The organism is Leisingera sp. JC1 (assembly GCF_001679925.1).
In the GTDB taxonomy this organism is placed as follows: domain Bacteria; phylum Pseudomonadota; class Alphaproteobacteria; order Rhodobacterales; family Rhodobacteraceae; genus Leisingera.
The window spans coordinates 1-52,074 of sequence record NZ_LYUZ01000091.1 but is presented as its reverse complement, the minus strand read 5'-3'; the positions used below and the strand labels follow the sequence as shown (position 1 = coordinate 52,074).

56 protein-coding genes and 9 pseudogenes are annotated in these 52,074 nt (G+C 60.8%); 27 read left to right on the top strand and 38 right to left on the bottom strand.

Annotation, left to right across the window (positions count from 1 at the left end; translation table 11 throughout):
• Positions 1–52: 52 nt before the first annotated feature.
• From A9D60_RS12735 to A9D60_RS26115, 5 genes and pseudogenes are all read right to left on the bottom strand, one after another.
• A complete protein-coding gene (locus tag A9D60_RS12735) occupies positions 53–763 on the bottom strand; it encodes an IS6 family transposase (RefSeq protein ID WP_065267956.1) in 711 nt (236 codons plus the stop codon).
• A 49-nt stretch (positions 764–812) separates the two neighbouring features.
• A pseudogene (locus A9D60_RS12730) lies at positions 813–1,013 on the bottom strand (IS6 family transposase); the annotation flags it as partial.
• On the bottom strand, positions 1,007–1,189 hold the full coding sequence (locus A9D60_RS12725; RefSeq protein ID WP_217492060.1) for a hypothetical protein: 183 nt from the start codon (positions 1,187–1,189) through the stop codon (positions 1,007–1,009). The gene A9D60_RS12725 and the pseudogene A9D60_RS12730, both read right to left, overlap by 7 nt.
• Before the next feature lie 225 nt (positions 1,190–1,414).
• Complete coding sequence (locus A9D60_RS12720; RefSeq protein ID WP_065267953.1) at positions 1,415–1,597, bottom strand: hypothetical protein; 183 nt, start codon at positions 1,595–1,597, stop codon at positions 1,415–1,417.
• A gap of 408 nt (positions 1,598–2,005) precedes the next feature.
• Positions 2,006–2,386: a hypothetical protein gene (locus A9D60_RS26115; RefSeq protein WP_141117917.1), complete on the bottom strand. Its 381-nt coding sequence runs from the start codon at positions 2,384–2,386 to the stop codon at positions 2,006–2,008.
• A gap of 417 nt (positions 2,387–2,803) precedes the next feature.
• On the opposite strand from A9D60_RS26115, the gene A9D60_RS12710 reads away from it, so the two are divergent.
• The 15 genes and pseudogenes from A9D60_RS12710 to A9D60_RS12640 all read left to right on the top strand — a co-directional run bounded on the left by A9D60_RS12710 (position 2,804) and on the right by A9D60_RS12640 (position 12,602).
• Positions 2,804–2,995: a DUF6494 family protein gene (locus tag A9D60_RS12710; RefSeq protein WP_065267951.1), complete on the top strand. Its 192-nt coding sequence runs from the start codon at positions 2,804–2,806 to the stop codon at positions 2,993–2,995.
• 99 nt (positions 2,996–3,094) lie between these two features.
• Positions 3,095–3,391, top strand: coding sequence for a transposase (locus tag A9D60_RS12705; RefSeq protein ID WP_065267950.1), 297 nt, complete (start codon positions 3,095–3,097; stop codon positions 3,389–3,391).
• Complete coding sequence (locus A9D60_RS12700; protein WP_065267949.1) at positions 3,388–4,038, top strand: IS3 family transposase; 651 nt, start codon at positions 3,388–3,390, stop codon at positions 4,036–4,038. The genes A9D60_RS12705 and A9D60_RS12700 overlap by 4 nt, the downstream gene beginning before the upstream one ends.
• Positions 4,014–4,844 (top strand): annotated as a pseudogene (locus A9D60_RS12695) (IS91 family transposase); the annotation flags it as partial. The gene A9D60_RS12700 and the pseudogene A9D60_RS12695, both read left to right, overlap by 25 nt.
• Positions 4,845–5,318: 474 nt before the next feature.
• Positions 5,319–5,747, top strand: a complete 429-nt coding sequence (locus A9D60_RS12690) for a DUF2141 domain-containing protein (protein ID WP_217492059.1) — start codon at positions 5,319–5,321, stop codon at positions 5,745–5,747.
• Between the two features lie 46 nt (positions 5,748–5,793).
• Positions 5,794–6,342, top strand: a complete 549-nt coding sequence (locus A9D60_RS12685) for a TetR/AcrR family transcriptional regulator (RefSeq protein WP_175392959.1) — start codon at positions 5,794–5,796, stop codon at positions 6,340–6,342.
• Positions 6,339–6,590, top strand: a complete 252-nt coding sequence (locus tag A9D60_RS12680; protein ID WP_065267946.1) for a hypothetical protein — start codon at positions 6,339–6,341, stop codon at positions 6,588–6,590. Before A9D60_RS12685 ends, A9D60_RS12680 begins: the two co-directional genes overlap by 4 nt.
• Before the next feature lie 12 nt (positions 6,591–6,602).
• Positions 6,603–7,394, top strand: coding sequence for an aromatic ring-hydroxylating oxygenase subunit alpha (locus tag A9D60_RS12675; protein WP_065267945.1), 792 nt, complete (start codon positions 6,603–6,605; stop codon positions 7,392–7,394).
• Positions 7,395–7,445: 51 nt separating this feature from the next.
• The gene (locus A9D60_RS12670; protein WP_061048509.1) at positions 7,446–7,739 is read left to right on the top strand and encodes an IS3 family transposase; all 294 of its coding nucleotides are present in this window, start codon (positions 7,446–7,448) and stop codon (positions 7,737–7,739) included.
• An 8-nt stretch (positions 7,740–7,747) separates the two neighbouring features.
• A pseudogene (locus tag A9D60_RS27460) lies at positions 7,748–8,002 on the top strand (IS3 family transposase); the annotation flags it as partial.
• A 166-nt stretch (positions 8,003–8,168) separates the two neighbouring features.
• Entirely contained in the window at positions 8,169–9,686 is a 1,518-nt protein-coding gene (gene istA, locus A9D60_RS12660; RefSeq protein WP_065267944.1) for an IS21 family transposase, read from the top strand.
• Positions 9,683–10,576 (top strand): IS21-like element helper ATPase IstB, encoded by an 894-nt coding sequence (istB, locus tag A9D60_RS12655; RefSeq protein ID WP_065267943.1) that lies wholly within the window; start codon positions 9,683–9,685, stop codon positions 10,574–10,576. The genes istA and istB overlap by 4 nt, the downstream gene beginning before the upstream one ends.
• 48 nt (positions 10,577–10,624) lie before the next feature.
• Positions 10,625–11,110 (top strand): annotated as a pseudogene (locus A9D60_RS12650) (IS3 family transposase); the annotation flags it as partial.
• 47 nt (positions 11,111–11,157) lie between these two features.
• Positions 11,158–11,544 carry an SRPBCC family protein gene (locus tag A9D60_RS12645; RefSeq protein ID WP_065267942.1) on the top strand — a complete coding sequence of 129 codons (387 nt, stop codon included), beginning with the start codon at positions 11,158–11,160 and terminating at the stop codon, positions 11,542–11,544.
• The gene (locus A9D60_RS12640) at positions 11,541–12,602 is read left to right on the top strand and encodes a 2Fe-2S iron-sulfur cluster-binding protein (protein ID WP_065267941.1); all 1,062 of its coding nucleotides are present in this window, start codon (positions 11,541–11,543) and stop codon (positions 12,600–12,602) included. Before A9D60_RS12645 ends, A9D60_RS12640 begins: the two co-directional genes overlap by 4 nt.
• A 54-nt stretch (positions 12,603–12,656) precedes the next feature.
• On the opposite strand, the pseudogene A9D60_RS12635 reads toward A9D60_RS12640, so the two are convergent.
• From A9D60_RS12635 to A9D60_RS26860, 5 genes and pseudogenes are all read right to left on the bottom strand, one after another.
• Positions 12,657–13,124, bottom strand: a pseudogene (locus A9D60_RS12635) (IS6 family transposase); the annotation flags it as partial.
• A gap of 62 nt (positions 13,125–13,186) precedes the next feature.
• Positions 13,187–13,396, bottom strand: a complete 210-nt coding sequence (locus A9D60_RS12630; protein ID WP_065267940.1) for a helix-turn-helix domain-containing protein — start codon at positions 13,394–13,396, stop codon at positions 13,187–13,189.
• A gap of 293 nt (positions 13,397–13,689) precedes the next feature.
• Positions 13,690–15,162, bottom strand: a complete 1,473-nt coding sequence (locus A9D60_RS12625) for an NAD(P)(+) transhydrogenase (Re/Si-specific) subunit beta (RefSeq protein ID WP_065267939.1) — start codon at positions 15,160–15,162, stop codon at positions 13,690–13,692.
• Positions 15,163–15,178: 16 nt separating this feature from the next.
• Positions 15,179–16,753: a Re/Si-specific NAD(P)(+) transhydrogenase subunit alpha gene (locus tag A9D60_RS12620; RefSeq protein WP_065267938.1), complete on the bottom strand. Its 1,575-nt coding sequence runs from the start codon at positions 16,751–16,753 to the stop codon at positions 15,179–15,181.
• Positions 16,754–17,128: 375 nt separating this feature from the next.
• Positions 17,129–17,329, bottom strand: coding sequence for a hypothetical protein (locus A9D60_RS26860; RefSeq protein ID WP_217492058.1), 201 nt, complete (start codon positions 17,327–17,329; stop codon positions 17,129–17,131).
• Positions 17,330–17,407: 78 nt separating this feature from the next.
• On the opposite strand from A9D60_RS26860, the pseudogene A9D60_RS27350 reads away from it, so the two are divergent.
• From A9D60_RS27350 to A9D60_RS26850, 3 genes and pseudogenes are all read left to right on the top strand, one after another.
• Positions 17,408–17,557: pseudogene (locus tag A9D60_RS27350) on the top strand (hypothetical protein); the annotation flags it as partial.
• A gap of 15 nt (positions 17,558–17,572) precedes the next feature.
• Positions 17,573–17,770, top strand: a complete 198-nt coding sequence (locus A9D60_RS26980) for a hypothetical protein (RefSeq protein WP_254656691.1) — start codon at positions 17,573–17,575, stop codon at positions 17,768–17,770.
• Positions 17,751–18,128 (top strand): hypothetical protein, encoded by a 378-nt coding sequence (locus tag A9D60_RS26850; protein ID WP_217492057.1) that lies wholly within the window; start codon positions 17,751–17,753, stop codon positions 18,126–18,128. Before A9D60_RS26980 ends, A9D60_RS26850 begins: the two co-directional genes overlap by 20 nt.
• Before the next feature lie 72 nt (positions 18,129–18,200).
• Here the strand turns inward: A9D60_RS26850 and A9D60_RS12605 are convergent, their stop codons facing one another.
• The 13 genes from A9D60_RS12605 to A9D60_RS12545 form a co-directional block, all read right to left on the bottom strand.
• On the bottom strand, positions 18,201–18,791 hold the full coding sequence (locus A9D60_RS12605) for a YceI family protein (RefSeq protein WP_065267935.1): 591 nt from the start codon (positions 18,789–18,791) through the stop codon (positions 18,201–18,203).
• 41 nt (positions 18,792–18,832) lie between these two features.
• Positions 18,833–19,696 (bottom strand): hypothetical protein, encoded by an 864-nt coding sequence (locus A9D60_RS12600; protein ID WP_065267934.1) that lies wholly within the window; start codon positions 19,694–19,696, stop codon positions 18,833–18,835.
• Positions 19,697–19,805: 109 nt separating this feature from the next.
• Entirely contained in the window at positions 19,806–20,531 is a 726-nt protein-coding gene (locus tag A9D60_RS12595; RefSeq protein ID WP_065267933.1) for an ABC transporter ATP-binding protein, read from the bottom strand.
• Positions 20,532–21,257 carry an ABC transporter ATP-binding protein gene (locus A9D60_RS12590; RefSeq protein WP_065267932.1) on the bottom strand — a complete coding sequence of 242 codons (726 nt, stop codon included), beginning with the start codon at positions 21,255–21,257 and terminating at the stop codon, positions 20,532–20,534.
• Positions 21,254–22,198: a branched-chain amino acid ABC transporter permease gene (locus A9D60_RS12585; protein ID WP_065267931.1), complete on the bottom strand. Its 945-nt coding sequence runs from the start codon at positions 22,196–22,198 to the stop codon at positions 21,254–21,256. The genes A9D60_RS12590 and A9D60_RS12585 overlap by 4 nt, the downstream gene beginning before the upstream one ends.
• Positions 22,195–23,061: a branched-chain amino acid ABC transporter permease gene (locus A9D60_RS12580; protein ID WP_065267930.1), complete on the bottom strand. Its 867-nt coding sequence runs from the start codon at positions 23,059–23,061 to the stop codon at positions 22,195–22,197. The genes A9D60_RS12585 and A9D60_RS12580 overlap by 4 nt, the downstream gene beginning before the upstream one ends.
• A gap of 65 nt (positions 23,062–23,126) precedes the next feature.
• Entirely contained in the window at positions 23,127–24,326 is a 1,200-nt protein-coding gene (locus tag A9D60_RS12575; RefSeq protein WP_065267929.1) for an amino acid ABC transporter substrate-binding protein, read from the bottom strand.
• 116 nt (positions 24,327–24,442) lie between these two features.
• Positions 24,443–24,763 carry a 2Fe-2S iron-sulfur cluster-binding protein gene (locus A9D60_RS12570; protein ID WP_065267928.1) on the bottom strand — a complete coding sequence of 107 codons (321 nt, stop codon included), beginning with the start codon at positions 24,761–24,763 and terminating at the stop codon, positions 24,443–24,445.
• Between the two features lie 58 nt (positions 24,764–24,821).
• Positions 24,822–25,361 (bottom strand): cupin domain-containing protein, encoded by a 540-nt coding sequence (locus tag A9D60_RS12565; RefSeq protein WP_065267927.1) that lies wholly within the window; start codon positions 25,359–25,361, stop codon positions 24,822–24,824.
• Positions 25,354–26,025: a 4-carboxy-4-hydroxy-2-oxoadipate aldolase/oxaloacetate decarboxylase gene (locus A9D60_RS12560; protein ID WP_065267961.1), complete on the bottom strand. Its 672-nt coding sequence runs from the start codon at positions 26,023–26,025 to the stop codon at positions 25,354–25,356. The genes A9D60_RS12565 and A9D60_RS12560 overlap by 8 nt, the downstream gene beginning before the upstream one ends.
• An 8-nt stretch (positions 26,026–26,033) precedes the next feature.
• On the bottom strand, positions 26,034–26,948 hold the full coding sequence (locus A9D60_RS12555) for an ABC transporter substrate-binding protein (protein WP_065267926.1): 915 nt from the start codon (positions 26,946–26,948) through the stop codon (positions 26,034–26,036).
• Positions 26,949–26,991: 43 nt separating this feature from the next.
• The gene (locus A9D60_RS12550) at positions 26,992–28,026 is read right to left on the bottom strand and encodes an amidohydrolase family protein (protein WP_254656690.1); all 1,035 of its coding nucleotides are present in this window, start codon (positions 28,024–28,026) and stop codon (positions 26,992–26,994) included.
• The gene (locus A9D60_RS12545; RefSeq protein WP_065267925.1) at positions 28,014–29,216 is read right to left on the bottom strand and encodes a cytochrome P450; all 1,203 of its coding nucleotides are present in this window, start codon (positions 29,214–29,216) and stop codon (positions 28,014–28,016) included. The genes A9D60_RS12550 and A9D60_RS12545 overlap by 13 nt, the downstream gene beginning before the upstream one ends.
• A gap of 168 nt (positions 29,217–29,384) precedes the next feature.
• Here A9D60_RS12545 and A9D60_RS12540 point away from each other — a divergent pair, with 168 nt between their 5' ends.
• Positions 29,385–29,825, top strand: coding sequence for a DoxX family protein (locus tag A9D60_RS12540; protein ID WP_217492056.1), 441 nt, complete (start codon positions 29,385–29,387; stop codon positions 29,823–29,825).
• Between the two features lie 31 nt (positions 29,826–29,856).
• Positions 29,857–30,480, top strand: a complete 624-nt coding sequence (locus A9D60_RS27230; protein WP_065267924.1) for a TetR/AcrR family transcriptional regulator — start codon at positions 29,857–29,859, stop codon at positions 30,478–30,480.
• Positions 30,481–30,653: 173 nt separating this feature from the next.
• Here A9D60_RS27230 and A9D60_RS12530 read toward each other — a convergent pair whose 3' ends face one another.
• Entirely contained in the window at positions 30,654–30,938 is a 285-nt protein-coding gene (locus A9D60_RS12530; protein ID WP_065267923.1) for a DUF3861 domain-containing protein, read from the bottom strand.
• Between the two features lie 30 nt (positions 30,939–30,968).
• Positions 30,969–31,775 carry a glutathione S-transferase C-terminal domain-containing protein gene (locus A9D60_RS12525; RefSeq protein WP_065267922.1) on the bottom strand — a complete coding sequence of 269 codons (807 nt, stop codon included), beginning with the start codon at positions 31,773–31,775 and terminating at the stop codon, positions 30,969–30,971.
• 419 nt (positions 31,776–32,194) lie between these two features.
• Between A9D60_RS12525 and A9D60_RS12520 the strand changes: the two genes are divergently transcribed.
• Positions 32,195–33,571 (top strand): aminomethyltransferase family protein, encoded by a 1,377-nt coding sequence (locus A9D60_RS12520; protein WP_083194192.1) that lies wholly within the window; start codon positions 32,195–32,197, stop codon positions 33,569–33,571.
• A gap of 198 nt (positions 33,572–33,769) precedes the next feature.
• Here A9D60_RS12520 and A9D60_RS12515 read toward each other — a convergent pair whose 3' ends face one another.
• The 5 genes from A9D60_RS12515 to A9D60_RS12495 form a co-directional block, all read right to left on the bottom strand.
• On the bottom strand, positions 33,770–35,002 hold the full coding sequence (locus A9D60_RS12515; RefSeq protein ID WP_065267921.1) for an NAD(P)/FAD-dependent oxidoreductase: 1,233 nt from the start codon (positions 35,000–35,002) through the stop codon (positions 33,770–33,772).
• 31 nt (positions 35,003–35,033) lie between these two features.
• Complete coding sequence (locus tag A9D60_RS12510) at positions 35,034–36,143, bottom strand: S-(hydroxymethyl)glutathione dehydrogenase/class III alcohol dehydrogenase (RefSeq protein ID WP_065267920.1); 1,110 nt, start codon at positions 36,141–36,143, stop codon at positions 35,034–35,036.
• 34 nt (positions 36,144–36,177) lie between these two features.
• The gene (locus A9D60_RS12505) at positions 36,178–37,281 is read right to left on the bottom strand and encodes an alcohol dehydrogenase catalytic domain-containing protein (RefSeq protein ID WP_254656692.1); all 1,104 of its coding nucleotides are present in this window, start codon (positions 37,279–37,281) and stop codon (positions 36,178–36,180) included.
• A 250-nt stretch (positions 37,282–37,531) separates the two neighbouring features.
• Positions 37,532–39,154: an FAD-dependent monooxygenase gene (locus A9D60_RS12500; RefSeq protein WP_065267918.1), complete on the bottom strand. Its 1,623-nt coding sequence runs from the start codon at positions 39,152–39,154 to the stop codon at positions 37,532–37,534.
• 24 nt (positions 39,155–39,178) lie between these two features.
• Positions 39,179–40,300, bottom strand: coding sequence for an alcohol dehydrogenase catalytic domain-containing protein (locus A9D60_RS12495; RefSeq protein WP_065267917.1), 1,122 nt, complete (start codon positions 40,298–40,300; stop codon positions 39,179–39,181).
• 173 nt (positions 40,301–40,473) lie between these two features.
• Between A9D60_RS12495 and A9D60_RS26970 the strand changes: the two are divergent.
• Positions 40,474–40,668: pseudogene (locus A9D60_RS26970) on the top strand (IS481 family transposase); the annotation flags it as partial.
• Between the two features lie 14 nt (positions 40,669–40,682).
• Here A9D60_RS26970 and eutC read toward each other — a convergent pair.
• The 6 genes from eutC to dctP are packed head-to-tail and all read right to left on the bottom strand — an operon-like array spanning position 40,683 to position 46,279.
• A complete protein-coding gene (gene eutC / locus A9D60_RS12490) occupies positions 40,683–41,555 on the bottom strand; it encodes an ethanolamine ammonia-lyase subunit EutC (RefSeq protein ID WP_083194191.1) in 873 nt (290 codons plus the stop codon).
• Complete coding sequence (locus A9D60_RS12485; protein ID WP_065267916.1) at positions 41,482–42,879, bottom strand: ethanolamine ammonia-lyase subunit EutB; 1,398 nt, start codon at positions 42,877–42,879, stop codon at positions 41,482–41,484. Before A9D60_RS12485 ends, eutC begins: the two co-directional genes overlap by 74 nt.
• Before the next feature lie 25 nt (positions 42,880–42,904).
• Positions 42,905–43,288, bottom strand: a complete 384-nt coding sequence (locus A9D60_RS12480; protein ID WP_065267915.1) for a RidA family protein — start codon at positions 43,286–43,288, stop codon at positions 42,905–42,907.
• A gap of 27 nt (positions 43,289–43,315) precedes the next feature.
• Positions 43,316–44,620 (bottom strand): TRAP transporter large permease, encoded by a 1,305-nt coding sequence (locus A9D60_RS12475; protein ID WP_065267914.1) that lies wholly within the window; start codon positions 44,618–44,620, stop codon positions 43,316–43,318.
• Complete coding sequence (locus A9D60_RS12470) at positions 44,617–45,213, bottom strand: TRAP transporter small permease (protein ID WP_065267913.1); 597 nt, start codon at positions 45,211–45,213, stop codon at positions 44,617–44,619. The genes A9D60_RS12475 and A9D60_RS12470 overlap by 4 nt, the downstream gene beginning before the upstream one ends.
• A 58-nt stretch (positions 45,214–45,271) precedes the next feature.
• Positions 45,272–46,279 (bottom strand): TRAP transporter substrate-binding protein DctP, encoded by a 1,008-nt coding sequence (gene dctP / locus A9D60_RS12465; RefSeq protein ID WP_065267912.1) that lies wholly within the window; start codon positions 46,277–46,279, stop codon positions 45,272–45,274.
• Between the two features lie 228 nt (positions 46,280–46,507).
• Between dctP and A9D60_RS12460 the strand changes: the two genes are divergently transcribed.
• Both A9D60_RS12460 and A9D60_RS12455 read left to right on the top strand, forming a co-directional pair.
• Complete coding sequence (locus A9D60_RS12460) at positions 46,508–47,893, top strand: aminotransferase-like domain-containing protein (RefSeq protein WP_065267911.1); 1,386 nt, start codon at positions 46,508–46,510, stop codon at positions 47,891–47,893.
• Positions 47,886–49,133, top strand: a complete 1,248-nt coding sequence (locus A9D60_RS12455) for an NAD(P)/FAD-dependent oxidoreductase (protein ID WP_065267910.1) — start codon at positions 47,886–47,888, stop codon at positions 49,131–49,133. Before A9D60_RS12460 ends, A9D60_RS12455 begins: the two co-directional genes overlap by 8 nt.
• Positions 49,134–49,338: 205 nt before the next feature.
• On the opposite strand, the pseudogene A9D60_RS12450 reads toward A9D60_RS12455, so the two are convergent.
• A pseudogene (locus A9D60_RS12450) lies at positions 49,339–49,716 on the bottom strand (aldehyde dehydrogenase family protein); the annotation flags it as partial.
• Positions 49,717–49,743: 27 nt separating this feature from the next.
• On the opposite strand from A9D60_RS12450, the pseudogene A9D60_RS12445 reads away from it, so the two are divergent.
• The 3 genes and pseudogenes from A9D60_RS12445 to A9D60_RS12435 form a co-directional block, all read left to right on the top strand.
• Positions 49,744–50,112 (top strand): annotated as a pseudogene (locus tag A9D60_RS12445) (tyrosine-type recombinase/integrase); the annotation flags it as partial.
• 288 nt (positions 50,113–50,400) lie between these two features.
• Positions 50,401–51,393, top strand: coding sequence for a ParB/RepB/Spo0J family partition protein (locus A9D60_RS12440; protein ID WP_254656688.1), 993 nt, complete (start codon positions 50,401–50,403; stop codon positions 51,391–51,393).
• A complete protein-coding gene (locus A9D60_RS12435) occupies positions 51,386–51,625 on the top strand; it encodes a DDE-type integrase/transposase/recombinase (protein WP_083194190.1) in 240 nt (79 codons plus the stop codon). The genes A9D60_RS12440 and A9D60_RS12435 overlap by 8 nt, the downstream gene beginning before the upstream one ends.
• A gap of 228 nt (positions 51,626–51,853) precedes the next feature.
• Here the strand turns inward: A9D60_RS12435 and A9D60_RS12430 are convergent.
• On the bottom strand, positions 51,854–52,074 hold a 221-nt coding region (locus tag A9D60_RS12430; RefSeq protein ID WP_141117914.1), incomplete at its 5' end, for an integrase core domain-containing protein.

Sequence of the window (52,074 nt, the reverse complement as noted above, 5' to 3'; positions counted from 1 at the left end):
GGCTTTGTCAGGTTGTTGACGCGCGACCATACCTATGGGTGGCTTCCTGTAATCAGGCGGTCAGTTCTGCGGCATAGCCTGCCCAGAGGCCGAGCGCATCGGACCTCGCATGGCGATAGGATCTGGCGGATAGGCGGTGGCGTTTGGGTCGGAACAAGTTGGCGATCTGATCGTGGACGGATAGAAATCGCTGTGCCTGGCGCGGCGATTTGAAACGGCCCATGATCTTCTCGCGCCGCCGTGTGTGCCGATGGGACGCCTCGCTCCGGTTGTTCAACCCTTTGTGCTGACGGTGTTCTATGCCGGGTGCGATCTGCGCCTTGGCCGCGCCGTAGGATCGCAGTTTGTCCGTCACCAGAACACGGGGCTGGCCCCACCGTTTCATGAGTTTGCGTAGGAAACGGTGAGCCGCGGCCTTATTGCGCCGCGATTGGATCAGGATTTCGAGCACATCGCCCTCGGCGTCGACGGCCCGCCAGAGCCAGTGGCTCCGGCCCTTGATCCGGATCACAACTTCATCGAGATGCCATTTGTCCGCCGGCGCTGAACGGTCCCGGCGGATCTTTGCAGCAAACTGATGCCCGAACCGGTTCACCCAGTCACGGATCGTTTCGTACGAAACTGCGACACCGCGTTCCGCCAACAGTTCCTCGACGTCGCGCAGGCTCAGGGCGAACCGATGGTAGGCCCAAACGGCGTAACCAATCACACTCCGCGGAAACCGGAAGCCTTTGATCCGGGACAAATCTTCGATGTTCAGCATGACAGAGAACTACCCCGCCGGTGCGGCGTCAGCAACCTGACAAAGCCCNCTTTGCAGCAAACTGATGCCCGAACCGGTTCACCCAGTCACGGATCGTTTCGTACGAAACTGCGACACCGCGTTCCGCCAACAGTTCCTCGACGTCGCGCAGGCTCAGGGCGAACCGATGGTAGGCCCAAACGGCGTAACCAATCACACTCCGCGGAAACCGGAAGCCTTTGATCCGGGACAAATCTTCGATGTTCAGCATGACAGAGAACTMCCCCGCCGGTGCGGCGTCAGCAACCTGACAAAGCCCGCGATCCAGTAGATACCGGTGAGGCGCACCTTATCCATTTCGTAATTCTGAGCGACCAGGACCAGAAACGTGATGGTGAACGCTGCAGCAGCTACCGAGGTGCTGTACTTGAACACCTGAGTTGCCATGCGGGTCCAGTGTTGTGTCGTCTGGCCGCCTCTGACAAGCTGGGTATGTCCTTTGTTGCGCATGACGAATCCCTCGTTCCTTTTGCAACGCGAGCAGTCCGACAACAGCTCGGGACACCCGCGGCACTTCGCAAATTGTTGTTTCCAAACGGCAATAGCCGGGGTGCCGCGGCCCGGATGTCCCCTGGGCCGCGCTGTTTTCATTCAGTGAGAAATTCGCTGTGGTCAGCCGGGCGGATAGTAGGGGCTGGCTGGACTGAACCTCACGCCGTCTTCCTCGAAGAAACCAAGACTGCCGGTCACCCACGCCCGATGAAACTCAGAACGCGCAGTCAGCCTGCGCAGGCAGCGAGGCATGATCCATCCGCCATATCCAGCCAGGTAGAACCATTGGCAGATGGTGTTCATGCCGCCTTCCTTTTTGTTCTGTTGAGTGTTTCGTCGTTTTCCAAAAGCCAGATAGCGCTAAATAGGTCTGCCTGTGGAGTGCGCCCCTGCGGGTGGACCACGAGACCAGCTGATTTCCCCCAGCTTGGGCCTTCGGATAAGGAGGTTCCCAGCTTTGCGCAGGGTCAAATCCCTCGTTCCATTCATGGTCTCAGTTGCACGGCAAATACCCGCAGGGCCGGCGCCGCGGGATCTCGCCCATTGCAGGCGAAATTCAGAATGTTCGTGATACCTGGGAAACCCGGCGCATGCCTGGACATGCACACGCCCATGCGCCGCGCAGACTTTTCCGGCGGGGAGGTTGCGGCACTGACTTGGTGCTTATTTTCAGCGTCAGGTGCAGGAAGCAGCGGCCGCGCCGCGCCGTGGCTAGCTTTCCGCCGCTGTTCTGTTTCCGCCGGTTGTGCTGAGTTCAGCCTTGCCGTCAGGGCCGACCATCCAGGTAGAGATGGTTTGATCCTCCGGGTTGAAGACCAGCATTGAACCGTCACCGTATTCCAGGTGATGCTTTTTGAGAATACCGGGCCAGAGGTTGATCTGGCGTTCCTCAACAAAGCCGCTCGGTCTGGCATTGGACGGGACCAGAACGTGCTCCTGGCCGTCCACAATGTAGATACAATTGTACGCCGGAGCACCGCTGTTCACCCCTGGTTTTACTAGGTCATACCGAACTTGAAAAACCTGCCCCGCTTTCTTCCAGCTGCAAACGCCAGCGATCGTGACCAAGGATTTGTAACGTTCTATCGGCATGTGTCGTCCCCTGTTGGCGACGACTTCCTAGCAAGATGATTGTTTGACGAGAAGCCATGGCATCCCGCATTCGATGTGTGACATGAATATCAAATTCGTGTCAATGGCAGATATTGATGCGATGTTGTTCTTCAAAAGAAACGGAGTCCGCGTTGGTCGTTGTCCTTGTTCAACTTAGGTCCGGTTCCATTCAGTTGGGGTGGATTCCGGTAGGGGCAGGATCGTATCAAAAGGAATGCTGGCCTTCGCTGCATTCAAGTCGAGCAACTAGAGGCAGAGCGGCCATCGCGCACGGAATACTGCGGCCCAAATGCCGCGTGGCGTTGGACTCAAGTTGGATAAGTTACCTAGCCGCTATGCGGGTAAGTTCTATGTGGAAGAACGTCGGGTAAAATGAAAATTTGAAAGGGATCGAATATGTCAGACAGCTTCAATATGTCTATGCGCAAGTTCCTCAAGCAGGTCGGTGTCACTTCTCAACAAGCAATCGAAGAAGCGATGCGCGGGGCGGACACTTCCGGAAAAACTTTCGAAGTGAGGGCGGTTGTGGAGATGAAAGAACTGGGCCTTAAGCATGTGGTGACAGGGCACATCACCGGCGAGGAATAACAGCACGCAGTGCTATGGCAGATGCGCTCTGGGATGTGAACTTCGTTCCTGTTCCCGGACACCGGGGTAAATTACCCCTGTCCAGGAAAGGAGCATGGAATGGGACAATCGAGACGAACGTTCACAGATGAATTCAAAGCCGCAGCTGTTGGCCGGCTATATAAGCCTGGTGCCACACAAACCGGCGTGGCCAGGGAACTGGGTGTGACGAGCCCGCAGCTGAAGACGTGGCGCTTGGAGATCGAAGCGGCAGGATCGATGGCGGCACTGCGCAGGCAACAGGCGGATGCGGCGGAACTGGATCGTCTGCGGAAGGAAAACAAACGCTTGAAGCTGGAAAATGAGATCCTCGAGAAAGCTTCCGCTTTTTTTGCCTCAAGGGCAGCGAAGACATGAACGCGAAACGTGCTTTCGTCGCTGCCCACAAGACTGTTTACCCGATCGCTCAGCTCTGTCGCCTTGTTGGTGTTGCGCGCAGCTGGTTTTACGGCTTTGTCCAGTCACAACCTGCCCGAGATCAGCGGCAAAAGCTGCGTACCGACCGGGACGCCGAGTTGCTTCCAAAGATTAAAGAGGCGTTTTCTCAAAGCAAAAAACGGTATGGTTCAAAGCGGGTCCACCAGGATCTGAAAGCCGATGGCGAGGACGTTTCGGAGCGGCGCGTGGCCAGAATAATGCGGGAAAACAATGTCACGCCGCGCCTGTGCAAGCACCGAAAGCCGCGCACCACAGACAGCAATCACAGCCTCAAACCGTCGCCAAATCTGCTGGAACAACGGTTCGATTGTACAACCCCGAACCGGGTTTGGCTCGCTGACATTACTTACGTCGATACGGATGAAGGATGGCTCTATGTCGCCGCCCTCAAGGACATGGCCACGCGCGAGATTGTCGGTTGGGCAATGGACAATCATCTGCGATCCGAACTGTGCTGTGATGCCCTGAACATGGCTCTGGGGCGCCGTGGACCGGTTCCAGGGCTCATTCATCATTCAGATCGCGGCGTGCAAGGCGGATTCAAGCGTCCGCTCAAACGGTCATGACAATCGCCGCCGATCCCAAGCGCCTCGGCGCCCGTGTCGGCTTGACCAGCGTGCTGCACACCTGGGGCTCGGCTCTGACCCATCATCCCCACATCCACATGATCGTCCCGGGTGGCGGCCTGTCGCCGGACGGCACAAGGTGGGTTGCGTGCAAGCCCGGATTCTTTCTGCATGTGCGCGTGCTGTCGCGGCTGTTCCGTCGGTTGTTTCTGGACGGGCTGATGGCTCTGCACGGTGCCGGGCACTTGAGACTCTTCGGAGATCTTGTGGGATTGGCGGACGCACCCGCCTTCGCCGAATGGTCGGCCCCGCTGCGCAAGATCGACTGGGTTGTTTATGCCAAACCGCCCTTCGGTGGTCCGGAGGCGGTGCTTGCCTATTTGAGCCGGTACACACACCGCGTGGCAATCTCAAACCATCGCCTGGTCAGCGCTGACGCCGACACCGTAGCGTTCCGCTGGAAGGATTACCGGATCAAGCGCGGGGACCGGATGAAGGTGATGCGACTTGCAACCGACGAGTTCATCCGCCGCTTTCTGATCCATGTCCTCCCCGACCGGTTCCACCGCATCCGACACTATGGCTTCCTCGCGGGCAGTGGTCGCAAAGAGAAAGTCGCCCGGGTCCGCGCGGTTCTCGGAACGGCGGGCTCTGGCGAACCGGACCAGCCAGAAGACGACCTCAAAGAACCCCTGACCCTGCGCGAACCATGCCCCGATTGCGGCGGACCCATGCGCATCATCGAAACCTTCCGGCGCGGCGAGGTTCCGCGATCCCGGGCACCACCAAGATTGCAGGCCACATGATGAAAAGCCCGTCTCACAACCACTCTGAGATCAGAAACTTCCCATGCTGGTCAACGGTGCGCTTTGGCCTACGCTCGTGCTCGCACCTCAAGACGATGAAAACCGCCCCGGCAAGACCCGCGAAGTTTCCAGACACTGCCCCAAAGGCCGTGCCGCCAATCGCCCAAGCTCAGCAAACCCCGCGAAAATTCCACCAATATCCATGGCGGATGCCTGCGCTTTCCCCATAGCGCAGCACACACATCCCGCGGCTTCCACCTTGTCAGATTTGTCAACGCGGACCACCCCGCCAAGCCCAACCTAACCAACTGGCCCGCATCGAAAAATCTTAGACAAACTGCCTTTGATGATTTTTCGACGAAAGGCTGCTCATCATGAAGCAATTTAACTGTCACTATTGACAGTTAAATGCGTTGCCTCTATTTGCTGTCACACTTGACAGTTAAGGAGCGCGCGATGCTTCCCCGAAAGTTAATGATCACCGCTGCAATCGGTTTGTCTTGCGCTCTGAGCGCATCTGCCTTGGCAACTGAAACCGGTGCTCTAACCGCAAGCATTGACGGCATACGCAACTCCAACGGTGTATTGGTCGTTGCGGCCTTTGATGACGAGACCGCGTTTGAAGCGATGGACGTCATGAACGCTGCGGCCTTGGCCATCGTTCCCGCAAACGAAGGTCGCGTGTCAGTGGCATTCCATGATCTGCCAACCGGTTCATACGCAATTGCGGCTTTGCATGACGAAGATAGTGACGGCAATTTCGACCTCGAAGGAGAGGTCCCGACCGAAGGTTACAGCTTCGCTTCCATGGGCAGGAGCGGTCTTCCACCAAGGTTCGGCGATGCTCTGACAGTCGCGGGACCGAATACGTCGAGGACGCTCACGCTTCGCTATTGGAACTGAGATGGTTGGTCGTCCGTCAAACCGCGATGATCGCTATGAGCAGGTCATGCAAGCTCTCATTCACTGCGTGGCTCGCTATGGTGTAGAAGGCGCGTCGCTTGCACAGATTGCTGAGGAAGCGGGATTGAAGCGCCCGTTGGTGCGCCACCATCTTGGCAACCGTGAAGACATGATCGCCGCGTTGCAGGACTATGTTTTTCGCGGTTTTACTGAGCAGACTGAATCCATGATTGCCGCGGCGCCCCCGACCCATGGGTCCAAATGGCTTGTTGATATCCTGTTTTCGGAGGCCGGTACGTCGTCACCTGAATACGTTTTGGTTTTTGCGGCGCTGACGGCACGGGCCGCCGAGGACGCTGACCTCCAAGCTGAATGTCGAAACGTTGTTCTCGATTTCGAAGACGCGGTTTCCACCATTCTACGATCTGATTTCCCTGACGCTGACAATGACCAGTTGCAGGCAACAGCGCATGGCATCGTAGCCGTCTATTTCAACGCAACATCACTAGCTTCATTGAACATGTCTGTGGGGTGGCAAGCGCGCGCAAAAACCACGGCTCAGATGCTTCTCAACACTTTGAAAGACACGAAATGACCCGCTCTCGACTGCTGAACTACGCAACCTTCGTGATCCTGATGGTCTCAACGGCCCTTGGCTATCAAGCGCTCTGGGGGCTCCTGTTTCTCTATTGGACGATCCCAAACTTCTACTCGGGCCACGCGTTTCTGCTGTCAGATGTGACCCGCGATGAAGACCCGATCCTGTTTTGGCTGATCCAGATTGCTTGGGTGGTCTTAGGCCTGTTGTTGGTCGTTCTCGACTTCTTGCCGCAAACTACCTGAGGAGGTCCCGACATGAAACCCATGCTGCATCTTTTGCCCGTCGAAGCCTATACCTCGCAAGCCTGGTATGGCCGCGAGATGCGCGACATCTTCTCAAAGACCTGGCGCTATGCCGGTTTCATGGAAGATGTGAGCGAGCCGGGCCAGTACATCACCGTTCAAGCCGGTCTGAACAACATCTTCGTGGTGATGGGCCGGGACCGCCGTCTGCGCGCATTCCACAACATATGCCGTCACCGCGGCACACAACTGATCCGTGCAGTTGGTAAGACGCAAAAGGCTCTAACCTGCCCATACCATGACTGGACATACAATCTGGAAGGCAACCTGGTCTCTGTTCCGGAGGAACAGGAGGAGTTCGGACAGGTGGACAAATCTTGCCTCGGCCTAAAGCCCGCCAAAGTGGATATCTGGAAGTCGATGATCTTCGTGCATCCCGATTCAGATGCGCCGTCAATTGCTGAATGGTTCGGACCCACTGAACCGCATATCGGACCACATGTTCCTGAGGAGCTTGTCGAATACGAAGAGTTGAACACGAGCTATGAGATCAAGGCCAACTGGAAGGTTGTCGTTGAGAATTACATTGATGTCTATCACCTGAGTCATCTGCATTCGAACACGCTGCAGATGTATGACCACAAGGCGGCCAAGTACCATTGGGAAGGCCCGCACTACATGTTCTGGGAACCACCAGTCGAAGCGTTTCTAAAAGATCAGGAAAGCAAGCTGATCGCTCCGCGTGTGATCCCAAAAGACATGAATGGCGCCTGGGTGAGCTACTCCCCGAAAATCGGACACTGACGTAAGCTGCGATTTGCTGTCTGTTGATCTTCGACGCAGAGGAGATCAGAGATGTCGAAACGGAAGAACCATTCGCCTGAGTTCAAGGCCAAGGTCGCGCTTGAGGCTTTGAAGGGCGAGCGGACTGTTGCTGAGCTGGCAAGCCAATTTGGCGTTCATCCGACGATGATCCACAGCTGGAAGCGGGCGCTCCTGGAGGGCGCGTCCGGCGTATTCGAGCGTGGCGGCAAGAAAACCCCGGAGATTGATGAAGAGCAGGTCAAAGAACTGCACGCCAAGATCGGGGAGCTGGCCGTGGCCAATGATTTTTTGTCACGAAAGCTCAAGCCGTGGATCGGCAAGTGAGGCGGAAAATGATCGAACCGGCCAATGCCAATCTACCCATTGGTAAGCAATGCAAGCTGCTGTCGATCCCGCGGTCTTCGTTTTATTATCAGCCCAAGGGCGAGACGGCGCTGAATCTGGCGCTAATGCGTCTGATCGACGAGCAGTTTCTGGAAACGCCGTTCTTCGGTGTTCGGCAGATGACCTGGCATCTTCGCAACGAAGGCCATCTGGTGAACGAGAAACGGATCAGACGGTTGATGCGGCTCATGGGCTTGATGCCGATCTACCAGAAGCCCAACACCAGCAAGGCGGCGAAGGGCCACAAGACGTATGAGGGAGGGCGTAGCCCGACCGGAGGCACACGCCCGCCGCTTCGCCCGTTTTTGGGGTCTGTGATCGCGGCCGGCCCGCTACGCTGGTGGTTTTCAGGAATGGAGAACCACCTTTGTGCCGGGGCGCCATGTAACCGATCATCAGATGAGACTTTTCATGAAGCTGAGACAAGACCACCCCATCGAAGTCGCCGCGGCCAAGGCCGGGATGAGCCGGGCGACCGGATACCGTATTTCGAAAGATCCCAAGCTGCCCTCGCAGAAGGCCCAGACGCGAGGGCGGCGGCGGCCTGACCCGCTTGAGCACATTTTCGACGCTGAAGTCGTCCCTCTTTTGCAATCAGCCCCTGGCCTTCGCCCGGTCGCGATTTTTGAGGAGATGCTGCGCCGCCACCCCGAACTGTCCCCAGGCATCCGCCGGACGCTGGAGCGGCGGATCCGGGCCTGGCGGGCAGTGCATGGCGAAGATCAGGAGGTCATCTTCCGGCAGGTGCATGAACCGGGCCGGCTCGGTTTGTCGGACTTCACCGATCTGGGGGCGATGGCCGTGACGATCGCAGGCCAGCCGCTGGAGCATCTGCTCTATCACTTCCGTTTGCCGTGGTCCGGCTTCGAGCATGCCCATGTTATCCTGGGCGGCGAGAGCTTTGTCGCTTTGGCCGAAGGGCTCCAGAATGCACTCTGGTCGGTGGGCGGGGCGCCGGCCTCTCATCGCAGCGACAGTTTGTCGGCTGCCTTCCGCAACCTCGATGCCGACGCGCGGACGGATCTCACGACGCGCTATGACGCCCTATGCGCCCATTACCGGATGACGCCGACGCGGAACAACAAGGGGGTGGCGCATGAGAACGGCTCGATCGAAAGCGCCCACGGCCATCTCAAGAGCGCGATCCGGGATGCGCTGCTGATGCGGGGCAGTGCCGATTTCGGGGATCTCGATAGCTACCGTGCCTTCATTGATGAGATCGTGGGGCGCCGCAATGCTGCCCGTGGCAAGCGTATCGCTGCCGAACGGCCATATCTGCAGGGGCTGCCCGAACGCCGCAGCACGGACTTTGAGGAGGTGATCGTCACCGTCTCCAGCACCGGCGGCTTCACGTTGCGCAAGGTCTTCTACACCGTGCCTTCCCGCCTGATCGGACACAGGCTGCGGGTGCGCTTGTTTGACGACAGGCTGGATGTCTTCACCGGCGGCACCCGCCTGCTGACTCTGCCCCGGGGGCGGGCCAAGGCGAACGGCAAGCATGACCAGGTCGTGAACTACCACCATGTCATCCATTCGCTGCGCAGAAAGCCCATGGCCCTTCTGCATCTCGTTTACCGCGACAAGCTCTTCCCGCGCCAGGAGTACCGGCATGCCTTCGAGGCGCTCATCGACCGGCTGCCCGAACGGCAGGCCTGCAAGATCACCGTCGAGCTGCTTGCCCTGGCGCATGAGCGCAGCTGCGAGCGGGCGCTGGCGGCGGAACTGGCAAAGGTGCTCGAGGCCGGCGGTCTCCCCGATCTTGCTGTCCTGCGAAGGCACTTCGCCCCGGACCCGGCCTGCCTGCCGGCCGTCACCGTGCAATCCGTGTCCCTGGACAGCTATGAAGCCCTCGTCATAACGGCGGATGCAGCAGGAGTACCGGCATGACGAGCTCCCATACCGTCGATGAGGCCCGCCTCAGCATCATGCTGAACGACCTGCGGCTGCCCACCATCAAGATCCTCTGGCCGCAATTCGCCGAACAGGCTGACCGGGAGGGCTGGCCTGCCGCCCGCTTCCTGGCCGCTATTGCGGAGCACGAACTGGCCGAACGCGCCCACCGCAGGATCGCCCGCCATCTTGCCGAAGCGCACCTGCCGCCCGGCAAGACGATGGACAGCTTCGACTTCGACGCAGTTCCAATGATCTCGAAAGCACAGGTCATGGCCATGGCGGCGGGAGACAGCTGGCTGGCCAAGGGCGCCAATGTCCTGATGTTCGGCCCGCCCGGTGGCGGCAAGAGTCATCTTGCGGCCGCCATCGGCCTGACACTGATCGAGAACGGCTGGCGGGTGCTGTTCACGAGAACCACCGACCTTGTCCAGAAACTGCAGGTGGCCCGCAGGGAATTGCAGCTCGAGGCTGCCATTGCGAAACTGGACAAGTTCGACCTGATGATCCTCGATGATCTCGCCTATGTCACCAAGGACCAGGCCGAAACCAGCGTCCTCTTCGAGCTGATCTCGGCGCGGTACGAGAGGCGGTCCATCATGATCACCGTCAATCAGCCCTTCGGCGAATGGAACAAGGTCTTCCCCGATCCGGCGATGACCCTCGCGGCCGTCGACCGGCTCGTCCACCATGCCACCATCTTCGAGATGAACGTGGAAAGCTACAGACGACGATCGGCCATGGAGGCGAAACGGAAGAGAGGCAGGCCTGCTGCCTACGCGACAATCAACAACACGCCCCTGATTGACGCGGAGCGACAACCAACAGCCGAAGAAAATCTTGCCAGCGGCAATCACGATGATAACGTCACAGATGCCGCGACATAGAATCTCATCCTGATTGTCGCCAGCGTCTCACCCAGATTGTCGCGCCATACCTACCTGCCAATGCGACGGGGCTTCTTGTATCTGGTGGCGATCATGGACTGGCATACCCGCAAGGTTCTGGCCTGGCGCATCTCGAACACGCTGGAAGCCGACTTCTGTGTCGAGGCTCTGAATGAGGCGATCCACCGCTTCGGCCCGCCAGAGATCATGAACACCGACCAGGGGAGCCAATTCACGTCCTTTGCCTGGACAGATCGTCTGCGCCGCTCAGGCGTGCGCATCTCGATGGATGGCAAGGGTCGGTTCCTCGATAATATCTTTGTCGAACGGCTCTGGCGCAGCCTGAAATACGAGTGCGTCTACTTGCACGCATGGGAAACAGGATCAGAAGCAAACGTGGGCGTCGGCAAGTGGGTCGAATTTTACAACCGCAAACGCCCCCATTCCGCCCTTGGCGGCAAACCTCCCGCCGTGGTTTATTGGCTGAGAAAAGACGAAACCCAAACAGGTCAGCAGGAGCAGAGAGTAGCTTAAGTTACGCCGAAAGATGTCCAACGATTGGGGAGTAGCTCAGGGTGCCGATGCTGTTTCCCGGTATTGGGCTGGCGGGGTCGGAAGACGGCTGGAACATCTTCATCATCGAACCGCTTGGTCCCGAATTGACGCGCGTGACCAATCGCGGGCGTGTGTCCAACAGTTCTGGATGGGAGTTTGCTAAGCAATCCATGAAGTCGTCGAACTTCTGGACCAAGTTCGGCTTGAGCGGCAAATACGAGGCTCATGACGCCGTGGGTGAGGAGGATCCGATGGTCGCTGGCGACTTTACCGGAGAGGACATCTACGCCTGCGAACAACAGCAGAAATCGCTGAAGTCGCCTTATTTCGAAACCGGCCCGGCCGCGGTTGGGGAAAGCCCTGTTATTGACCATCAAAAAGTGGTCCTGAAATGGTTGGGAGAGAAAGCATGACGCGCCACTTCCATCCCCTTACAGTTCTAGACACCCGCGAAGAAATCGGCGGCTTGGCCAAGACGGTAATGTTCGACGTGCCAGAAATCTTGCGGAAAACCTTCGCGTGGCGACCAGGCCAGCACCTTTCGTTTCGCTTTGTTGTTGAAGGTGAAGAACAGCGCCGCAGCTACTCTATCTCGTCTTCTCCCTTCACAGGCGATCCGCTGCGGATCACCGTAAAGCGCGTCAAAGGAGGCATCGTCAGTAACCACATCAATGACAATGTGCAAAAGGGGGACGTGATCGATGTCATGCCCCCGTTCGGCGGGTTTTGCCTTGACCCTGCGCAGGGCGCGCGCCGGACGCATTATTTCTTTGGTGCAGGTTCAGGCATCACTCCCCTCTACGCCATGCTCAGCTCGGTCATGGCTGCGGAACCCAACTCGGTCGCGCATCTGGCGTATGGCAACAACAATGAAAAGAGCATCCTGCTTGACGATGAACTGAATGGTATCTGGACAGCCCACCCGGAAAGGATGTCCATACATCATGTCTTCTCAAAGCCGAGTTGGTGGTCCAACGCCGGGTACTGGCGTAAGGGCATTGTAGACAAGGACGCTATCGAAGCTCTGATCACGGAAAACCCGCCTTACGCACAGGACGCTCAGTATTATGTCTGCGGCCCAGGCGGCATGAATAAAGCCGTGAAAACGGCGCTGATGTCGCTGGACGTGCCAACCAAACGTATCCACATGGAAAGCTATGGAGGTACTGCCGACCTCGACACTAGCGTCGAGGGCATTGCATCGTCGATGGAGCTGACGCTCGGCGGTGCTCAACAAACCGTGAGCATTTCCCCGGGTCAGACCATATTGGAAGCGGCCAAGGCCGCAGGTTTGAAACCGCCGTTCTCTTGCCAATCAGGGGTGTGCGGAGCATGTCGCGCCAGGCTGGTCTCTGGCGACGTTCACATGCGCGCCCGCATGGCGCTTGAAGACAAAGACATCGCAAACGGTGCGATCCTGACATGTCAATCTTTGCCAACGACCGACAAACTGTCGGTCAGCTATGACTAGAGCGGGTATTGCCAAGTTGTTGGCATCAGCTTGCGAAGCTTGGTAAAGGCAGGATCATGCCACCATTTCCGCGGTGTAATCTGCCCAGAGCCTAAAAGCATCGGAGCGGGCGTGGCGGTATGAAGTTGCGTTCAGTTGATAACGGCGAGGACGGAAGAGCAAGTTGATCTGGTCATGGGCGGCCAAAAACCTTTGGGCCTGCCGGTGGGATTTGAATTTGCCGAAGATCTTCTCTCGTTTACGTGTCGGCCGGTGCGACACTTCGATCGCGTTGTTCAAGCCCTTGTGCGCGCGATGGTCAGCGTTCGAGGCCAGTGTTTTGACCGGTTTGATATAGCTACGCAATTTGTCAGTTATGACCACCCTCGGCTCGCCAAACTGTGAAACCAATCTTTGGAAAAAGCGCTTTGCTGCTTTGGCATTGCGGCGTGTTTGCACGAGAATATCGAGGACGTCTCCATCCGCGTCGATCGCACGCCACAGCCAATGTTTCCTGCCATGGATCGTGATCACGACTTCATCTCCAATTGTCTACCTTTTGAGACGTTCCAATCGAGGACGCGTCAGGAGCTGGCAAATATTGGCTAGCGTTTCGTGAAAAGCTCTTCGGAGTCGACATTCAGCGCCCGGGCGATGCGTTCGAGAAGGTCGAGGGAGGCCGCGAACTTGGCGTTCTCGACCTTGCCCATATAGCCGCGGCTCACGTTGGCCCGATGAGCAAGCTCCTCCTGGCTGAGGCCGCGGGCGCGTCTCAAGTCCTGGATGTTCAGTGCTACACGGTCCCGCAAGTTCATGCCCGCAAAACGGACACGGTGCGCGAAATATCGCCACGCGATATATGTTAGATTCAAAAGCGCAGAGAAGAATTCTTGGAACGGCGCGAGATCGCCGGAATGGAATGCCTGCCGATACGCAGGTCACGGGATGGTCCGTCTCGCAAACATTATGGTCCGTTCAATCGTTCTTTCGGAAAAGGGCGGCACCGAAGAGATAACGGTACCGCCAAGGTAGCGCTCACAGGGAGGTTGGAGAGGGCGTAATTCAATCAAGTCGGTATTCGCAGCAACAGATTGATTCTATTTCCGCATTAGACTGTGGCCAGAAGTGCGCCGATGCTGTCCTTGGCGTCGCCATAGTACATGCGCGTGTTATCCTTGTAGAACAGCGGGTTTTCGATGCCCGAATAGCCGGTACCCTGACCACGCTTGGACACGAAGACCTGTTTGGCCTTCCAGCATTCCAGAACCGGCATCCCGGCGATCGGGCTGTTCGGATCTTCCTGCGCGGCGGGGTTCACGATGTCGTTCGACCCGATCACGATGACAACGTCCGTATCCGGGAAGTCCTCGTTGATCTCGTCCATTTCCAGAACGATGTCGTAGGGCACCTTGGCTTCGGCCAGAAGCACGTTCATGTGGCCGGGCAGACGGCCCGCGACCGGGTGGATCGCAAAGCGGACTTTCTTGCCCTTGGCGCGCAGCTTGCGGGTCAGTTCCGCCACGTTCTGCTGTGCCTGCGCAACCGCCATCCCGTAGCCGGGGATGATGATGACGCTGTCGGCTTCGTCCAGTGCGGCCGCCACACCGTCGACGTCAATGGGCTTATGTTCGCCCTCGACTTCCATCGCCGAGCCCGTCGTGCCGCCAAAGCCGCCGAGGATCACCGAGACGAAAGACCGGTTCATGGCCTTGCACATGATGTAGGACAGGATCGCGCCCGAGGAACCGACCAGCGCGCCGACAACGATCAGAAGGTCGTTGCCAAGCGAAAAACCGATCGCCGCCGCGGCCCAGCCCGAGTAGGAGTTGAGCATCGACACCACCACGGGCATGTCGGCGCCGCCGATGCCCATGATCAGGTGGTAGCCGATGAACAGCGCCATCGCGGTCATGACCAGAACCGGCAGCAGGCCGCCCGTATTGAAGTACCAGATCAGCGCCAGGACCGAGATGATCGCCGCGCCGGCGTTGAGCACGTGGCCGCCGAGCAGTTTCTTGGCCGCCGAGGTCATCTTGCCGGCCAGCTTGCCATAGGCAATGACCGATCCGGTGAAGGTCACGGCACCGATGAAGATGCCGAGGAACAGTTCGACCTTGAGGATAGAAAGCTCCACACTGGTCTTGTGTACGATCAGTTCGGCAAAGGTGCCAAGGTGCTGTTCATGCACCCAGGCCAGCAGGCCCGCTTCGTTCAGCGAGGTGGGCGCATTGGCCATGATGGCCGCGACGTTCGCCATTTCGAAATGCGCGTTGAAGCCGACAAAGACCGCTGCCAGACCCACCAGCGAATGCATGGCGGCGACAAGCTGCGGCATTTCGGTCATTTCGACCTTGTTGGCCACGTACCAGCCGATGATGCCGCCCACCGCGATCAGGGTGACCGACAGCAGCCACAGGCCGGAACCTGGGCCGATCAGCGTGGCGAAGACCGCCAGCGCCATGCCCACGATACCGTACCAGACGGCGCGTTTTGCGCTTTCCTGACCCGACAGACCGCCGAGCGACAGGATGAAGAGAACAGCCGCGACCACATAGGCCGCCGTGGTGAAACCGAATTCCATAGGTCCCTACCCCGCTTTACGATTTCTGGAACATGGCGAGCATGCGCCGTGTCACGAGGAAGCCGCCGAAGATGTTGATGCCGGCCATGAAGGCCGACAGGGCGGCAAGAAGGATCACCAGGAACGAGCCGGAGCCGATCTGCATCAGCGCGCCCAGAATGATGATCGAGGAGATCGCGTTGGTCACAGCCATCAGCGGCGTGTGCAGCGAATGCGACACGTTCCAGATCACCTGGAAGCCGATGAAGACGGACAGGACGAACACGATGAAGTGCTGCATGAAGCTGGCGGGTGCCACAAGACCCACGGCCAGAAGCAGTCCGCCACCGACACCCAGCAGGGTGACCTGACGCTTGGTTTCGGCCTTGAAGGTGGCAATTTCCTTGGCCCGTTTTTCTTCGGGCGACAGTTCCTTGACCTTTTCCTTGGGCTTCTGCGCCGCGATTGCAGCCACTTTGGGCGGCGGCGGCGGCCAGGTGATTTCACCCTTGTGGGTGACGGTCGCGCCACGGATCACGTCGTCTTCCATGTTGTGGTTGACCACGCCGTCCTTTTCGGGCGTCAGGTCGGCCATCATGTGACGGATGTTGGTGGCGTAAAGGATCGACGATTGCGTGGCCATGCGCGACGGGAAATCGGTGTAGCCGATGATCGTCACACCGTTGTCGGTGACGATCTTTTCGTCCGCTACGGTCAGCTTGCAGTTGCCGCCCTTTTCAGCGGCAAGGTCGACGATGACAGAGCCGGGCTTCATGACCTTGACCATGTCCTCGGTCCACAGTTCCGGCGCCTCGCGGTTCGGGATCAGCGCGGTGGTGATCACGATGTCCACCTGGGAGGCCAGTTCATGGAACTTGGCCAGCTGGGCCTCGCGGAACTCCGGGCTGGACACGGATGCGTAACCGCCGGTGGCCGCGCCGTCCTGCTGCGCTTCTTCGAAGTCCAGATAGACGAATTCGGCACCCATGGATTCGACCTGCTCCGCCACTTCGGGGCGCACGTCGAAGGCATAGGTGATCGCACCAAGCGATGTCGATGTCCCGATGGCGGCCAGACCGGCCACACCGGCACCAACAATTAGCACCTTGGCGGGCGGCACCTTGCCGGCGGCGGTCACCTGACCGGTGAAGAAGCGGCCAAAGTTGTTGCCGGCTTCGATCACGGCGCGGTAGCCCGCGATATTGGCCATGGACGAAAGGGCGTCCATCTTCTGGGCGCGCGAAATACGCGGGACCATTTCCATCGCGATGACGGTGGCCCCCTTGGATTTCGCCAGTTCCAGACCGTCCTTGTTGCCGGCCGGATTGAAGAACGAAATTAGGGTCTTCTCGGCGGTCAGACGCTTCAGCTCGGTTTCATTGGGCTGGCGCACCTTGGCGATGATGTCGACTTCTTTCCACAGTTCGGCGGCGGTCTGGACCACGCTCACCCCTGCGGCTTCGTACATCGCGTCCGCGAACCCTGCCGCGGCACCAGCCCCGGCTTCGATATAGCATTCGTGGCCCAACTTCTGCAACTGCTTTGCCGAATCCGGCGTCAATGCAACTCGGTTCTCGCCCGGGAATGTTTCTTTTGGTGTTCCTAGTTTCACTGATTAAATTCCTCCCGGAAGATGGTCTGTTGATGCGTGACAGAAGCTGGATGAAAGACCCAACCGTGGCAGGCTGCAGCATTGGGAAATTGCCATCTATGTTCCTGGTTTGCGATGGCAACCACATCTGCGACATATGAGATACCATTAGGTATGCAAAAACCGTCAGTAATGTCAACTGTGTGAGCCGCGGTGCTGTGCAAGCAGCGGTAACGGCAACCGTTTTGCAAAACTGATTGCATCTGAAGGCTTCATCGAGCAAGTTTTAAAAATACTAAGTGATATTTGCATACCTACGGGATCTGGGAGCATGGGGAATGCCGATGGACTCGGACAGGAGGAGGGCGTTATGGAAATGATGAAAGCAGCACGGCTTCACAAGGTAGGTACGCCGATGCAAATTGACGAGGTTGAAAAGCCTCGGGTGATCGGATCCGATGTGGTTGTGGAGGTTCGTGCTTGCGGCATGGTGCCTAACTTGGCCAATGTGTTGGCGAATTGGGAGAGCTGGTATCCGCAGATGCTATTGTCGCTCCCCCGGCGATCCATGACCTCGATGCCGTGGGCATCTTTCATGAGGTCGGCGAAAAGGTCATGTCGGTCAAGGTCGGTGATCGTGCCTAAGAGAACCCGGGGCGCTCCTGTGATGGCTGCGCGTTCTGCCCCTCGGGGCAGCCTCAGAAATGTGATCATTGGACCCTGAACGGTTACTTCGGTTACAACGAAAAGAGCCTGCGCGTCTTTACGCGTTACAAGCAAGGCGGCTTCTGCGAATATACAACCGCACCGGCCTACGCGCTGGTCAAGATCCCGGACAATGTGGAATTCCGGCAGGCAAGTCTCTTCAGCTATCTCGGCACCTCTTATGCAGCGCTACGCAGATGCGGGCCGCTCGTCGGTAAGACGCTGATTATCATTGGTGCAACCGAGACACTCGGCGTTGGAGCGGCGTTGTTTGCACTGGCGCAGGGGATCGGCAAGACCTATGCTATTGCCCGTGGAAAAAACGCAGCTTGAACGCCCGCAAGCGCTGGATCCCATACGAGTTGAGATTTTCTCCAACAAGGACGGTTCCTCTCGCGATTGCATCATGGAGCGAACCGGCGGCTTGGGCGCGAATTTCATGCTCGACACATTGGTCGCCGTTGCCGATCTCATCTTCGATGAGGGATGCGATGGGCCGCTTTTCCGCTGTTCGCTTGCGCGTATTGCAGATTACCCATCACTGTCGTCCTACCTCGACCGCTGCCTCGCTGATCCGTCACTTGCCGCAAGCCTGAATCTGGAGCGTGCCAAGGCCAACTATTACAGCAGCATCATTCATCGCCCCGACGGTCCGTTCGAGATCAATCCCTCCGGTATTATTCCTCTGTAACCACGGCGACAGCGCCTGGAGTCAGGCCCGTGCGCCAGTGCAAAGACTGCCGCACGGTTTTTAAAAGACGGGTTATTCCCGGCCGCGGCCTTCTACCTGAATGGTCAGTTCGACCTCATCGCCGATTTGCGGGATGCCGCTGGTTAGCCCGAAATCGCTACGCTTGATGGTAGTCGTTGCGCCAAAACCGGCAACCCGGCTTCCATCCCAGGGGTTGTTACCGGTGCCGTTTAGCTTGACGTCGAGCGTGACCGCTTTCGTCACGCCGATGATGGTCAGGTCGCCGGTGATCTTCCCTCCCGCGTCACTGGTTGCCTCGTAATCCGTCCCGGTAAAGGTGATTTCCGGAAATTCGACGGCGTTGAACCAATCTGCGCCCTGAATATCGCTATCCCTTTGGGCGTTGTTGGTGAATAGACTGCCGACTTTCACCGTGACGTCCAGACTGGCGCCCTCCGTCGGGGCATCGGCGTCGAATACAAACGCGCCGGAAAAATCACGCGCCATACCGATCACGTCGGAAAACCCGAGGTGGTTGATGCGGAAAGAAATACCCGAATGCACGAGGTCGATGTCGTAGCTGAGCGGTTCCGCCGCAACCTGGGAAATGGGCGAGATCCCGGCCAGGGCAGTTAGGATTGCGGCGGACAGGTAATGTTTCATCTGGTTTCCTCCCTGAGATGAATGGTGGGTTCCTGGATTACTCAAACGGGAAAGTTCCCGTCGTAGCGCAGAATCGCCAGTGAAACTGCCGCCAGTGCCGGAATCAGGCAAAGCGCGGCAAACCGGAGCGTTCTGATCGCCGGCCTGGTGACAGGTCTCTGACTTAGAAGACGTTCCCCAACAAGCGGAACAACGAACACCAAGCCGAGTATAAAAAGCGCGAGTAAGTCGACCTTGCGCGTAATCATAGCGACCGTCTGTCCCACCGCCACTAATGCGCCGGCGCCGCCAAGCAATGAAGCTGCTCCGAACGAAAATCGTGGATGGAACAGATGCCAGGCCAAGATGCCACCGATCGCCGCTGCCAGAGATAAGCAGAGTTGGAGGCTGGACGACGACGCACCCAAAAGCGCGATCGGTGCGAAGCCGGTGCTCGCAATGGCTAGCATAATGGCCGGCCTCAGATCCGTCTCACCATCGGACCGGAGCATCTCTCGGATCAGAAGGTCGAACACCAAGGCCCCGAGCCCCGCGGCGAGAACCACTTCGTGGGGCGCGGTGCTCAACCGGGATTGCCCGATAAAAACCGCTGCTACGATCGGAAACCCGAGGAAAAACCAGCGCAGTTTTGCGGTTAGACCGCATGCCTCTAGGAGCAGCCCGGCCGCCGCGCCGGTGACCGCGATGTAAAACAGCTTGTTGACGGCGCCGACCGGCGGGAGACTCGGTACACGATTGTATGTGAGCCAGTACGCCAGGACGAAGAACGCTGGGATTTGTAGATCGGTCGGGACTCTCGGCGACCCGCGCCACCTCAGTAACCCGGACAGTGCCAAGGCCAGACAGCCGCAGAACACCGCCGACAGAAAGACCGCCTCCTGCGGGCTTCGCGCGAAGGCCAACATCACCTGTTTACCACCAACTCGAACCGGGACAGGCGTGGTAGCTCGGCCGCGGCCAAATGACGGAATCCATGTTTCATGTTTCTTCCTCCTCTGGTCGTGTGGGGTTTGATCAGGCGGGTACCACCTCTTCACCCAGATAGGCGCGCAACACGGCAGGGCTGCTGCGCAGCTCCTCGGCGGGGCCCTGGCCGACGATATGGCCGTTTTCCAGCAGATAACCGTAATCGGCGATCTCCAGGCTCAGCTTGGCATTCTGCTCGACCAGCAAAATGCCGACATCCGCCTCACTCGCGATCCGGCGCAAGGATTTGAACATATCCTTGGACAGTAGCGGCGACAGACCCAAGGAGGGCTCATCCAGCAGCAGGAAATCCGGGTGGGACATCATCGCCCGCCCCATCGCCACCATCTGCTGTTCGCCGCCTGACATGGTGCGGGCAATCTGCGGCATTCGTTCGCGCAGCCGCGGGAAAAGGTCCAGCACCCGCTCCAGACGCTCCTTCTCATCGGTGCGGGCGCGATGGGCAAAGCCGCCCAGATGCAGGTTCTCCGCCACTGATAGCTTGCCGAAAATGCCGCGCCCCTCGGGCACCAGCGCCAGCCCCGCCTCGACCCGGCGATGGGCGGGTATAGCTGCGATTTCCACTCCGCCCAGCTTGATCGAGGCCCCGGGTCCGGTCGGTACCAGCCCGCCAAGCGCTTTCAGAAAGGTCGATTTACCGGCCCCATTGGTGCCCAGTAGAACGGTGATCTTGCCACGTTCGACCTGGGCGGCGATATCGAACAGCGCCTGGTGACGGCCATAGCGCACGGAGACATTTTGGATTTCGAGCATCTATTCTTCTCCCAGATAGGCCGCCATCACATGCGGATCCGACAGCACATCAGCGGTGGCGCCCTCGCCGATCTTGGTGCCGGAACTCATCACCACGCAGCGGTCGCAGAGCGACCGGATCGCATCCATGACATGTTCGACCATGATGATGGTCATGCCCTCGTCATGGATCGAGCGGATCAGCCCGATGGCCATCTGAAGCTCGGTCGGGTTGAGCCCGGCCAGCCATTCATCCAGCAATAACAGCCGCGGATCGGCAGCCAGCGCGCGGGCCAGCTCGACCCGCTTTTGGTCGATATAGGTCATCGCCGAGAGCGCCAGCTCGCTGCGTTCCTCCAGCCCCACACGCGCCAGCAACTCGCGGGCGCGGGTCTCAGCCTCTGGCCCCCAGCGGTTGGCGCGGGAATAGACGCCCCCGGCGATGACATTCTCGATCGCCGACATCTCGGGCAGGATCCGCACCAGCTGAAAGGTGCGCGCAACCCCGGCCCGCGAAATCGCCGCCGCCGTCAGTTCACTGATCGACTGTCCGTCCAACCGGATCGTCCCGGCGGTCGCGGGCATAGCGCCCGAGATCAGATTCATCGTCGTGGTCTTGCCCGACCCGTTCGGCCCGATCAGCCCCAAAAGCTCGCCTTCGGCGACCGCGAAGGACACATCATTCACCGCGACCAGCCCGCCGAACTCCTTGCGCAGGTAGTCAATCTGCAAAATCGGCGTCGTCATGATTTCGCTCCTTGCAATCTGGTGCCGCGCCGTGTGCGCATCGCTTTGTCGATCAGGCCGGAAACCCCGTCCTTGAGCAGATAGACGATCAGCAGGAAGGCAAGACCGATCATGATGTTGATGTGCTCGGGGAAGTTGGCCGAGATGAAATCGGTGACAATGGTGAAAGGCACCACCCCGACCAGCGGCCCCCACAGACGCCGGGTGCCGCCCAGCAGCGCCATGATCACCACCATGAAGCTCATCGTGGCATTAAAGGCCGAAGCCGGTTCGACATAGGCATAGCGCGGCGCCATGATCGCCCCGGCCATGGCGATGAAGCCCCCTGAGATCACGAAAAGGATGATCTTGGAGCGCGCCACCTCGATGCCGAAATGCTTCGCCACCAACTCATCATTCCCGATCACACGCATGGCAAATCCCAGCCGCGACCGCCCGATCAGCCAGCCGGTGACGAAAATCGCCACGATCAGCGCAAGCAGATAATAGAACAGATCGCCCTCGGTGTGATCGGTCAGTACGAACAGGCCGATGGAGCCGAAGATCTTGGTTTGCAGATAGGTCACGATCTGACGCGCCAGTTCGGCTAGGCCCAGCGTGAAGATCACGAAATAGACCCCCGACAGGCGCAGCGTCATCGCCCCCACCGCAGCGGCAAATAGCGCCCCTGCAAGGCCCCCGCAAAGGATCGCCAGCGGGAAGGGCAGATACTCGATGCCGATGGCAGTGGCATAGATGCCGATGCCGAAAAAGGCGGCGGTCGCCAGCGAGACAAGATGCGTTGGGCCGGAAAACAGCGTCCAGGCGGTGCAGAGCGCAATATAGAGCGCGATATTCACTGCCAGCGTCAGATAGAAGCCTTCGGTCATGAAGGGCAATGCCGCGCAGCAGGTAATGGCGATCCCCGCTAGCAGCATCAGGTTGATTTCAAAACGGCTCATCCGGCGGCACCTCCGAAAAGTCCTTGTGGGCGGAACAGCAGGATCAGCACAAACAGCCCATAGGTCGCCGCAAGTGTCAGGCCTGGGTCGATCAGGCTGGCCACCAGGGTTTCCATCACGCCAAGGATCAGCGCGGCAATCACCGCCCCGCGCACGTCGCCAACCCCTCCCATGATCACGATGATCAGCGCTTTCATCGTGAAGACCGCGCCCATCGAGGCATTGAACGTATAGAAGGTCGAGAGCAGTACCCCACCGCAGGCGGTGATCGCCCCGCCCAGGCCAAAGGCAAAGGCCGCGATCAGCCCGACATCAATGGCAACCAGACGCGCCGCCTCGGGATCAACGGCGACAGCACGTACCGCCGTGCCCATCCGGGTCTTGTAGAGAAACAGATAGAGCGCCAGGGCAATCGCCGCCGCCGCGCCGAAGGCGGTGATCCGGTTCAGCGCATAGCTGCCGCCCAGAAACTTAAAGGGCACGGCGAGGAACTGATAGTTGAAATAGGCGCCGCCAAAGCCCAGATGCATCAGCCCTTCGAACAGGAACAGCAGCCCGAACGTGGCGAGGATCGAGTCGACCTCCAGCATGCCCTGGCTGGTGGCGCGCCGCACCAAAGGCCGCAGCAGCCCCAGATAGATCGCGCCATTCGCGACAAAACCCAGCGGCGCGATGATCAGCAGCCCCCAGAGCGGGTTGATGCCGGTGGTGGTAAACAGCAGCCAGGCCGAGAAACAGGCGGCAACCAGCGTTTCGCCGTTGGAGAGGTTCATGATCCGCGCGACGCCATATTGCAGGGTCAGGCCAAGCGCGATCAAAGCATACGTCCCGCCCAGCAGGATGCCTGTCACAAGAATAGTCATGGAGTTCGCCCTATCATCCGGCGAGGCGGCCCGGGGCGGCCCCACCGGTTTTGCGAGTGGCCGGGTCAGTTGGACCAGGCGGGTTTGACAAAGGGCTCGGCGGCAGGCTTCAGACCCTTGGCGTTGACACCATAGAATGTACCATCATGCCATTGACCGACGTTCCATACTTGCTCAACGATATTGTCGCTAAAAGAGACTTCGCCAATGACGGTGACAAAGCTTCCGGTCTGGATTTCGCTGATCACCGTGGCCTTGTCGAGGCTTCCCACCCGTTCGATCGCCGCGCCGAGGATTTCCATGCTGGCATAGACAACTGGGTTGGCCCAATAGTCGGGAGCCACGCCGGTGACCTCGATCTGCTGCTCCCGGAACGTCTTGTACGCCTCAGATGTCGGATCAATGCCGCCCATGGCCATCACCCCCTCGACGCTGTTACCGAAGCGTTCGCCAAAGCCAGTGAGAGCGCCACCGACACCGACGTAGAAGACATCCGGGTTGAAGCCCTGCACCTGCGCCTGTTCGGTCAGGGCAAAGGAATCCGGCGGGTAGGAGTAGGCCACGAACGCATCCGCACCGGAGGCGTTGGCGCTGGAGATGACCGGCGCCAGATCCTGCGTCCCCAGCGGGTAGGAGCTTTCGTAGACGATTTCGAACCCGGCTTCTTCGAAAGCGGGTTTGCCGCCCGCCATCATTTCCAGACCGAAGGCATCGCCGACGTGAACCAGCGCGACCTTGCTGCCGACTTCGCCTTTCTCGCGCATCTCGGTCAATGTCCCGACGATGCCGGTGGACAGATCCGATGAACGCCCCAGCAGCCAGAAGGTATTCGGCCATTTCGACACGAAGGGCTCAAGATTGTTGAGATTGCCGGTGGCCACGATTTGCGGCAGCCCAGCCCGCGCAATAAGCGGTGCGGTGGCCAGGTTCAGTCCGGTTGTGTAGGGCGCGGCGAGGAAGTCAACTTTGTCCTGGGTTGTCAGGCGCTGTATGTTCTTCACCGCCTCGTCGGGCTGCGATTTGTCGTCATAGGCGATCAGTTCGATCATCATCTTTTCGCCGCCGACATCCAGCCCGCCTGCTTCATTCACATTGTGAACCCAAAGCTCCAGCGTTGGCCAGTAAACCGCCGATGCAGCGCCCGCCTGCGGACCGCTTTTGGGGGCGCTGGCCCCGATCTTGATCGTATCGGCAGACACAGACGTGCCGACCGTCAGCGCCACCGCGGCAACGGCGGAGCACATGAGTGATGTGGTATATTTCATTGTTTTTCTCCCTGATCGGATCTGCATCGCCGCATGCGGCCCTCCAGACAAACCCAATAGTATCCTAATACCTTATGGTATCTAAGTCAATCGCTATTCTCTTCTCGCCCATGCTCTTATTCCTCTGGCGCGATGTGAACGGTCACGCCGGACAGTTCGTCGCGCCACGGCACCTGGCAGCTCAGGCGGGAACTGGGTTTGCGATAGTCCGAAGCGTCGAGCATGGCGTCCTCATCGGGGCCGAGCTCGGGCAGGGTCTGACCATTCGGCAGGTCGTCGATATAGACATGGCAGGTGGCGCAGGACATGCAGCCGCCGCACATCGCCATCAATTCGTCATGGCCCTCGTCGCGGATGATTTCCATCAACGGCACATCGGCGCGACCGGCGATCTGGATCGCCTCGCCCGCGCGCGTAATGAGTGTGAATTTTCCCATTGGCTCTCCTCCAATTCAGGTCTTTGAGATGTGGTTTGGATGATCGGGGCGGCGCAGCTTAGCGCGCCGCCCCGATCAGTACGAAACACAGGGTTGCGTTCCGGTCGCTTTTGTTGCGCCAGGCATGGCGGGTGCCGCATTGCACCACCACATCGCCCTGGCTCAGTCGGGTTTCGGCACCATCGTCCAGCTCCAGCCAGATCTCGCCATCCAGCACGATGTCGTAATCCACGCTGTCGGTGGTGTGCATGCCCGGCGCGTCGGCTTCGAACGCGTCGATCAGCCCGGGAATATGTTCGGCCTGTTCGGCAATCGCATCCTCGATATTGGCCTCGACAAAGACGCTGTCGGGCGGAAAGGTCACGATCATCAACCGGGTCTCGCCCGGTAGGGGCGGCACCGGCATCCGCGGCGGCGCCTGTTCTCCCACATCCTGCGGCAGATCGGGCATGGCGGCGGTGGCATAAAGAATCGAGGTCATATGCCCCGGCAGGGACGCGTAGTGATGCGCATTGGCCGCCGGCCCGTCGGAGACGAAAACCGATTTGCCATCGCGAATGCCAGTGACAACCCGGCGTGGTGTGACTGTATCACTCATGGACCAACCCCTTCTCGGCAAGACGCTCCCGCATGTTGTTGATGTCGAGGCTCAGCTGGCCATTCTCGTAGAACTGGCGCTTGCCAGCCTCCATCGCCTCGCGTGCACGGGCTTTTTCCAGCACGTTTTCGGCCTCTTCGCGGCGTACCACGCAGACCCCATCGTCATCGGCGACGATCACATCACCGGGATGGATCAGCGCCTCGGCGCAGACCACCGGCACCTGCACATCGGCCAGCGTTTCCTTGACCGTGCCCTGGGCAAAGACGCCCTTGGCCCAGACCGGAAAGCCCATGTCCCGCAGGTCGCGCACATCCCGCACCCCGGCGTCAATCACCAGCCCTAGAACCCCGCGCGCCTTGGCCGAGCTGGCCAGGAGATCGCCGAAATAGCCGTCATCGCAAGGGCTGGTCGGGGTGACGACCAGAATATCGCCGGGCCGCGCTTGTTCCATCGCGACATGGATCATCCAGTTATCGCCCGGCGCCACCTCGCAGGTTACCGCATTGCCGCCGATCCGCGCGCCGTCCTGGATTGGACGGATGCGCGGCGCCAGCAGGCCGCGCCGACCCTGTGCCTCATGCACAGTGGCCACGCCCAGCTCCCCCAGTGCCGCGCAAAGCGCCGCCTCTGACCGGGGGGCATTGGTTACAACCTTTGCCATATCCAACCTCACGCCGCCCGAGTGGAAAGATAGCGCGTCTCAAAGGCGCCGCGCGCCTTGTCCCGAACTGACTCATCCAGCAACCCGGCCCGGATCATCAGGTCGATCGACGCATCCAGCGCCTTGTCGGAAATCGCCAGTCCTGCCGGCCACATCCCCATATCGCGCATATAGACCAGCCCCTTGCGGGCCAGCTCGGCGTCGTCCTTGGTGGTGATGCGCTGGAAGATCGGCAGGACCTCCTCAGTGCGTGCCGGATCATTGGTGATGTCATGGGCCTCGCGCAGGGCCGCCAGCAGCCGCGCCACCGTGTCCTGATTCTCGGCCAGCCAGGCGGCATTGCCGATCAGCCCGGTAAAGATTACCTCGGGGATGGCCTCGCAGACCTCGCCGATCAGATTGTACCCCTCGCGCTCGGCCATGAAGTTCCAAGGCGCCGGTTGCGGGGCGCAGTCGATGGTGCCCGCCTGCAAAGCCTCCCAGCGGGTGGTGTGGATCCCTGCCAGCTCGAATTCATAATCGCCCGGATAGGACAGACCGGCCTCTGCCAGCAGGATCTGGGTGTAGATCGCGGTGCCCTCGGTCAGCGAGGAGGTGCCGATCTTCGCGCCCTTCAGCTCGGCCAGCTCGGCGATCGCGGGCTTGGCCACGAGCGACATCGGCAGCCGCACCGCGTTGGCCGCGATAATGCGCAGATCGCCCCCGGCGACATAATCCGACAGCGCGCCCTCGGGCGGGGTGATCGCCAGATCGGCCTCACCCTCCAGCACCGCCTTGGTCGCCAGGGCCACGCCGCCCATTTTCTTGTACTCGATGTCGAGCCCGTATTTCTCAAAAAGGCCGAATTCCCCGGCGACGAAAACGGGCAGCCAGTTGAAACCCTGAGCGCCACCCGCGAAGCGGAACTTGGTAAGCTCTGCCATTGCATCTTCTCCTATAGATATCAGTGCTGTAACGGCCCTGCCGTCACCGGTCCTGCGATTTCAGTCTTGCATCCAGTTTCGGATAGACCCGCCGCGCATTGCCTTCGAACACGGCATGTCGGGTGGCCTCGTCCAGAGGCAGCTTGTCGATATAGCGTTTGGTGTCGTCGAACGGGTGGCCGGTTTCGGGATCGGTCGCCTTGACCGCGCCCAGCAATTCCGAGCCGAACAGGATGTTCTTTCTGTCGACCACCTTGAACAGCGTCTCGATCCCGGCCTGGTGATAGACGCAGGTGTCGAAATAGAGATTGCCCATCAGGTGCTCGGCCAGCGTGGGCTTGCCCAACATCATCGACAGCCCCCGGTAGCGGCCCCAGTGATAGGGCGCCGCGCCACCGCCATGGGGGATGATCAAACGCAGATCCGGGTGGCGTTCGAACAGATCCCCCTGAATGAGCTGCATGAACACCGCCGTATCGCCATTGATGTAATGGGCGCCCGTGGTATGCAGGCAACGCTCGCAGGAACCCGAGACATGGATCATCGCCGGCACATCCAGCCGCACCATCGCCTGCCAGAGCGGATCCCACCACGGATCATAGATCGGCGGCGCCGACCATTTCCCCCCGGACGGGTCGGGGTTCAGGTTGCAACCTACAAACCCCTCATCCACGCAGCGCTCCAGCTCGGCGATCACCGGCGCCAGATCACCCTCCACCGTTTGCGGCAGTTGGCAGACCCCGGCGAAATTCTCCGGGTACATGTCAAAGATACGCTTGATATTGTCGTTGGAGACCCGTGCCCATTCGCCCGCCACATCCGCATCGCCAACGTGATGGCCCATGCCGCTGGCCCGGGGCGAGATGATGGTTACATCAGAGCCCCGTTCCTGCTGCATCTTGAGTTGGTTCGCCGCGATGATCTCGGAGAGTTCCTCGTTGGGAATTCCGGGATACTCGGGCCGTGCACCCTTGCCCTCGGCAAAGGCGACCTGCGCCTTGCGGTAGTCGTGGTGATATTGCGGTTCGGTCGTGAAGTGACCGTGGCAGTCGATAATCAGGGTCATCAGGCGTCCCATTTCGCGTGGAGTTCCTTGACGCCCCGGAAGCGCCAGCCGCTAGCGACCACCTCCTTTTCGGGGTCAAGACGGATGTTCGGCAGCTGCTTGAACACTTCAGTCATAATGATTTCGCCCATTGCGCGGCTCAGGAAGTGGCCCGAGCAGAAATGCGGTCGGAAGCCAAAGGTCAGATGCGGCTTCTTCTTGCGGAACATGTCGAACTTGTCGGGATTGTCGAAACGCGACTCGTCGCGATTGGCCGAGGCCATGACGATGGCGACGGTCGATCCCGCCGGGATCCTGACGCCGTTCAGCTCAAAATCCTCGCTCGCCACGCGCGGGGTGACGCCGATCGGAGCGATCCAGCGCAGCCCTTCGTCAAAGGCTTTCATCGCCAGATCCTCGGGCGCCTCCAGCATCGCATTGCGCTGTCCCTCGTCGGCAAGGAGACCTGCGGCGGCATTCGCGGCAGCGTGGCCCGGTTCCTGGAAACCACCAAGGAAGATCACCCGCATCGTCGGCAGCAGTTCCTCGAAGCTGCGCACCTTTCCATCGGCCATGCCACCATAGATGATATGGTTGGTGATCGCCTGCGGACGCGGCTTGGCCAGACAGGCCTCGTAAAGTGCGCCGAAATGTTTGTTGATATCCGCATTCGTGCGATCCAGCCGGTCCCAGACCGCCTGCGGATCGGGGAACGGCGCCCCGGCCCCGAGCGCCAGCCCATCGGCCATGGCGTAGAACCACTCATAGAGATTTTCCAGGGGCGTGTCGGTAAAGCCAAGCGCATCGCCGATGCAGCGCACCGAGATCGGCTCGAACAGTTCGGTGGTCAGATTGGCCTCGCCCTTGGGTTTCAACTCGTCCAGGAAACGTTGCACCACCGGCCGCGTCAGCTGATCCACATAGCCGCGCACATGCGGCTGATCGACGATCGCGTCGATTCCCTTGCGCAGGTTCTGATGGCTTTCGCCGGACATGGTCAGCACATTGGGGGTGCCCATGACGCGGAATTCCGGGCGCCCCTCGGTCGCCGCCGGCCCAAAAACTTTATCATTGCTGCCAACGGCGCGGCAATCATCATAGCGGGTCACGAGAAACTCATGTGTCCCTTCATAGAAGTGTACCGGAGCCTCCTGACGCAACCGCGCAAACACCGGATAGGGATCGCTGAATAGTGCGTCCGGGTTCAAATAATCTAGCGACATCGCGTCTCCTCCCTTGCGATCTGGCTTCTGCCGGGCTCTCCCTCCCGGCTCCATCCTCATAAAGCACGCCCCTAAAGGGATACTGTTAGTGTCTGGATACCATTGAGTATGTTGGATTGAGGGCTCCGAGTCAATTGCCACCACGTGAAAAAAAGACGGAGCGGACCATTGACATCCCGTTCGGTCTCCAGATACCATTTATTTGCAACCTTTGCATTGCTGCCTGCACCATACCTCACGAAGGGACAACAATTGACGGATAACATTGACATTTTTCGCCTCACTCAGATCTTGTGCGGAGCTTGGTTTGTCCCTCACCTGTTCGGGAAAGTCACTCACTTCGCTAAGGCACAAGGAACGTTTGAAGCTGCCGGACTGAGGCCGGGCGCGGTCTTTTTAGTGGCGGCGATTGCAATGGAACTTGTTGCGCTCGTCGGTCTGGGTGTCGGTGTCGTACCACGACTCGGTGGATTGGCCGGCGCAATCGTATTGGCGGGGGCTGCGTTTGCGGTTGTGAAGATTAATGGTATGAATTGGCGCTGGCAGAACATGGGTCCTGAATACCCTTTGTTCTGGGCGGCGATATGCCTGATTGCCGGCTTCAACTAACCGCACTGTAACGAAAGGAAAAAGGGATCCCATGACCCCTCCTGCTCCAAATAGAAAAAGACTTTCGCGCGCTGAAAGCCAGGCTCTCACTCGTAAGAGATTGCTCGATTCTGCCTTCGAAGTGGTGTCGCGCTACGGTTATGATGGCGCATCAGTGGAAATGATCGCGGAGGAGGCCGGGTTTTCGAAGGGGGCCTTCTACTCGAATTTCAACAGCAAGGAAGACATCCTTCTGCAACTGCTGCAAACCAATGCATCTAATGATGTTGAGGAATTGACCGAGTTGTTTGCACCGCTGCAGGATGTTGAGAGCATACTCCAGGCTTTGAAAAGCTGGAGCGATGCCCGCAGCGCCAATCAGAAATGGGGCACCATCGCAATCGAATTCGTGCGGCGCACCATCCATGATGGTGATACCGAAAATCCTCAGCTGCACATCTTCTATTCGCAGTGGAAAGGTGTCGGAGAGCTTCTGGCGGAAAAACTGAATATTTCGCCGACACGGATTTCACCCCTCAATCTTGGGGGCCTCGTTCTAGAAGTGACCTATGGTGGGATCTCAGGGTTTCTGAAAGTTAACACATCCGGCGAAATGCTGGACGAAATGTTGCGCCTGATGATTGGGCCACCAGCCTCCGAGCCAATCCAACGCTAGAGCGCGTCACTGAAATTCGTCAACGATCTGGTCCAGCTCAGGCACGAAACCGGAGGGTTCAGGCGCGGCCCGGGTGTGCCACCCGCGGCAGCCTGTGCTCAGTGAAACGACGAACAACCGCCCGGTCGCTGAATTGGAATAGCAGTAGGTCCCGCCTCCGCCCAACGGCAGTTTCAGCCCGCTGTTTTCAGCGATTTGATGAAGGTGCCTAGCTGCCCCAGGAGTCCGGCATAGAAAGGCGACTTTTTGTGCCGCAGCAGCACCCAGCCGAGGCTCTTCAATCCCAATCCCAGAACGGCGGCTTCATTTCCATCGAGATCTGGCCGCCTGCGCAGCTTGGCGATGATCTCTGCGATATCGTCATGGCTTTCCAGTTCGGCGGTCACCGCATCGCCGCTACTGTCGCCGCTGGCCGGATCAATGGGCGTCAGCGTGAGGCGGTAGGAATATGTCGGCATTGGGATTCCTTTCGAAATATGGGGCAACCGTTATAGCGGCACGATCCCCGAGGGGTTGATCTCAAACGCGCCGTCCGGGCGATGGATGATGCTACGGAAGTAATTGGTCTTGGCGCGGCCCAGATCAAAGCTGGCTGCCAGGCCGGGGATCGCGAGACAACGGCGCAGATAGGCAGAGAGCCCAGGATAATCGGTGACCCGCGCCAGCGAACAGCGAAACAGCGGCCCGTAGATCGCATCGAACCGCACCAGCGTTGGGAACAACACCAGATCCGCCTCGCTCGGCGTTGCGCCCAGCAGGTAGTCATTCCCCCTAAGCCGCTGCTCGATATCGTCAAGGGCGTCGAACAGCGCCCGGCATTCGGTTTCATAGACCTGTTGATCCCGGGTCAGCCCGACACGATAGACCGCGCGTGTGATCCGGTCGTGGATGAAGCTGACAAGCGCGGCGATCTCGTCACGCTGCGGTTCCGGACACAGATCCAGCGGCACCGGAACGGCGCCCGCAAAACCGGTGGCGATCCAGCGCAGGATATCGAGCGATTCGGTCGAGAGGATCAGCCGCGCCGCGCGGTTGATCAGGATCGGCACCGAGGGGCGGTGGTCTCCCCCGGGCGCGGCGATCTGGTAGAGCTCGGGCAGGTTGCGCGCGCCAAAGACCAGATCCGGCGTGGCAAAACGCCAGCCCTCTTCGCGTTTGATATCTTCGACAAAGAGCACTGGAACATGCGCCTCCAGCCCCAGCAAATGCAGGGCCGCAAGGGGGCGATGCGAGAAGGGGCAGCCCCAAGCCGCATAGAGGATCACGTCTTCGGGGTTTACAGTCTGAAGATCCATGTAAGGCCTTTTGTCCGGCTGGAATGCACCTTCTTGATTGGCGCAAATCCCGGTTTCACGATATTTACATTCCCTATGGTATCCGTATCCTAAATGGTACGCAAGCTCGTGACTAGGAGATGCGGGCGTGCAAGGGAGGAAAAATATGCATGTTTTGTTCCAACGACAGCATCGCGATTTCTTCGCTGCGGCGACCACGCGACCCGTGCGGATCCATCCCCCTTTGCGGAATAGAATTTACAAAGCAGCGAACTGTCTGACGCAAGTCGCGGAGGGCTGAAGGATTGCCACCACGGTGAGTGAGGTGATCAATCATATTGAAAACGGATGCCGCCTGCGGCCCAGCAGGGTCCATCGCGCATCCTTCAACAGGTCAAGCCAATCTGGCTGCCAAATCATAGTGCAGGGAGGAAACGACTATGACAATGAACAACGGCCCCGCAAGCCTGGAGACATTGATCAACAATGCAGGTGGTGCGGTGAATTTCCTGCGCAGCTCCAATCTTGGCCCCTATGTCTTCCCGGGCATTCCGCCGGAATTCTCCAACTGGCGGGCTGAGCAGCGCGCCTGGAACGAGGGCGTGGCGCTGCTGGAGCAATCCTACCACATGACCGAGCTGCATCTGCATGGCACCCAGGTCATCCCTTTCCTGTCGGAAATCGCATTGAACAAATTCGACCCCTTCCAGGAGCTGCGCGCCAAGCAGATCGTGCTGGCCGGGCATGACGGCAATTTCATCGCCGATGCAATCCTGTTCCGCGAAAGCGAGACCTTCTTTCGCGTTGTCGGCGCGCCCTTTGCGAGCGACTGGCTGCTTTATCACACCGAAAGCTCGAACTACGATGTGAAGGCGACCAAGGATGACAACTGGTCGATCGGCCAGCGTCCCCGCCACAGCTTCCGTTTCCAGATTCAGGGCCCGCAGGCGCTGGAGCTGATGCGCGAAATCACCGGCGGCACGCTGCCCGATATCAAGTTCTTCCGCATGGGAGACATGACGATTGCCGACAAGCCGGTGCGCGCGCTGCGTCACGGGATGGCGGGCACGCCAGGCTTTGAGCTTTATGGTGCCTGGGATCATCAGCAGGCGGTGCGCGAGGCCTTTGACGAAGTCGGCGCGAAATACGGCATGCGCAAGGTCGGCGCCATGGCTTATTCCACCACGGCACAGCATTCGGGCTGGCTGCCGATGCCGATCCCGGCAATCTATTCCAGCGCCGAGATGCTGCCCTATCGCGAATGGCTGAGCGCCTATTTCCTGGAATCCGTGGCCTCGCTGGGCGGCAGCATGCTGTCCGACAAGGTCGAGGATTACTATGTCGATCCGATCGAGATCGGCTATGGCGGTCTGGTGGACTGGGATCGCGACTTCATCGGCGCCGCCGCGCTGGAAGAGAAGAAGGCCAACCAGAGCCGGACCAAGGTGACGCTGGAATGGAATGACGAAGACGTCGCGCGAGTGATGGGCGATGCGATCTTTCGCCGGGATGGCGGCGCGCAGTTCATCGCCATGCCGATGCCGATGTATGCGACCTTCCAGGCCGACACGCTGCTGCGCAATGGTAATATCACTGGCTTCTCGACTTGGCCGGGCTTTACCGCGCTCAACAACAAGATGATCTCGCTTGGGATCGTCGGGCTGGACGATGCCGAACCGGGCACCGAACTGGCCATGCTCTGGGGCGAGCCCGGCAGCAAACGTGCCACCGTCGATGCGCATAGCCTACGCGAAATCCGTGTCAAGGTTGCGCCGGCACCCTATTTCGACAAGGTTTTCAAGTCCGGAAAACAGTGAGCCGGATTTCTCCTGGGAGCCGGGCCCGTGTTGGTCCCGCGCCCTTGGCGGCGAAAGTCGACCGAGATTAGTGGTTTGCTTTGTGAAGTCACGACGGCATGTCATGGCGAGGGAAGCAGACCCGCCGCTGAACGCCGGGGAATTTCCGAGTCCATGATCGCTGTCAGGTCAGAAACCCGGCGAACCGGGCATGCAAAATCAGGCCACCGAGGTGACGGCGGCGGGCAGAAGATCGGTCAGCAGCACCGAAATATCAGCCAGCGTCTCACGGGCGGGGGTCAGCCCGGCCTCGATCAGCTTGCGGCCCTGCACGTAATCCTTCGGGCGGTTGATGCAGTCAATGGCGATCAGCTTGCCCGCCTTGAGATAGGCCAGCGAGAAGGCACCGGAGGCGGGATCGCCGCGCAGCACCCAATCATCAAACCCGACATTGAGCCCGATGGTCTGCAAGCGCAGGTCATATTGGTTCGACCAGAACCAGGGCAGGGCGCGATAGGGCTGGGGGTCACCGCAGATCGCTTTGGCCACGGTTGCGGCCTGATCATTAGCGTTCTGCACGGATTCGATCCGGACCCCAGGCCCGTCGCGCAACAGGGCGCAATCGCCGATGCAATAGATGTCGGGCAGGCTGCTTTGGCATGTGTCATCGACAAGAATGCCGTTGGAGATCTCCGCCCCGGCGGCCTCCAGCGCCCCGGTTTCGGGGATGATCCCGACCCCGACGATCACCAGATCAGCCGCAATCTCTTCACCATCGCTCAGTTGCACCCGGGCGACGGCCTCGGTGCCCAGGATCGCCGACACGGCACTGGAGAGGCGCAGATCCACGCCCTCGGCGCGGTGACGCGATTGGTAGAATTCCGAGACCGGTTCCGCCGTGACCCGGGCGAGCACGCGCTCCTGCGCTTCGAGCAAAGTGACCGCGATCCCCTTAGCGCGCAGCACCGCTGCCGCCTCAAGCCCGATATAGCCGCCGCCGATAATCACAGCGCAGCTTGCGCGATCAAGATGGGCCATCAGCGCATCCGCGTCACCCTTGCTGCGCAGGTAATACACGCCGGGCAGATCGGCGCCGGGACAGGCAAGCCGCCGGGGCGCGCCGCCGGCGGACCAGATCAGATGACGGTAGCCTAGCATCTCGCCATTGTCGCAGGTCACGCTATGGGCCTCGGCCGCCACCGAGACGACCCGGGTTTTCAGGCGCAGATCAATCTCGCGCGTGCTCCAGAAGCTTTCCGGGTGTAGCCCGATCCGATCAAAGCATTTCTTGCCGGACAGGTAATCCTTGGACACGCTGGGTCGGTCATAAGGCAGTTCCGCCTCGTCACCGATCAGCGCGATGCTGCCCTCGAATCCAGCCTGACGCAGGGTATGGGCGGCTCGCGCACCGCCATGTCCCGCGCCGACAATCACACAATCCCAAGTCTCCATCGCAGGCCTCCCTCCCGGATTTCAGCTTTGTTCAGAACACCACGACAGACCGGATGGACTGGCCCGCATGCATCAAATCAAAGCCCTTGTTGATCTCTTCCAGGCTCAACACATGGGTGATCATCGGGTCGATCTCGATCTTGCCGCTCATGTACCAGTCGACGATCTTCGGCACGTCGGTGCGCCCTTTCGCGCCGCCAAAGGCCGAGCCCTGCCAGACCCGCCCGGTGACCAACTGGAACGGCCGGGTCGCAATTTCCTTGCCCGCCTCGGCCACGCCGATCACGGTGGAGACGCCCCAGCCGCGATGGCAGGCTTCCAGCGCCTGACGCATCACCGTGGTATTGCCGGTGCAGTCAAAGGTATAGTCAGCGCCGCCATCGGTCAGCGCCACCAGATGCTGGACGATATCTCCTTCGATCTTCAGCGGGTTGACGAAATCGGTCATGCCGAAGCGGCGGCCCCAGCTTTCCTTGTCATCATTGATATCGACACCGATGATCTTGTCGGCGCCGACCATCCGCGCCGCCTGGAGAACATTGAGCCCGATGCCGCCCAGCCCAAAGACCACCACGTTGGAGCCCGGCGTCACCTTGGCCGAATTGATCACTGCGCCGACCCCGGTGGTCACGCCGCAGCCGCAATAACAGGCTTTCTCGAACGGCGCGTCCTGACGGATCTTGGCGAGAGCGATTTCGGGCAGGACAGTGAAATTCGAGAACGTCGAACAGCCCATGTAGTGATAGACCGGCAGCCCCTTGTAGCTGAAGCGGCTGGTGCCGTCGGGCATCACGCCGCGCCCTTGCGTGGCGCGGATTGCGGTGCAGAGGTTGGTCTTGCCCGACAGGCAGCTTTTGCACTGGCGGCATTCGGGGGTGTAAAGCGGGATCACGTGATCACCGGGCTGGACCGAGGTCACCCCCGCGCCCACCTCGCGCACGATGCCCGCGCCCTCATGGCCCAGCACCGAGGGGAAGATCCCCTCGCTGTCGAACCCGTCCAGCGTATAGGCATCGGTGTGGCAGATGCCGGTAGCGACAATCTCCACCAAAACCTCGCCCGCCTTGGGGCCTTCAAGGTCTAACTCGACGATCTCAAGCGGTTTCTTTGCCTCAAAGGCAACGGCTGCGCGCGTTTTCATAGGGTCGTCCTGCCTGTCTTTGCGTTCGTTAGTATCAGTCGATCTCGATCAGATAGCTGGTGAAGCCGCCATTGCCGTTGGCCGCACCGTTGATCCCGGAATTGATGTCCGAAAGCGGCCAGGACTGGGTTTCCAGCACGTTCAGATCGACGGCGCCGCTGCTGAACATGCCGGCCATCTCATAGCCCTCGGCGACGGTGAACCAGACCGAGCCGATCAGTTCGATCTGCTCGTCCATCCACCATTTCACATCCACCGGCAGATCACCGGCGGTGCCTCCGATATTCACCAGCCGACCGCCGCGCCGCAGCCCGGACATGGCGTCCTTCATCGAGGAGAGATCGGCCACCGCGCCCAATGTGTCGAGCATGAAATCGGCCCCCAACCGCTGGGTTTGTTCCTTGATCCACTCGCCCGAGGAGCCCTCGGTATTGGAGAAGATCTCGACGCGGGCGGGATCGAGCGCCTTCAGCCGTTCCAGCAGCGGTTTGCCGCGCGCGATGGCGTAGATCTTGCCGATCCCCTGGGCCAGCGCGAAAAGTGCCGCGCCGACCCCCAGCGTGCCGGTGGCGCCGTTGATGATCAGCGTCTTGCCCGCCAGAGTGCCACATTTGCGCAGCGCCGAATAAGAGGTGCCTAGATAGCCGAACCGGGTCGCTTGGGCGAATTCCACATTCTCGGGGATCTTGACCAGCGCGTTGGCCGGGGCCTCCAAATATTGGCAGAAGCCACCCTGCTTGTAGCGTTCGAACACCCGCAAGCTGTTCTGATTGTATCCGAAATAGCCATTCAGCGTCCAATGATCGCATTTCTGCGGCTGTCCCGAAGTGCAGAATCGGCAGCCGCCGCAGGCGCGGCCGGGATTGACATAGACCCGATCCCCCGGTTTCACCGACATCACCTTGTCGCCGACCTGATGCACGATGCCGACCGGGTCCAGCCCGAAAATTGCCGGGCGCGGGGGCAGGGGCATCTGCGGATACCAGGTCTCCCAATTGGCCAGAACATTGGCGAGATTGGGCACCATGCCGCAGGCACGCACCTCGACCACCACATCCTGTCCACTGGCGACGGGCTTCTCGACCGCGTCAATCTGCATGGGGGCGCCAACCTGATGCAGGCGCGCTGCTTTCATCATTTCCACGATGTTCTCCTCCCTCCACCATCGGCGTGTGATACTCCAAGGTCATGTCGAATACCGAAGGTGTTCAAATACTAATTGGTATCTTGAGTTCTAGCCGATGGCCGGATGAGATGCAACATGTTTTGCGGTGCTCTTGCGTGCCTGGGATAAAGGCGATTGTATCTTTCGGAGCTGGTTCCATATTGCCGGTGTCGCAGCGGCCCGTCACCAGCCCGTCACGGGGCAGGCGCCGGCCGCTGCGGTTTCAGCAGGTGTGACCGAGGAAGCGATCCCAAAGCTCCGTTGATAGGGCATCATCGGGGGCGCTATCTCCGCGCCAAGCCACATGCTGGTCGGGGCGGATCACGAGGATATCGGCCGTCCAGATCATGCGGGCGTTTTCGTCTTCGTGCCGCAACAGGGTGAGTGGTACCCCGCGCGCGGCAGCTACGCGTTCCAGCCCGCTGACATCGTGATCGCCAAACACGATCACCGTGAACCAGGACCCCAGCGCGTCGAAAACCGCCCGCCCATCGGCGAGGTAAAGGCTTGGCAGTCGGGCACCGGGCTGGGTGGTCGGCACATAATGCAGCGGATCCTGAGAAGGTGTGAGATCTTCGGCGGCAACCACCGGAGATTGCGCGTAGACATAGCCGAGCTCGATCCCGTGGCTTTCATTCTCGGCATTGCCAATCTCGGCGATCTGCGCTGCAACAGCCTGACGGGTAGCCGCGCCCTCGGGGCCGGGCTGCTGGACCACCTCGTCGTAGAGTTGGGCAATCTGCACCCGCACATCATTGTGGCGGGCGGCGGCCTCCAAGTTGCGATTCCAGACCGGCAGCCGTTCCGCCTTGTACCCTTCCAGCAGCCCCGGCCCGGCGAAACCGCGCAGCACGGCGGCCAGCATCCAGCCCAGACCAAAGGCATCGCCGATGCCGGTGTTCATGCCATAGCCACCGGTGGGGATATATTGATGCCCGGCATCGCCCGCCAGCAGGACCCGCACGGTGCCCGCGCTTTGCGCCACCGCCAGATGCGGGGACCAGGGATTGGCCACCAGCACCTCCATAGGGATTTCCTTGCCGACGAAACGCGCCACCAGCGTTTTCGGTGCGTCGCCATCCTTGACATTGTCGGGATAGCGGGTGTGCAGCGTCCAGGTGTCCACATCATTCTGCGCGATCAGCGTGCCGTGGACCGACTGGTAGTGCCAGGTCCGGCCCCACCGTTGCAGCAGGGCGCGGGCCTCGGGATCATCGGTGCGGAAATGGGTCATAAAGCGCGGCATGATGCTGAACTTGCCATCCAGCGGGATACCGACAGTCGCGCGCGCGGTGCTGCCGCCGCCATCGCAACCGGCGAGGTATTCGCAGCGGATCTGCTCGGTCTCGCCGGTCTGTTCGTCGCGGATGGTCGCGGTGACCCCTTCGGAATCCTCGGTCAGATCGACAAGCGCGGTCGAGAAGCGGACTTCGGCCAGCGGCTCTTCCTCCAGCGCCTCGCGCAGCACCGGTTCGATTTCGGACTGGCTGACCCGCATCGGCGGCGCGAAAGGCTGCGCACCGTCATTGACCGCCTTGTAATGCGCACGATCTTCGGCGGGTGAACGATAGGCGAAGCGCGTGAGCTCCTCGCCGGTCATGGTGGTGACCCAGGCGACGTCGAACGGGTGATCCTCGGCCACCGCCACCGCCCGTAACCGGTCTTCCAGCCCGGCGCGGCGGAACAGTTCCATGCTGCGGACATTGGTATTGTCCATCTTCGGGTGTTGGGTGGTGGTCGGGTTGCGCTCGACCAGCAGGCAGTCGATGCCGCGCTGCGCAAGGTCACGGGCAAGGGTCAGGCCAACCGGCCCGCCCCCCGCTACCAGTACGGATACATGCTTCATGTCCGATACTCCTGTTGGTTGGGGTTAGGGATGGATGACGAAATTGGAGAAGCCCCCATGGCGTTCGGCAATGCCGGAAATCGCCTCGTTGACCTTTGCCAGCGGCGAGGCCTGGGTTTCCAGACAAGAGAAATCGGCGACGCCGGAGCCCACCATGTCGGCCATCTGCTGGCCTTCTTCGGTGGTGAACCATTGCGAGCCAATAAGAGACTGATTGTTGTCCATCATGAAATGCACATCCATCGGGATCTCGCCCGCCAGAGCGCCCACATCGACCGCGGTGCCGCCGCGGCGCAGCGCGCGCATGCCTTGCAGGAAGCTCTCCGGTGCCGCGCCGGGGCCGTTGCAGTCAATAAACGCATCGACGCCTTCGCCATCGGGTGTATGGCTGCGCGCCCAGGTATCGATCGGGCCATCCTCGATCGAATGCACTTCGATACGGTGCGGGGCCAGCGCCTTAAATTCCTGCAACAAGGCCATGTTGCGGGCGGTGCCGAGGATCTTCTTCACCCCCAAGGCGAGGCCGAACACGACGCAGCCGATACCGAGCGTGCCGCTCAGCCCGTTCACCAGCAAGGTGTCGCTGACGCCGATGCCGGACTTGCGCAGCGCAGAATAGGCGGTGCCCATATAGCCCAGGCGGGCGGCGTGGTCATAGCTCATATTGTCGGGCAGGCTGACGATGGCCGAGGCCGGCGCCACCATATATTCGCCCAGCCCACCGGTGTTGTAGTCGCCAAAGGTTTGCAGCGCGTGGTGGCTGAAGCCGAAATAGCCCTGAAAGGCGGCGTGGCGGCAGGAGCGTTCATCGCCCCGGCGGCAATGACGGCAGGAGCCGCAGGTTCGGAGCGGGTTCACATAAACCCGGTCGCCGGGCTTGAGATTATGAACCAGATCGCCGGTCGCCGCGATCTCGCCCGCTGGGTCAAGGCCGAAGATCGCGGGCAGCGGCGGCAGCGGCATCTCGGGGAACCAGGTCGTCCAATTGGCCAGGATATTGCCCAGATTCGGCACGATCCCGCAGGAGCGGACTCGCACGAGCACATCGGTCGAGCCCGGCTTTGGGACCGGCACCTGTTCGAGCTTCAGGGCTTCACCAACCGCATGCATGCGGGCCACTGTCATCATTTCGGGAGTTGCTAGCATATTCCGTCCTCCTTCGGTTTGCCGTGCCAGACACCTGCCTGACGTGGAGAACGTTATTCAGATACCAAAAGGTATGCAAGTACTTATAGGTTTGTAAAATGATCGATAGCAAGGCGGTGTTTGATCCCACGGTTTGATGGTGCGATCCATTCGCAGGAATGGAAGGAAGCACGATGGGACAAGTTCGTCACGGCAGCGCCACGACCACATACGCTATCCGAGCTGCAATACAGCGATCGCAAGTTTCGACCGCGGCGCTAAGCCGGGAACCTGGCATCAAGCCGAAGACGGTTGCGAAGTGGCGTAAGCGCGAAACGGTCGAGGATCGTAAGACCGGTCCGAAGGAGCCGCGCTCGACCGTTCTCAGCGAGCATCAGAGCCGTCAACTACTCATGACAGGCCCGTCAAGATACGCGCGGCGATCCTGAAGCGAGCCGGCGGCCTCGGCCGCCGTTTCGTCTTTCAGGCCGACGCCCGATAAACCGCGTTGCAGTGACTGGCTGACCAGGAAATGCGCGCGGTAGGCGGCCTCTTCGTAGCGCAGCCCACCGGGCCGGATGTTCGAGATGCAGTTGCGATCCGCGTCGGTAAGGCTTGGCTTTGGCGCGAATGTCAGGTAAAGGCCCATGCTGTCTGCCGCGGTCAGACCCGGCCGCTCGCCGATCAGAACCAGCGTCAGCCGCGCCCCCAGCGCCGCGCCGACCGGGTCGGCCAGTGCCACCCGGGCCTGGGTCGCAATCACCAGAGGTGCCAAACGCAGCCCTTCGGCCGCCAGCCGCGGCAACAACTGGGCGAGAAACGGCGCGGCGTTGTGCTGAACGGAATAGGCGGACAGCCCGTCGCAGACCACCACGGCGACATCGGCCCCGTCGCCATCGGCGGTCAGTTGGGCCGCGGCCCCGGCGGTCGGCCGGCGGCCAAGGTCGGGGCGGTGCAGATAGGTTGTGCGGTCGGGGGCCTGGCTTTGCACCACCAGGGTGGCCGGGAAATAGCGGTCGATGTCCTCGCGCAGGGCGGCAATGTCCAGCGAGGAATGTACCGCCATCCGGGCGAGCGCATGGGCCGACTGGAACTCGAGATGCCGGGCGGTCGACAGCGATACGCCGGTGCGGCCCAACGCGATGCGGGCCGGGGTGTGGCGCCGCAGACGGTGCCAGAGGTCGATGTTGTCGGGGGCTCGGTCATCGGCTTTCCAGCAGCCCGAGCATGCCGGTAAAGCGCTGCGGCGGCAGGTTGGCGGGGGTGAAGCGGCCATCGGCGGCCATGATGCCGCTCTCTTCCAGCCAGGTCTCGAATTCCGGCGCCGGGGGCAGGTTCAGCACCCGCCTGGCATAGAGCGCATCGTGGAACGAGGTGGTCTGGTAGTTCAACATGATGTCGTCCGACCCCGGAATGCCCATGATATAGGTGATCCCGGCCACCCCCAGAAGCGTCAGCAGCGTGTCGATATCGTTCTGATCGGCTTCGGCATGGTTGGTGTAGCAGATGTCGCAGCCCATCGGCAGCCCCAGCAGCTTGCCGCAAAAGTGGTCTTCCAGCCCGGCGCGGATGATCTGGCGACCGTCGAATAGGTACTCCGGGCCGATGAAGCCGACGACAGTATTGACCAGCAAGGGTTCGACATGTCGGGCGACGGCATAGGCCCGCGCCTCCAGCGTCTGCTGGTCGACACCGTGATGTGCCTCGACCGAGAGGCACGAGCCCTGGCCGGTTTCCAGATACATCACGTTGTTGCCGACCGTGCCGCGGTTCAGCGACAGGGCCGCTTGCTGCGCCTCGACCAACAGCGAAAGCGAGACGCCGAAGGACCGGTTGGCGGCCTCGGTTCCGGCGATCGACTGGAACACCAGATCGACCGGAGCGCCGGCCTCGATGGCGGCGATGCTGGTTGTGATATGGGCCAGGATGCAGGATTGGGTCGGGATTTCGTGCTGGTGGATGATCTCGTCGGTCAGATGCAGCAGGGCGGTCACGGCTGCGGTATTGTCCGAGGCCGGGTTGATGCCGATGACCGCATCGCCCGAACCGTACATTAGCCCGTCGAAGATCGATGCGGCGACCCCGGCGGGATCGTCGGTGGCATGGTTCGGCTGCAGCCGGGTCGAAAGCCGGCCGGGCAGGCCGAGCGTATTGCGGAACCGGGTCACCACACGGCACTTGCGGGCGATGGCAATCAGGTCCTGCACCCGGCAGATTTTCGACACCGCCGCCGCCATCTCGGGCGTCAGCCCGGGGGCGAGGGCGGTCAGTTCGGACGCATTCGCCGCGTCCGACAGCAGCCAGTCGCGCAAGCCGCCGACGGTCAGATGAGCGACCGGGGCGAAGGCTGCGGCGCTGTGGCTGTCGAGGATCAGCCGGGTCACTTCGCAGGCCTCGTAGGGCACCAGCGCCACGTTGAGGAATTCGCGCAGCGGCAGATCGGCCAGCGCCAGTTGCGCCGCCGCCCGCTCGATCTCGGTCCCGGCGGCGAGCCCGGCCAACTGGTCGCCCGAGCGCAAAGGCGTCGCCCGGGCCATCAGCGTCTTCAGATCGGCAAAACGGAAGCTCTCGCCGCCGAGACTGTGGTGATATCCAGACATGGCACTTCTTGGATGTCGGTTGATGCTAGCGCGCCGCGGCGATGACGTCGATTTCGACCTTGAACGGCCCCATAAGCCCCGACTGGACGCAGGCGCGGGCCGGCAGATCGGCGCCGAAATAGTCGTGGTAGATCGAATTGAAGGTGGTGATGTCATCGGCAGACGTCAGCCAGACGGTAGCCTTGACAACGTCCGCCAGGCCAAGCCCGGCCGCCGCCAGTGCCGACTTGAGATTGGCGAACATCCGATGGGTTTCGGCCTCGATGCCGCCCGGTACCGGCTGGCCGCCCTCGTCCATGCCGACCTGACCGGCGACGAAAACCAGGCCGGCGGCGGTCTTGACCAGTTTCGAGTAGGGCGGGGTCTGGCCCTTGGCGTCGGGCGGGTAAGCGATTCGCTCGATCTGCATGGATCGCGTCCTTTCGGTTTGGGGGCGCTATTGCCCGAGGATCAGATTTGGCAGCCACATCGACAAGGCGGGGACGAAGGTGGTGAGGAGGACGACCGGAAGATAGGCGAACAGCACGAAGATGATCGAAGGTTTCAGCATCGAGGCCAGGTTGGCCTTGCCGATCAGCGCAGCGAAATAGAGGATCGGCGCGGTTGGAGGGGTGATCAGCCCCATGCCGAGATTGGTGGCAACGATGGCCGAAAAATGGATCGGATCGACGCCGGCCCGGGTCACCACCGGCAACAACAGCGGCGCCGCCAGCAGGATGCCGCTGACATCCTCCATGAACATGCCGACGACCATCAGGAACAGGTTGGCCATCAGAAGCAGGACCACCGGGTTGGCGCTGACGGTCAGGAAGCCCTCCATGATCTGCTGCGGCACGTTTTCCAGCGTCCAGATCCGGCCCAGCATGGCGGCGAAGAAGATCAGCACCATCAGCACACCAGTGGTCTGCCCGGCCCGCCAGATCACCTCGCTCAAGTCGCGCCAGTTCAAGTCGCGATAGAGGTAGATCGAGATCGGGATGGCGTAGACGACGGCAACGGCGGCGGCTTCGGTCGGCGTGGTGACGCCGCCGTAGATGAAGCCGAGGATGATCAGGGGCATCATCAGCCCGGCGCCGGCGCGCTTGGCGCGGGAGATGACCTCGAAGCCGATCTCGCGCCTGGTGGCCGGCGGCTGCACGGTCAGCGGCATCTTGCGGGTCAGAACGTAGTTCCAGGAGCCGAGCGCCAGGCAGAGCAGCAGGCCGGGCAGGACCGGCGCCAGAAAACAGGCAAGGATCGAGGTGCCGGTGACCCAGCCATAGAGGATCATCGAAGCCGAGGGCGGGATCAGCAGCGCCAGGACCGAGGAGGCGGCGACCAGCGAGGTGGCGTAGCCGCGGTCGTAGCCGCGTTCCTCCATCCGCGGGATCATGATCGTGCCGATGGCGGCGACGGCCGACGACGCCATGCCCGAAATGGCGCCAAACACTGCCGTCGCCAGGATCACCACGATCCCGAGCCCGCCGCGCAACCGGCCAAACACCGAATCCGCCAGATCGACCAGCCGCCCGGCAATACCGCCCGACCCCATGATGCCACCGGCCAGGATGTAAAGCGGGATCGCCACCAGGACCACCGACGACAGCTTGGAATAGCCGGCACCGATCAGGAAGCTGGCCGCGCCGAAATCGCCGAAAATCATCAACAAGAGCACCGCCCCGGCGAAGCAGAATGGGACCGGCACACCGATGATCAACAGCAGGGTCAACAGCCCCGCATCGACAATGACAAGCGGGCTCATGCCGCCTCTGCCCGGGTGGCGGATGTGCTGGCGCGCAGCATCACCTCGATCGCGAAATACAGCGTCATCAGGCTCAGGCAGACCGGCATGACCACGATGATCGCGTACATCGGGATGCCGGTTTCGAGCGAGACGGTGTGGCGGTGGATAACGAAGGCTAGGKATTGCCAGGACCAAATCGTCATCCAGGCGCACAGGACCGTGGTAATGGTGGCGGCGATCACCGCCACGACTTGCTGCGGCTGGCCCTTGGGCAGAACGAGATCAACGAGGCTGGCCGAGATATGGCCGCGCTCCCAGGTGCCATGGGTTGCGCCGACGAAATAAAGGTAGACTGCGACGAAACTGGCCAGTTCCTCGATCCCGAACAGCGAAATGCCCATCAGATAGCGCGTGACGACCTGGACGAAGACCAGAACCGTCAGCGCGCTGCCGCAGATCAGCAACACCAACCGCTGCAGGCGAATTTTGGCGGTCCACAGCGCCAGCATCCTGCCCTTGAGGAATTTCGGCGTGTTGACGCCATCTGGGTGAAAGCTGCCCTCGGCCGAAAGCGTCTCGGCAATGCTGGCATGGTGTTGGTCTTCGCGCATCGCGGCCTCCCGTGCCGATTGGGGCCGGGCCGGCCGATGGGGCCGGCCCGGCGAAGGCTCAATTCATGCCGACCGAGGTCTCGAGCTTCTTCAGCGTCTCGGTGCCCAATTCGTCGGCAATCTGCGGCCACACCTCGGCGCGCGCGGTCTGCGCAAGTTCGTCCAGCGTCGCATCGTCGAAGGTCACGACGGTGATGCCCTTGTCGCGCATCGTCTGCAGCGCCGCCGCGTCGGCCGCCTTTACCGCTGCGAATTGCTCATTGGCAACCTCGATGGCGGCATCCTGGATGACCTTCTGGTCCTCGGGCGACAGTCCGGCGAACTTGTCGGAGTTGATGAAGAAGTAGTCGGACTCGAAGTGGTCGTTATACTGCACCCAGGTCTTGGTGATATCGGCGAAGTTCTCCAGCGCCATCACTGCGGTACCGCCGATCTGGCCATCGACCACGCCGGTTTGCATGCCGGTATAGAGTTCAGCCCAGGGCAGGGTTGCGGTGTTATAGCCGAAGTTTTCCAGCAGCACCTTGTGGGTGGTGCCGCCCGGCCAGACCCGGACTTTCAGGTTGCGCTGCAGCGCAGTGTCGGCCGGATTCTCGACCGGCCCGGCAAAGCCTGCGCCGCCCATGCCCGCGCCATAGACGGCAAGCGGCGTCAACCCCTGCGGTGCCAGCGCATCGCGGACGATCTCGAAGACCGGACCGCCAGGCGACAGCGATTCTTCAGCCGTTTCGTAGTTGGTGAAGGCATAGGGAAACCAGGTGATCGCCAGCCGCTTGTCGGAACTGGTGGCCAGGGGCTGCATCGCCATGTCGATGGCGCCGGCGATCACCTGTTCGTAAACCTCGGTCCAGTCGCCCAGCTGGCTGGCCGGATAGACTGTGACCGTCAGATTGCCGCCGGATTTTTCGGCAACCAGATCGGCGAAATGCTGTGCCGCCATGGCGCCTTCGGATCCGGGCTGCTTCAGGGTCGACAGTCGCAGCGTCTCGGCATCCGCCGCACCCGCCATCATGGCGATAAGTGAAACGGCGCCGAGGGTGGCGGAAAGTTTGCGGGATAGACTCATGCGGATATTCCTCCGGTTGGTTGGCAGACCGGCATTCGTGGCTGGTCGTTCATTGTATGGCCAGACATTATAGCTTTATCTGGATATTGTCCGATCAGATATCCGTCAAGTATTTTCTGTTCGCAGTGCCACATACGATCGGGAATCGACATTTACCCGACCCAAAGTCGGACTTGTGTGTCACTCAATTCCATGACAAAATCCGAGCCAACAATACAGGCAGGCGCAATGTTTGAAGCTATCGACACCAGCAGGGATGACACTCCGGTCTATCGGCAGTTGGCCGATCATGTCGCTCAATTGGTCGAGAGCGGCGCGCTGAGCGTCGGCGACCGGTTGCCGCCACAGCGCGAGATTGCCCGCCAGGCGGGGGTGAACGTGACCACCGTTACCCGTGCTTTTGCGACGCTACAGGAACGCGGGTTGGTCGAAAGCCGGCCGGGGCGGGGCTCGATCATTGTCTCGGCCGCCGAACACGCGGCGTTCAATTCGGCACCGCTGGAAGCGGAGGGCTATCTCGATCTGACGGTGAACCGGCCGGCGACCGAAGGTTATCTGAAGGCGATTGCTGCCCTGATGCCGCGGTTGGCTTCGGATTCACGCTTTCACGCGGTGCAGGATTTTCACCCCGCCGAAGGGCCGCGCTGGACCCGGGCGGCGCTTGCCGGCTGGCTGGCCTCGGCGACCGGCCACAACGATTCCGACCGCATCGTGGTCACCAACGGCGCCCAGCACGGCCTTGCCTGCGCGCTTGGCGCCATCGCCAGGCCGGGGCAGGCGGTGCTGGCCGATGCCATCACCTACCAAGGGATCGCGCCGCTTTGCGCTTCGCTCGATCTGCGTCTGGTGCCGGTGGCCAGCGATGCCGGCGGGATGCTGCCCGAGGCCCTGGCGATGGCCTGCCGGACACAGGATGCCGCGGCGCTGTTTCTGGTGCCGAACCTGCAGAACCCGACCACGGTGACGCTCGACCTCGAACGCCGGCGTGCACTGGCCGGGATCGCCCGGGCTGCCGGGGTGACGATTATCGAGGATGACGTCTACCGGGCGCATATTGCCAGCCCGCTGCCGACGATTGCCGCCGAAAACCCCGATATCACCGTCCATATCACCAGTCTTTCGAAATGCGTCGCGCCTGGCATCCGGCTGGGAGCGGTCAGCGCATCGCCCTCTCTGGTTCGCGATATCGCCGCGATCCTGCGGGTAAACTGCTGGAGCACGAGCTTCCTGACCGGGCTCATGGTGACCCGGCTGATCGAAGAGGGCAGCCTCGACCGGATCATCGCCGAGCAGCGCGACGAGTTGCAGGCGCGCCAGCACATCCTGTCCCAGGGCCTGGCCGGCTACGAATTGAGGTCGGAACCGACCGCGCCGCACGGCTGGCTGATTCTGCCCGACCCCTGGCGCGGCGGCAGCTTCGTACGCGCCGCCGAGAGCGCCGGGGTCAGCGTCCTGCCCGGCGAGGCCTTTGCCCTCGACCGCGATCAGGCGCCGCCACATGCGGTGCGAATCAACCTCAGCGCCGCCCGCTCGCGCGACGATCTGCGCCGCGCGGTGGCGATCCTGCGCGGCATCCTGGAGGGCGGGCTGCACAAGGCCGACGTCCATGTCTGAGCCGACCACCTTCTCTGACTCCCCGCAATCGGCGGAAATCGCCGTCATTGGCGGCGGTGTGATCGGCATGGCCATCGCGCTGCGGTTGGCCCGCGACGGCCGCGAGGTGGTCGTGATCGAGCCGAACGAAGCCGGTTCCGGTGCCTCGTTCGGCAATGCCGGCACCATCGCCGATTACGGGGTGCTGCCGGTCGCCAATCCGGGCGTTCTTCGCAACCTCGCGGCCCTCGCCTTCGACCGCGACAGCCCGCTCTCGGTGCGGCTGGCGGCGCTTCCGGGCCTGACGCCCTGGATCGCCCGCTTCCTGCGCAATTGCCTGCCCGCCCGCGCCGAAGCCAACGCCGCCGCACTGGGCGAGCTTCTGCATGACGCGACGTCCCTGTGGCTGGAATTTGCCGCCGAAATCGGTGCCAGCGGGCATCTCCACCGGAACGGCGGCCTCTATGCCTATGACACGCCGCAGGCAATGACTGCCGGCGCGGCCGAGGCGGCATTCCGACGCCGGCACGGCGTAGAGCTTGAACTTCTGGACGGGCCGCAGGTGGCGCAGATGGAGCCGCGGCTGAAGCCGGTCGCCGGGGCACAGTTCTTTCCCAATGCGGTGAACATCGACGACCCCGGCGAAGTGATGCAGAAACTGGCCACCAGTCTGACCGAGGCCGGCGTCTTGATGGTTCCGCGGGCCGTGCGGCGGCTCGAACGGCGCGGCGGCCGGGTGCATCTGCTGGGCGACGGCCTCGCCATCGCGGTCGGAACGGCGGTGATCGCCGCCGGTGCCCATTCGCGTGCCCTGTCGGCCCAGGCCGGGGATCCGCTGCCGCTCGATACCGAACGCGGCTACCATATCGAATACGACATGACAGAGCCGCTGCTGCGGCGTGTCGTCTGCCCGGTTGCACGGGGGTTCTACGCAGTTCCCATGGCCGGACGGCTGCGCTTTGCAGGGACGGTGGAACTGGGCGGGCTAGGCTTGCCGCCCGACCCCGCGCGACATGCGTTGCTGGAACGCGGCGCGCGGGCGATGTTCCCGCATCTCGGTACGCCCGACCGGTGCTGGTTCGGCTTTCGCCCCTCGATGCCGGATTCGATCCCGGTGATCCGGCGCGGGCGTCTGGGCGGCGATGTCATCCTGGCCTTCGGTCATGGCCATCTGGGCCTGGCTCTAGCCCCCAGAACCGCCCGCATGGTCGCGCGACTTGTGGCGGAACAGCTCGGCTCCGCCGCTCGACGAGGTCGCTAATATCCGGCTCGGCGGAGTGGGTAAAGCATGGTGTTTGATATGATACGTTGAGGTTTCTAAAGTTTCTGGTTTAACTTGCGACATATCCGGCGGCCTTGAAGTAGTTCCAGCACTCCCCAGCCTCCAAGATCCGCTCAGGGCCGGGCCTGCAGTGTTCACGCCGGCGTGCACCTGCCGGCGCACCCCGATTGACCCTCGCCGCGGCTCAGAAGAACACGAGCTTGTTCGGGTTGTAGCTGACCAGCATGTTCTTGGTCTGCTGGTAGTGGTCGAGCATCATCCTGTGGGTCTCGCGCCCGATGCCGGACTGCTTGTTACCGCCAAAGGCCGCATGGGCGGGATAGGCGTGGTAGTTGTTCACCCAGACCCGGCCGGCCTCGATGTGGCGGCCGAAGCGATAGGCGCGGGTGCCGTCGCGGGTCCAGACGCCGGCGCCGAGGCCATACATCGTATCGTTCGCGATGGCGAGCGCCTCGGCCTCGTCCTTGAAGGTCGTGACCGACACGACGGGGCCGAAGATCTCTTCCTGGAAGACCCACATCTTGTTGTGGCCCTTCAGGATCGTCGGCTGGATATAGAAACCGTGGTTCTGTCGCAAACTTCGGCAGTTGACCAGACCCGTCCTGTCCACGCACTTGAGCAATGGCTGTATTTTGCAAAGATCGACTTCGGGCCGGTTTTCGTGCGCATCTCCCGGGATGGCAAACGCGCCCTCGAGGATCGCCTCTCCGACAAGCACGTCGAGCGATTGATCAAGGCAACCGTTCTGAAAAGCGGCGTCAGGTCCGATCTGCCGGAAGCCAAGCGGCTGGCGATATTCTCCGGTCATTCCTTGCGCGCCGGGCTCGCCTCGTCGGCAGAGGTTGATGAGAGCTATGCTCAAAAGCAACTGGGACATGCGTCCGCCGAGATGACACGGCGATATCAGCGCAGGCGCGACAGGTTCCGGGTGAAACTGACCAAAGCTGCAGGGCTGTGAAGCCCAGGAAACTTGACGCGTTGGTGAAGCGTTAAAGTGAAATTCCAGCGCTTCAGTTTCAGCTTGCTACTTCAATTGAAATCGGGAACCAAACGCGACATCTGCCCTAAGAAGCCAAGGGATTGTGTACCAGCGCGACGAGAGAACACCCTCTTGCACTCGTTTACCAACGGTCGGTTGGTGACGTGACCTGCAATTGGAAAGGGCCAGAGAAAGGGAAGCCCGGGTGCCGGGCTTGAAAGGATAGAGAGAGGCTCATCCGGGTCCGGCGTGACAAGGACCCTGACCATGGCCAAGACCACGTCCCGCCCGAAACTCTCCACAGCGAGAAAGACCGAAGCGACCGGAACGGCAACGCCTGACGGCGCTGCCGACATCCGCCTGATCCCGCTCGACCAGCTGGAGCCGAGCCCGCTCAACGTCCGCAAGGTCGCCGCGAGCGCCAGCGATGACGCCGAACTTCTTGCGAGCATCCGAGAGACGGGAATCAAGCAGAACCTGGTGGTTCACGCGCTGTCTGAGACACGTTTTGCAGTCGATGCCGGCGGTCGTCGCCTCAAGGCGCTGAAGCAACTCGCCGATGACGGTGTCATCCCCGCCGATCACCCCGTGCCCTGCCTCGTCGAAGATGAGCGCAATGCTGTCCTCACCTCCGCAACCAAAAACCTCCAGCGCGCGGCGATGCACCCGGCCGACCAGTTCGAGGCCTTTGACAAGATGATCGCCGATGGGCGCGGTGAAGACGAGATCGCTCTGAAGTTCGGCGTCTCCGTCGATCTGGTACGCCGACGGCTCAAACTCGCCCGTGTCGCGCCTGAGATCATCGAGCAGTTCCGTTCGGGCGATCTGACCCTCGAATGCGTCATGGCCTTCACGCTGACAGACGACCATGATCGCCAACTGGCAGTCTGGAACGCGGTAAAGGGCGGCTATCACATCCACCCGCAAAGCATCAAACGCCATCTGACTGAGACCGCGCATTCGGCGAACTCTGCGCTTGGACGCTTTGTCGGCATCGAAACCTATGAGGCGGCTGGCGGTGTTCTGCTGCGGGACCTCTTCGACGATCGAGCCAGCGCCCATATGGAAAACCCCGACCTTCTGGAGCGTCTCGCCACCGAGAAGCTGCAAGCCGCGGCCAAACCCTTCGAGGCGGCGTGGAAATGGGTCGAAGTGCATCTCTCGGTGGATTACGGCGCATTTCGCAGTTTTCGTGCGAAAAACCTGAATCACGTAACGCTGCCTGAAATCAGAAATTTCAACGCGTTACGTGATGCGTGATGCTTCAGATATTTCGTCAGACGCTATAAACAATCGGATTGAGAGTGATCATGCCGCACTGAAGCAGCGATTGCGTCCTATGCGGGGGTTCCAGACGCTGGCCGGAGCCAGGGCCGCGCTTGCCGGTATCGAAACCTTCCGCACCATTCGAAAAGGCCAACTCGAATATTGTGAGACCGGGGTGATCAACGAGATCACCTTCATCGCCAATCTGTTTGCGGAGGCTGCGTGATCGGGATCAATAGCGACGACAAACACGCCGCTCTGACGTTAATGCAACGGACCCCTCCAAAATGAAAAGCCTGCAGAATGCGTCGCCTCTCTGGAAGTTAGAATAAAACATCACGACTTCGGGCCGACGCACAAAAGACATACGGTCTTATATCTCGTCGAGTAGCTTGCTGTAAATGCTGGATTGAATTTCCCCGGAAGTTGGAGTGCGCCCCTGCGGGTGGACAGTTTAAGCTGCTGACTTTGTCCAATCCGGGGCGTGTATCTCTTCATAGCGGTTGGGGCTGGTGTAGCCCAGAGCGGAATGCAGTCTCCTCTCGTTGTACATTGCCTCGATGAAGCGTGGCAGATCGGCGGCCACGTCTTCGAAGGTTTCATACTCGGTGACGTAAACCGCCTCGACCTTGAGTGTCTTCATGAAGCTCTCGGCGTATGGGTTATCATATGGAT

Excerpts from the sequence above, each read along its gene's own strand:
- A9D60_RS12520 (WP_083194192.1), top strand. The coding sequence starts at position 32,195 with ATGACAATGAACAACGGCCCCGCAAGCCTGGAGACATTGATCAACAAT.
- A9D60_RS12685 (WP_175392959.1), top strand. The coding sequence starts at position 5,794 with ATGCAAGCTCTCATTCACTGCGTGGCTCGCTATGGTGTAGAAGGCGCG.
- A9D60_RS12525 (WP_065267922.1), bottom strand. The coding sequence starts at position 31,775 with ATGGATCTTCAGACTGTAAACCCCGAAGACGTGATCCTCTATGCGGCT.
- A9D60_RS12640 (WP_065267941.1), top strand. The coding sequence starts at position 11,541 with ATGACGCGCCACTTCCATCCCCTTACAGTTCTAGACACCCGCGAAGAA.
- A9D60_RS12495 (WP_065267917.1), bottom strand. The coding sequence starts at position 40,300 with ATGCTAGCAACTCCCGAAATGATGACAGTGGCCCGCATGCATGCGGTT.
- A9D60_RS12565 (WP_065267927.1), bottom strand. The coding sequence starts at position 25,361 with ATGAGTGATACAGTCACACCACGCCGGGTTGTCACTGGCATTCGCGAT.
- A9D60_RS26115 (WP_141117917.1), bottom strand. The coding sequence starts at position 2,386 with ATGCCGATAGAACGTTACAAATCCTTGGTCACGATCGCTGGCGTTTGC.
- A9D60_RS12440 (WP_254656688.1), top strand. The coding sequence starts at position 50,401 with ATGGCCAAGACCACGTCCCGCCCGAAACTCTCCACAGCGAGAAAGACC.
- A9D60_RS12550 (WP_254656690.1), bottom strand. The coding sequence starts at position 28,026 with ATGGGACGCCTGATGACCCTGATTATCGACTGCCACGGTCACTTCACG.
- A9D60_RS12570 (WP_065267928.1), bottom strand. The coding sequence starts at position 24,763 with ATGGGAAAATTCACACTCATTACGCGCGCGGGCGAGGCGATCCAGATC.
- A9D60_RS12455 (WP_065267910.1), top strand. The coding sequence starts at position 47,886 with ATGTCTGAGCCGACCACCTTCTCTGACTCCCCGCAATCGGCGGAAATC.
- A9D60_RS12590 (WP_065267932.1), bottom strand. The coding sequence starts at position 21,257 with ATGACGACGCCGATTTTGCAGATTGACTACCTGCGCAAGGAGTTCGGC.
- A9D60_RS12500 (WP_065267918.1), bottom strand. The coding sequence starts at position 39,154 with ATGAAGCATGTATCCGTACTGGTAGCGGGGGGCGGGCCGGTTGGCCTG.
- A9D60_RS12555 (WP_065267926.1), bottom strand. The coding sequence starts at position 26,948 with ATGGCAGAGCTTACCAAGTTCCGCTTCGCGGGTGGCGCTCAGGGTTTC.
- A9D60_RS12705 (WP_065267950.1), top strand. The coding sequence starts at position 3,095 with ATGGGACAATCGAGACGAACGTTCACAGATGAATTCAAAGCCGCAGCT.
- A9D60_RS12735 (WP_065267956.1), bottom strand. The coding sequence starts at position 763 with ATGCTGAACATCGAAGATTTGTCCCGGATCAAAGGCTTCCGGTTTCCG.
- A9D60_RS12510 (WP_065267920.1), bottom strand. The coding sequence starts at position 36,143 with ATGAAAACGCGCGCAGCCGTTGCCTTTGAGGCAAAGAAACCGCTTGAG.
- A9D60_RS12505 (WP_254656692.1), bottom strand. The coding sequence starts at position 37,281 with ATGATGAAAGCAGCGCGCCTGCATCAGGTTGGCGCCCCCATGCAGATT.
- eutC (WP_083194191.1), bottom strand. The coding sequence starts at position 41,555 with ATGGCCGCTTCACCCCCGCCAACCTGCCGCCGCAGCGCTTTACCGGCA.
- A9D60_RS27230 (WP_065267924.1), top strand. The coding sequence starts at position 29,857 with ATGACCCCTCCTGCTCCAAATAGAAAAAGACTTTCGCGCGCTGAAAGC.
- A9D60_RS12710 (WP_065267951.1), top strand. The coding sequence starts at position 2,804 with ATGTCAGACAGCTTCAATATGTCTATGCGCAAGTTCCTCAAGCAGGTC.
- dctP (WP_065267912.1), bottom strand. The coding sequence starts at position 46,279 with ATGAGTCTATCCCGCAAACTTTCCGCCACCCTCGGCGCCGTTTCACTT.
- A9D60_RS12575 (WP_065267929.1), bottom strand. The coding sequence starts at position 24,326 with ATGAAATATACCACATCACTCATGTGCTCCGCCGTTGCCGCGGTGGCG.
- A9D60_RS12630 (WP_065267940.1), bottom strand. The coding sequence starts at position 13,396 with ATGAACTTGCGGGACCGTGTAGCACTGAACATCCAGGACTTGAGACGC.
- A9D60_RS12600 (WP_065267934.1), bottom strand. The coding sequence starts at position 19,696 with ATGTTGGCCTTCGCGCGAAGCCCGCAGGAGGCGGTCTTTCTGTCGGCG.
- A9D60_RS12480 (WP_065267915.1), bottom strand. The coding sequence starts at position 43,288 with ATGCAGATCGAGCGAATCGCTTACCCGCCCGACGCCAAGGGCCAGACC.
- A9D60_RS12580 (WP_065267930.1), bottom strand. The coding sequence starts at position 23,061 with ATGACTATTCTTGTGACAGGCATCCTGCTGGGCGGGACGTATGCTTTG.
- A9D60_RS12625 (WP_065267939.1), bottom strand. The coding sequence starts at position 15,162 with ATGGAATTCGGTTTCACCACGGCGGCCTATGTGGTCGCGGCTGTTCTC.
- A9D60_RS12435 (WP_083194190.1), top strand. The coding sequence starts at position 51,386 with ATGCGTGATGCTTCAGATATTTCGTCAGACGCTATAAACAATCGGATT.
- A9D60_RS12585 (WP_065267931.1), bottom strand. The coding sequence starts at position 22,198 with ATGAGCCGTTTTGAAATCAACCTGATGCTGCTAGCGGGGATCGCCATT.
- A9D60_RS26860 (WP_217492058.1), bottom strand. The coding sequence starts at position 17,329 with ATGAAAGATGCCCACGGCATCGAGGTCATGGATCGCCGGGGGAGCGAC.
- A9D60_RS12690 (WP_217492059.1), top strand. The coding sequence starts at position 5,319 with ATGATCACCGCTGCAATCGGTTTGTCTTGCGCTCTGAGCGCATCTGCC.
- A9D60_RS12720 (WP_065267953.1), bottom strand. The coding sequence starts at position 1,597 with ATGAACACCATCTGCCAATGGTTCTACCTGGCTGGATATGGCGGATGG.
- A9D60_RS12530 (WP_065267923.1), bottom strand. The coding sequence starts at position 30,938 with ATGCCGACATATTCCTACCGCCTCACGCTGACGCCCATTGATCCGGCC.
- A9D60_RS12485 (WP_065267916.1), bottom strand. The coding sequence starts at position 42,879 with ATGTCTGGATATCACCACAGTCTCGGCGGCGAGAGCTTCCGTTTTGCC.
- A9D60_RS12545 (WP_065267925.1), bottom strand. The coding sequence starts at position 29,216 with ATGTCGCTAGATTATTTGAACCCGGACGCACTATTCAGCGATCCCTAT.
- A9D60_RS12675 (WP_065267945.1), top strand. The coding sequence starts at position 6,603 with ATGAAACCCATGCTGCATCTTTTGCCCGTCGAAGCCTATACCTCGCAA.
- A9D60_RS12680 (WP_065267946.1), top strand. The coding sequence starts at position 6,339 with ATGACCCGCTCTCGACTGCTGAACTACGCAACCTTCGTGATCCTGATG.
- A9D60_RS12700 (WP_065267949.1), top strand. The coding sequence starts at position 3,388 with ATGAACGCGAAACGTGCTTTCGTCGCTGCCCACAAGACTGTTTACCCG.
- A9D60_RS12670 (WP_061048509.1), top strand. The coding sequence starts at position 7,446 with ATGTCGAAACGGAAGAACCATTCGCCTGAGTTCAAGGCCAAGGTCGCG.
- A9D60_RS12515 (WP_065267921.1), bottom strand. The coding sequence starts at position 35,002 with ATGGAGACTTGGGATTGTGTGATTGTCGGCGCGGGACATGGCGGTGCG.
- A9D60_RS12595 (WP_065267933.1), bottom strand. The coding sequence starts at position 20,531 with ATGCTCGAAATCCAAAATGTCTCCGTGCGCTATGGCCGTCACCAGGCG.
- A9D60_RS12645 (WP_065267942.1), top strand. The coding sequence starts at position 11,158 with ATGCTGTTTCCCGGTATTGGGCTGGCGGGGTCGGAAGACGGCTGGAAC.
- istB (WP_065267943.1), top strand. The coding sequence starts at position 9,683 with ATGACGAGCTCCCATACCGTCGATGAGGCCCGCCTCAGCATCATGCTG.
- A9D60_RS12475 (WP_065267914.1), bottom strand. The coding sequence starts at position 44,620 with ATGAGCCCGCTTGTCATTGTCGATGCGGGGCTGTTGACCCTGCTGTTG.
- A9D60_RS12460 (WP_065267911.1), top strand. The coding sequence starts at position 46,508 with ATGTTTGAAGCTATCGACACCAGCAGGGATGACACTCCGGTCTATCGG.
- A9D60_RS12605 (WP_065267935.1), bottom strand. The coding sequence starts at position 18,791 with ATGAAACATTACCTGTCCGCCGCAATCCTAACTGCCCTGGCCGGGATC.
- A9D60_RS12560 (WP_065267961.1), bottom strand. The coding sequence starts at position 26,025 with ATGGCAAAGGTTGTAACCAATGCCCCCCGGTCAGAGGCGGCGCTTTGC.